General features: G+C 63.1%; 40 protein-coding genes, 1 pseudogene and 1 riboswitch. Of the genes and pseudogenes, 21 read left to right on the forward strand and 20 right to left on the reverse strand.

The window, feature by feature from the left end; genetic code table 11:
- Window positions 1–84 precede the first annotated feature (84 nt).
- The 3 genes from ACX80G_RS14895 to ACX80G_RS14905 form a co-directional block, all read right to left on the reverse strand.
- Window positions 85–699: a hypothetical protein gene (locus ACX80G_RS14895; RefSeq protein ID WP_459308592.1), complete on the reverse strand. Its 615-nt coding sequence runs from the start codon at window positions 697–699 to the stop codon at window positions 85–87.
- 89 nt (window positions 700–788) lie between these two features.
- Window positions 789–1148 (reverse strand): ArsR/SmtB family transcription factor, encoded by a 360-nt coding sequence (locus tag ACX80G_RS14900; protein WP_459308594.1) that lies wholly within the window; start codon window positions 1146–1148, stop codon window positions 789–791.
- Complete coding sequence (locus tag ACX80G_RS14905) at window positions 1149–2387, reverse strand: MFS transporter (RefSeq protein ID WP_459308596.1); 1239 nt, start codon at window positions 2385–2387, stop codon at window positions 1149–1151.
- A gap of 222 nt (window positions 2388–2609) precedes the next feature.
- Between ACX80G_RS14905 and ACX80G_RS14910 the strand changes: the two genes are divergently transcribed.
- From ACX80G_RS14910 to ACX80G_RS14925, 4 genes are all read left to right on the forward strand, one after another.
- Complete coding sequence (locus tag ACX80G_RS14910) at window positions 2610–4202, forward strand: cytochrome ubiquinol oxidase subunit I (RefSeq protein WP_459308598.1); 1593 nt, start codon at window positions 2610–2612, stop codon at window positions 4200–4202.
- A 56-nt stretch (window positions 4203–4258) separates the two neighbouring features.
- Entirely contained in the window at window positions 4259–5278 is a 1020-nt protein-coding gene (gene cydB, locus ACX80G_RS14915) for a cytochrome d ubiquinol oxidase subunit II (protein ID WP_459308599.1), read from the forward strand.
- A complete protein-coding gene (gene cydD, locus ACX80G_RS14920; protein WP_459308601.1) occupies window positions 5275–8664 on the forward strand; it encodes a thiol reductant ABC exporter subunit CydD in 3390 nt (1129 codons plus the stop codon). The genes cydB and cydD overlap by 4 nt, the downstream gene beginning before the upstream one ends.
- Window positions 8665–9037: 373 nt before the next feature.
- Entirely contained in the window at window positions 9038–9760 is a 723-nt protein-coding gene (locus ACX80G_RS14925) for a GntR family transcriptional regulator (RefSeq protein WP_459308602.1), read from the forward strand.
- A gap of 23 nt (window positions 9761–9783) precedes the next feature.
- Here the strand turns inward: ACX80G_RS14925 and ACX80G_RS14930 are convergent, their stop codons facing one another.
- From ACX80G_RS14930 to ACX80G_RS14955, 6 genes are all read right to left on the reverse strand, one after another.
- The gene (locus ACX80G_RS14930) at window positions 9784–10554 is read right to left on the reverse strand and encodes a sulfite exporter TauE/SafE family protein (RefSeq protein WP_459308604.1); all 771 of its coding nucleotides are present in this window, start codon (window positions 10552–10554) and stop codon (window positions 9784–9786) included.
- A 94-nt stretch (window positions 10555–10648) separates the two neighbouring features.
- A complete protein-coding gene (locus ACX80G_RS14935; protein WP_459308605.1) occupies window positions 10649–11170 on the reverse strand; it encodes a hypothetical protein in 522 nt (173 codons plus the stop codon).
- Window positions 11167–12033: a cytochrome c biogenesis CcdA family protein gene (locus ACX80G_RS14940; protein ID WP_459308606.1), complete on the reverse strand. Its 867-nt coding sequence runs from the start codon at window positions 12031–12033 to the stop codon at window positions 11167–11169. The genes ACX80G_RS14935 and ACX80G_RS14940 overlap by 4 nt, the downstream gene beginning before the upstream one ends.
- Window positions 12033–12776: a DsbA family protein gene (locus ACX80G_RS14945; RefSeq protein WP_459308608.1), complete on the reverse strand. Its 744-nt coding sequence runs from the start codon at window positions 12774–12776 to the stop codon at window positions 12033–12035. The genes ACX80G_RS14940 and ACX80G_RS14945 overlap by 1 nt, the downstream gene beginning before the upstream one ends.
- Before the next feature lie 400 nt (window positions 12777–13176).
- Window positions 13177–14022, reverse strand: a complete 846-nt coding sequence (locus ACX80G_RS14950) for a LysM peptidoglycan-binding domain-containing protein (protein WP_459308610.1) — start codon at window positions 14020–14022, stop codon at window positions 13177–13179.
- Window positions 14023–14073: 51 nt separating this feature from the next.
- Window positions 14074–14221, reverse strand: a riboswitch (cyclic di-AMP (ydaO/yuaA leader).
- 348 nt (window positions 14222–14569) lie between these two features.
- On the reverse strand, window positions 14570–15139 hold the full coding sequence (locus ACX80G_RS14955; protein WP_459308611.1) for a dihydrofolate reductase family protein: 570 nt from the start codon (window positions 15137–15139) through the stop codon (window positions 14570–14572).
- A gap of 592 nt (window positions 15140–15731) precedes the next feature.
- Here ACX80G_RS14955 and ACX80G_RS14960 point away from each other — a divergent pair.
- The 3 genes from ACX80G_RS14960 to ACX80G_RS17135 all read left to right on the forward strand — a co-directional run bounded on the left by ACX80G_RS14960 (window position 15732) and on the right by ACX80G_RS17135 (window position 17254).
- Window positions 15732–16226 (forward strand): hypothetical protein, encoded by a 495-nt coding sequence (locus ACX80G_RS14960; RefSeq protein ID WP_459308613.1) that lies wholly within the window; start codon window positions 15732–15734, stop codon window positions 16224–16226.
- A 157-nt stretch (window positions 16227–16383) separates the two neighbouring features.
- The gene (locus tag ACX80G_RS14965) at window positions 16384–16767 is read left to right on the forward strand and encodes a DsrE family protein (protein ID WP_459308614.1); all 384 of its coding nucleotides are present in this window, start codon (window positions 16384–16386) and stop codon (window positions 16765–16767) included.
- Between the two features lie 316 nt (window positions 16768–17083).
- Window positions 17084–17254 (forward strand): DUF8730 family Cys-rich protein, encoded by a 171-nt coding sequence (locus ACX80G_RS17135; RefSeq protein ID WP_525929873.1) that lies wholly within the window; start codon window positions 17084–17086, stop codon window positions 17252–17254.
- 242 nt (window positions 17255–17496) lie between these two features.
- On the opposite strand, the gene ACX80G_RS14970 is transcribed toward ACX80G_RS17135, so the two are convergent.
- From ACX80G_RS14970 to ACX80G_RS14995, 6 genes are all read right to left on the reverse strand, one after another.
- Window positions 17497–17805, reverse strand: a complete 309-nt coding sequence (locus ACX80G_RS14970; RefSeq protein ID WP_459308616.1) for a hypothetical protein — start codon at window positions 17803–17805, stop codon at window positions 17497–17499.
- A gap of 113 nt (window positions 17806–17918) precedes the next feature.
- Window positions 17919–19202, reverse strand: a complete 1284-nt coding sequence (locus ACX80G_RS14975; RefSeq protein ID WP_459308618.1) for an MFS transporter — start codon at window positions 19200–19202, stop codon at window positions 17919–17921.
- Between the two features lie 96 nt (window positions 19203–19298).
- The gene (locus tag ACX80G_RS14980) at window positions 19299–20702 is read right to left on the reverse strand and encodes an MBL fold metallo-hydrolase (RefSeq protein ID WP_459308619.1); all 1404 of its coding nucleotides are present in this window, start codon (window positions 20700–20702) and stop codon (window positions 19299–19301) included.
- A 152-nt stretch (window positions 20703–20854) separates the two neighbouring features.
- Window positions 20855–21181, reverse strand: a complete 327-nt coding sequence (locus ACX80G_RS14985; RefSeq protein ID WP_459308620.1) for a rhodanese-like domain-containing protein — start codon at window positions 21179–21181, stop codon at window positions 20855–20857.
- Window positions 21182–21272: 91 nt separating this feature from the next.
- On the reverse strand, window positions 21273–22187 hold the full coding sequence (locus ACX80G_RS14990; RefSeq protein WP_459308622.1) for a sulfite exporter TauE/SafE family protein: 915 nt from the start codon (window positions 22185–22187) through the stop codon (window positions 21273–21275).
- Entirely contained in the window at window positions 22184–22807 is a 624-nt protein-coding gene (locus tag ACX80G_RS14995; protein WP_459308623.1) for a rhodanese-like domain-containing protein, read from the reverse strand. Before ACX80G_RS14995 ends, ACX80G_RS14990 begins: the two co-directional genes overlap by 4 nt.
- Window positions 22808–22933: 126 nt before the next feature.
- On the opposite strand from ACX80G_RS14995, the gene ACX80G_RS15000 reads away from it, so the two are divergent.
- Together ACX80G_RS15000 and ACX80G_RS15005 are read left to right on the forward strand one after the other, a co-directional pair.
- Window positions 22934–23191, forward strand: coding sequence for a metal-sensitive transcriptional regulator (locus tag ACX80G_RS15000; RefSeq protein ID WP_019482538.1), 258 nt, complete (start codon window positions 22934–22936; stop codon window positions 23189–23191).
- Window positions 23192–23228: 37 nt separating this feature from the next.
- Window positions 23229–23654 carry a DUF302 domain-containing protein gene (locus ACX80G_RS15005; protein WP_459308624.1) on the forward strand — a complete coding sequence of 142 codons (426 nt, stop codon included), beginning with the start codon at window positions 23229–23231 and terminating at the stop codon, window positions 23652–23654.
- A gap of 596 nt (window positions 23655–24250) precedes the next feature.
- Here ACX80G_RS15005 and ACX80G_RS15010 read toward each other — a convergent pair.
- Both ACX80G_RS15010 and ACX80G_RS15015 read right to left on the reverse strand, forming a co-directional pair.
- Entirely contained in the window at window positions 24251–24841 is a 591-nt protein-coding gene (locus ACX80G_RS15010) for a DUF4386 domain-containing protein (protein ID WP_459308626.1), read from the reverse strand.
- Window positions 24838–25083, reverse strand: coding sequence for a hypothetical protein (locus tag ACX80G_RS15015; RefSeq protein WP_459308628.1), 246 nt, complete (start codon window positions 25081–25083; stop codon window positions 24838–24840). Before ACX80G_RS15015 ends, ACX80G_RS15010 begins: the two co-directional genes overlap by 4 nt.
- 64 nt (window positions 25084–25147) lie before the next feature.
- Between ACX80G_RS15015 and ACX80G_RS15020 the strand changes: the two genes are divergently transcribed.
- Window positions 25148–25819: a TetR/AcrR family transcriptional regulator gene (locus ACX80G_RS15020; protein ID WP_459308629.1), complete on the forward strand. Its 672-nt coding sequence runs from the start codon at window positions 25148–25150 to the stop codon at window positions 25817–25819.
- 167 nt (window positions 25820–25986) lie between these two features.
- Entirely contained in the window at window positions 25987–27009 is a 1023-nt protein-coding gene (gene ligD, locus ACX80G_RS15025) for a non-homologous end-joining DNA ligase (RefSeq protein WP_459308631.1), read from the forward strand.
- A gap of 239 nt (window positions 27010–27248) precedes the next feature.
- Here ligD and ACX80G_RS15030 read toward each other — a convergent pair whose 3' ends face one another.
- Complete coding sequence (locus ACX80G_RS15030; RefSeq protein WP_459308632.1) at window positions 27249–28295, reverse strand: ATP-dependent DNA ligase; 1047 nt, start codon at window positions 28293–28295, stop codon at window positions 27249–27251.
- A 147-nt stretch (window positions 28296–28442) separates the two neighbouring features.
- Here ACX80G_RS15030 and gcvH point away from each other — a divergent pair, with 147 nt between their 5' ends.
- The 5 genes from gcvH (at window position 28443) to ACX80G_RS15055 (ending at window position 31497) form a co-directional block, all read left to right on the forward strand.
- On the forward strand, window positions 28443–28829 hold the full coding sequence (gene gcvH / locus ACX80G_RS15035) for a glycine cleavage system protein GcvH (protein ID WP_459308633.1): 387 nt from the start codon (window positions 28443–28445) through the stop codon (window positions 28827–28829).
- Between the two features lie 104 nt (window positions 28830–28933).
- Window positions 28934–29428, forward strand: coding sequence for an FHA domain-containing protein (locus ACX80G_RS15040; protein WP_459308635.1), 495 nt, complete (start codon window positions 28934–28936; stop codon window positions 29426–29428).
- A gap of 10 nt (window positions 29429–29438) precedes the next feature.
- Complete coding sequence (ftsR, locus tag ACX80G_RS15045) at window positions 29439–30188, forward strand: transcriptional regulator FtsR (RefSeq protein ID WP_459308636.1); 750 nt, start codon at window positions 29439–29441, stop codon at window positions 30186–30188.
- An 11-nt stretch (window positions 30189–30199) separates the two neighbouring features.
- Window positions 30200–30706: a bifunctional nuclease family protein gene (locus tag ACX80G_RS15050; protein WP_459308637.1), complete on the forward strand. Its 507-nt coding sequence runs from the start codon at window positions 30200–30202 to the stop codon at window positions 30704–30706.
- Between the two features lie 197 nt (window positions 30707–30903).
- Complete coding sequence (locus tag ACX80G_RS15055) at window positions 30904–31497, forward strand: MerR family transcriptional regulator (protein ID WP_459308638.1); 594 nt, start codon at window positions 30904–30906, stop codon at window positions 31495–31497.
- A 69-nt stretch (window positions 31498–31566) separates the two neighbouring features.
- Here ACX80G_RS15055 and ACX80G_RS15060 read toward each other — a convergent pair whose 3' ends face one another.
- Window positions 31567–32403, reverse strand: a complete 837-nt coding sequence (locus tag ACX80G_RS15060) for a ParA family protein (RefSeq protein WP_459308639.1) — start codon at window positions 32401–32403, stop codon at window positions 31567–31569.
- A gap of 305 nt (window positions 32404–32708) precedes the next feature.
- Here ACX80G_RS15060 and ACX80G_RS15065 point away from each other — a divergent pair, with 305 nt between their 5' ends.
- From ACX80G_RS15065 to ACX80G_RS15075, 3 genes are all read left to right on the forward strand, one after another.
- A complete protein-coding gene (locus ACX80G_RS15065) occupies window positions 32709–36116 on the forward strand; it encodes a pyruvate carboxylase (protein ID WP_459308641.1) in 3408 nt (1135 codons plus the stop codon).
- An 87-nt stretch (window positions 36117–36203) separates the two neighbouring features.
- A complete protein-coding gene (locus tag ACX80G_RS15070; RefSeq protein ID WP_459308642.1) occupies window positions 36204–37676 on the forward strand; it encodes a MinD/ParA family ATP-binding protein in 1473 nt (490 codons plus the stop codon).
- Window positions 37673–39073, forward strand: a complete 1401-nt coding sequence (locus ACX80G_RS15075) for a mycothione reductase (RefSeq protein ID WP_459308644.1) — start codon at window positions 37673–37675, stop codon at window positions 39071–39073. Before ACX80G_RS15070 ends, ACX80G_RS15075 begins: the two co-directional genes overlap by 4 nt.
- A 24-nt stretch (window positions 39074–39097) precedes the next feature.
- Here ACX80G_RS15075 and ACX80G_RS15080 read toward each other — a convergent pair whose 3' ends face one another.
- Window positions 39098–40906, reverse strand: coding sequence for an AMP-dependent synthetase/ligase (locus tag ACX80G_RS15080; RefSeq protein ID WP_459308646.1), 1809 nt, complete (start codon window positions 40904–40906; stop codon window positions 39098–39100).
- Between the two features lie 138 nt (window positions 40907–41044).
- Between ACX80G_RS15080 and ACX80G_RS15085 the strand changes: the two genes are divergently transcribed.
- Both ACX80G_RS15085 and ACX80G_RS15090 read left to right on the forward strand, forming a co-directional pair.
- Window positions 41045–42145: an ROK family glucokinase gene (locus ACX80G_RS15085; RefSeq protein WP_459308647.1), complete on the forward strand. Its 1101-nt coding sequence runs from the start codon at window positions 41045–41047 to the stop codon at window positions 42143–42145.
- A gap of 306 nt (window positions 42146–42451) precedes the next feature.
- Window positions 42452–42894 (forward strand): annotated as a pseudogene (locus tag ACX80G_RS15090) (hypothetical protein); the annotation flags it as partial.

Here is a 42894-nt window from a genome sequence, read left to right on the forward strand (position 1 = left end):
TGAACCTTTCGGTGGCCGCATGGTGCGGCAGATAGCGGGGGAAGCGATCAGGGGTCGATGTGAGGCGCACTTGTTCGCGTGAAGCTAGGCGGTGGCCGGGTTCATCGAGGAGGGCGGTCCCCGCAGTTCGAAGTGATACATTCGGCGAGCCGGTCGAAGGATCACCGGGGTTCGCCGGGCAACCAGCCTGGGGGCGCCGGTCGGCAGGAGAGCTACGGGCCGCAGGATGTTCAGCAGTGGGGCCAGCCATTGTCGGATCCCGAAAAGGGCTTCGTCGCCTTTCGCTAGAACCAGTGCTGTGAGCAGGACAGCGGCGAGGTGTGCAATGAACATGAGGCCTGCGGGGTGCTCCATGACATATCCCGGGAGCGCCTGGGCCGATCCGGCGCAGCTCACCGGCTCATGGTGCGGTAGACCCGCCGAGACGGACGGCAGGCAACGGCCCGGGAGGGACAACGCGGTGAAGGCGCCATGCAGGCTCACCTGTCCCGTGCCCATCAGCGCGATCAGCATCCGGAACGAGAACCGGCGCCCAGACAGGCCCGCAACAGGAACAAACGACACCGCGCCCAGGGCTGCCAGAATGCCGGGCGGGGGCAACACTCCACCACCGAGGACATGCGCTCCGGCGGCAATGGAGAAAATCGCTGCCGTGATGCCCAGCGAACGAGGAAGGCGCAAAAGTCCGGAACTGTTCATGTGCGGTCCTCCCTCGCGTGTTTGGGGGTGTTTTGACTTTGGTGGTTGTTCGCTGCTGCTGCTCTGCCGGATTGATTGGAACGGGCCGATCAGTCGTGGGTGGGCTCGCCGGTGACCTGATGATCGGCGTGGTTCATGCCTTCCTGTACCAGCCGGGCCAGGTGTCCGTCGACGATGCTGTACACCACATGGCGGCCTTCCTTATGGGTGGTCACCAGACCGGAGAACCGTAGTTTCGCCAGATGTTGGCTCACTGATGTGCGCGATGCTCCGGTCTGGTCTACCAGCGACCCTACGTCTGCCTGTGCCTGAGCGAGCAGCCACAGGAGGTGAAGCCGGGTGGGATCGGCGAGCATCCTGAACACTGCCGCGCCCGCCTCAAGGCGAAGGGTGTCAGGGGTGCCGGAATGATGCAGGCTCGGCGCCGGACGGATTTCGCGCTCGGTCATTCAGTGTGCTTTCTGTGCTGCTGGGACCTCGTCAAGACTCGGGTGCTGGTCGCGGGGCCACAACCGCAACGCTGCCAGCGTTCCCAGTGTAGCCAAGACCGCCAGTACGACAGCTGCGGCCGGTTGCCCGGCGGCCGCACCAACCCACCCGGCAATCGGGTAGGTGAGGATGAAACAGGCATGGGAGAGGGAGAACTGGGCGGTGAAGAGGTACGCGCGGGTGTTGTCGGTGGCGGCGCGCCGCAGCAGCCGTGCCGATGGGGTATTGATCATCGACGTGCCCGCGCCCAACACGGTCCACAGTACGAGGAGGAGTAGCCAGGAGTATTCAGTCCAGGCGATCACCGCCGCCGCTGAGATACCCAATGCCAGAACAGCGCCCCCCAGGACCATGAGGGTGCGGTCCGGTATCCGTTCCAGGAGCCGTGGGGCGGCGAGTGCAATCACCATCGACCCTGCGCCGTAGCAGGCCAGAGCCACAGCCAGATCAGTGTTTGACCCGTCAAACATGTCCAGGGCATAGACGACCGTGTTGACGAGCACCAGTGCTGTCCCGGTGGCCACCACCAGGTTCAGGGCCAGCAGACCCCGCAGCGACGGGTCGCGCAGGAAAATCCGCGTACCCAAGGTGGTCCGGTGCCACAAGGACCCGGACCGTTCCACCGCAGGAATCTGCGGAAGCGCAGTGGTCACCACCATCAGGGCGGACAGGAGGAACCCAGCCATCGTTCCCATGAACAGGTTGTTGTAGGTCATGAACGTCAGCAACACTGCAGCGATCACCGGACTGAGCAGCGACTCGAGGTCATAGGCCAAACGGGAGAGTGACAGGGCCCGCGTGTAATCCTTCTCTTTCGGCAAAATCACCGGAATAAGTGCCTGAAACGCCGGGGTAAACGTGGCCGACGCCGATTGCAGGAGAAACACCAGCACATAAATCTGCCAGACCTGGTCAATGAAGGGCAAGGCTAACGCGATTGCGGCACGCACCAGATCCGCTCCCACCAAAACGGCTTTACGCGGTAACCGTTCAACCAGGGCAGCCATCACTGGCGCCACAAAGACGTAGGCGAGCATTTTGATCGTCAATGCTGTCCCCAACACAGCGCCGGCCTGCCCACCAGCCAGATCGAAAGCCAACAGGCCCAGGGCCACCGTCAGCAAGCCCGTTCCTACCAGGGCGACGATCTGCGCCGTGAACAACTTCCGATACGCTGCGACCTTTAGAACCTCAAGCATGCCAATCCTGTCCGCTGAAAACCTGTAGTGAAAAACTCCTGAATCAATATATAGCATTAAGTGCACACTCATGCACCTATGGTGACGGGAAGCAATGCTATCTGACGAGCGTCAAGACTACCCCTCACCATTGTTCTACACTGTGTAGAAGTTGTCATTTCTACACAGTGTAGAAATCTTGGATGGGTGGGCGCCTGCCCTGATTGGTTCAAAGGAAGTTGTATGGAAGCCCTGGAGCTTGCCCGTTGGCAATTCGGAATCACTACCGTCTACCACTTTCTGATGGTGCCCCTCACCATCGGGCTGGGCCTGCTGGTGGCCATCATGCAGACCCTGTGGGTTCGGACCGGGAAAGCGCAATATCTCCGGATGACCAAATTCTGGGGAAAGCTGTTCCTGATCAACTTCATCATGGGGGTTGCCACCGGGCTGGTCCAGGAATTCCAGTTTGGGATGGCCTGGAGCGAGTACTCCCGTTTTGTCGGCGACGTATTCGGAGCACCGCTCGCGATGGAAGCTCTCCTCGCGTTTTTCGTCGAATCGGTCTTCCTCGGCCTCTGGATCTTCGGATGGGACCGCCTCCCCAAAACGCTTCACCTGGCCGCCATCTGGGGTGCGAGTGTCGCCTCGATCATGTCCGCCTACTTCATTCTTGCCGCCAACTCGTGGATGCAGCACCCGGTCGGCGTCGAAATGGTCGACGGTCGCCCGGTCCTCGTTGATATCTGGGCCGTCCTGACCAACAACACCCTGTTGGTCGCGTTCCCACACACCATCCTGGGTGCCTTCTCGGTGGCCGGCGGGTTCCTGCTCGGGATCAGCTGGTACCACCTGTGGAAACGTCGCCGCGACGGCATCGATACCATCGCTCCAGATGGGAAAGTCATCGTCGGGAGCGTCGAGCGCACGGGCCGGGATGCTGCCGACCACCAGGTCTGGCTCCGGTCGCTACGAATCGGCGCCGTCGTCGCCGTGGTGTCCTTCGCTGGCGTTGCGGTGACTGGTGACCTCCAGGCCAAACTGATGTTCGAGCAACAACCCATGAAGATGGCGGCAGCCGAGGCTGCCTGCCACGACGGGACCGGATTCTCAGTCCTGTCAGTCGGCAACCTGGGCTCCCAAGACTGCGACGGCATCGTCGCAGTCGTTGAAGTCCCCGGCATGCTCTCCTTCATGGCCAACGGCGACCTCACCACTGAGGTTCAGGGGGTCAGCTCCCTGGTGCCGCAGTACCAGGAACAGTATGGAACCAACCTCCCGGATGATCCGATGTACGGGGAACGCGCCGGCATGGAAATCGACTATGTGCCGGTCATGGAAGTCACCTATTGGGGTTTCAGGATGATGATCGCGTTCGGCGCCGTCGCCGCATTCGCGGCAGCAATGGCTCTGGTTCTAACCCGCCGAGGGACGGTCCCCGAGTCGAAACGACTGATGCAGCTCGCCGTCGTCGGGATCCTCGCGCCCTTCGGTGCCAACGCGGCCGGCTGGATCTTCACGGAAATGGGGCGACAGCCGTTCGTAGTGGCCCCCAACCCTGACCCCAACGGTGTCGATAGCGTGTTCATGTTCACTGCCGCGGCCGTATCGCCTGGGGTGTCGACGGCCGAGCTTGCGGCGTCACTCATCACCTTCACTGCCGTGTACAGCGTGTTGCTGGTCGTTGAGGTGAGGTTGCTGGTCCGTTACGTGCGTGGAGGGGTCCCGTCCGCCATGCCGGAACTGCTTCCCGCCCATGACGAGCCCGACGACGACGGCGGAGACGCCGCAGCGAGAAAGAAGGGCGACGACGATGTGCTGGCGTTCGCTTACTAAACCTGTGGGCCCCGCGACGAACGCGGCGGTCCTGATCGAACGTCTGGAGACTTGAGATGGAATTCCTTCCCACCCTGTGGTTTGTGATCATCGCGTACCTCTGGACCGGGTACCTCCTCCTTGAGGGGTTTGATCTCGGCGTCGGCATGCTGATGAAGCTGTTCGCCCGCACCGACCAGGACCGCCGGGTGCTCCTTAATACCGTAGGACCGGTTTGGGACGGCAACGAGGTGTGGCTCATTACAGCTGGCGCGGCGACCTTCGCGGCCTTTCCCTTCTGGTACGCGTCGCTCTTCTCGACCCTGTATCTGCCTCTTTTGCTGGTTCTGATCGGATTGATCTTTCGCGCTGTCGGCTTCGAGTACCGGGGGAAAGGCGATACGGAGGCATGGCGCAACCGGTGGGACTGGGCCATCGCGCTCGGGTCGCTGGTGTCAGCGTTTGGCATCGGTGCGGCTCTTGCCCTCACAACGACGGGGCTGCCCATCAATGCCAATGGCGACCGGGAAGGGGGAGCCTTCGTTTGGTTGAACGGCTACGCGGTCCTTGGCGGATCAGCTGTCGTGCTTTTCAGCCTGATCCATGCCCTGGGGTTCCTGGTGCTCAAAACCGATGGCGACATCCGCGACCGTGCGCGGCGACAATTTCTCAGGTGGCTACCACTGGGGTTACTGCCGATGGCGGGCTGGGCCATCGGGGTGCACGCCGCCGGTGGCAAAACCATCACCATGCTCACGCTAGTGATCGCCGTGGTTGGCGCTGCCTCTGCGTGGACCATGGCGCGCCGGCGCCGGGATGGGTGGAGTTTCGTCGGGATGGCTGTCTTCCTTGCCGCTGGCACCACCACGATTTTCACGGCCGCGTTCCCCGTGGTCCTGCCGTCGACCCTGGACGCCGCGTTTGACCTCACGGTTTCCAACGCATCATCCTCGGGGTACACGCTGGGAGTCATGAGCGTCGTCGCCCTCGTGGGGTTGCCCGCCGTGCTCCTCTACCAGGGCTGGACCTACTGGGTGTTCCGCAAGCGTGTCAGCCGTAGCCAGATCCCGGCCGCGCATGCCGTGACAGCACAGTGAGACCCGCGCTACCCGTTGGTGCGGCCAGCAGACGCGCCCTCTACCTCCTCGGCCTGCTCGCGGCGCTGAAGGCGGCTGGCCTGGTCCTGATTGCCCAGGCCGTGGCTTCCGGCATCGCATCCCTCGCAGTTTCCGACGCTGCAGGAAGCATCGACTGGCCGGTTATCTTCGTGCCGGGGATCGCCGGAGCCGTCCTCCGGGCGCTGGCCACCTGGTGGCAGGACACCGTTGCCCAACGGGCCGCCACCCATTCCAAGGAGGAGCTGCGATCAGCAATCACCACCCGCGTGCTGAACGACGGCGGCACCTCGGCGGACGCCGGGACCGGCGCTCTCAGCGTGCTGGTCACCCGGGGGCTCGACGGCCTCGACAACTACTACACCAAGTACCTGCCCGCGCTCGTGACCTGCGCTGTGGTTCCGTTGCTGATTGGGGCACGTATAGTTGTCGCCGACTGGCTCAGCGCCGTCGTCATCCTGGTGACGGTGCCCCTGATCCCCGTGTTCATGATCCTGATCGGCCAGCATACCCAGGACAAGGTACAGGAGGCCTCGGCGTCGCTGAACCGGCTCTCCGACCATCTCCTCGAACTGTCCCGCGGACTGCCGGTGCTCGTGGGGCTGGGCCGGGCTGGCAGTCAAACCCGTGCCCTGCGGGACGTCGCCGGGCAGTATCGAACCAAGACCCTTGAAACGTTGAAGGTTGCGTTCCTGTCTTCCCTTGCCCTGGAACTGATCGCCACCATCTCGGTGGCACTGGTCGCGGTGGTCATCGGAGTCCGGCTCATCGGCGGAGATCTGAGCCTCGAGATCGGGCTGCTGGCCCTGATCCTCGCCCCCGAGTGCTACCAACCGCTTCGCGACCTGGGCGCGGCGCACCATGCGAGCGAGGACGGCCTTGACGCGCTTGAGCGGTCCCGCCGGATCACCGACGCACCAGCGGTCCGCGTGCTACTGCCCGACACCGGCGCGCCAGCGAACGCCTCAGCGGTCTCCGTCAGCGGCCTCACCATCGGGTACGACGGGCGGGACGGAAACCTGGTTTCAAACCTCGACTTCATATTGGGTGCAGGAACGATCACCGCCCTCACCGGAGCCAGCGGTACCGGAAAAACCTCAGTGCTGGAAGTACTGGCCGGTCTCCGCGGGGACGGGGCAGGTATGCGGGTTACCGGAACCATCACGGGGGTGCGACGGCAACAGATTGCCTGGATTCCGCAGCACCCCGTGTTGACGGCGGACACAGTCGCCAACGAGATTGGCCTCTACTCGGGTCTGGACAGTGCCGTTCAACGGAGGGCGGCAGCGGTTCAAGCCCTCATCCAGGTGGATGCTGTGGGGTTGCTTGATGCTCGCAGCGGCGATCTGAGCCCCGGCGAGCTGCGTCGAGTTGCGGTAGCGCGAGCGCTGGCACGGATCGCCCACGCCGACGTCGTCCTGCTCCTCGCCGATGAGCCGACGGCTCACCTGGATGCCCACGGCGCTCGTTCCGTCGAGGCAGCCCTGGCGTGCCTGCGCGGGCATACGACAGTACTGCTGGTTGCGCATAACCCGGAGACGGCGTCGCTAGCTGACCAGGTAGTCGGGATTCATGGTGGTGTCCCTGTCGGCCACGACCGCGCAACGAGGTCAGCGGGGAACGCTGCGGCCACCGTTCAGCCTGACAAGATCAATGCGCTTCCCGCCGGGGGCGCACCGGTCGCGGTAGGAAAAGTGTCGCTCGCCCGCAGCGTAGCGATCGTGCAGCCGTGGCGGCGTCGTTTTGTGTCCGCGTTGCTCTTCGGTGCCAGCGCCACCTTGTTCGCTGTAGCGCTGACCGCGGTCTCCGGGTGGATGATCGTGAGGGCCTCTGAGCAGATTCCCATCCTGTTCCTGCTGACGGCGATTGTCGGAGTGCGCTTCCTGGGTATCGGACGGTCGGTATTGCGCTACTGCGAGCGACTGCGCCTGCACGATGCGGTCTTCGAAAGTACCAACACGCTGCGGTTACGGCTGTGGAATGGGCTGCTGGAACGTCCGGCCGCGTGGCGGAATGTGGCCCGCGGGGGCAAAGTCCTTGAACAGCTCATCGGCGACGTCGACGAGTTACGCGACCTCACGCCGCGGGCAGTGTTTGCCCCCCTGGTGGGGGTCCTCACTGCTGTTGCCGCGTCCATCACCACCGCCATGGTGCTTCCCGCCGGTTTGCCGTGGCAGGTGGCTCTGGTTGCGGTGTGTCTGGTGGGGTCGCCGCTACTCGTAGTCGCTGCGGACCGCTCTTCGCGCCGTGCGGCGGTTGGCCTCAAGGCCGAGATTCTTGACAGCACGTCTCGGATGCTCGCCGCCGCACGGGATCTCAGCGCTAATTCAGCGGCCGGGGTGGTGCGGTCGGACATCCGTCGGCTGGAAGCTGCTTTGTCGGCCACCTTGGACCGCGCCGCCTGGGCGCAGGGGTTGGCCAACGCGCTAACGGTATTGACTTGTTCGCTTGGTTCCCTGGCCATGCTAAGCGCAGCCGACGGAGTGAGCCCGGCCGCCGCCGCCGCTGTCATCCTGCTGCAGCTCGCCCTGATCGAACCCTTTATTGCCGTCAACGCTGCCGTGCAGCAGTTCAGCGCATGGCGATCAGTCGGAGACCGGGTGCTGCCGAATCTTGGGACTGGCGCGATCCGATCAGATCAGGAGGCATCAGGCAGTCGCCCGGTAGACTCCCTCGAACTGAGTGACGGCACATACAGCTATCCCGGACAAACGACCCCCGCAATTTCCAGCGTCTCACTGAGCGTCAGGCGAGGGGAGTGGCTGGCGGTTATCGGGCCTTCAGGTAGTGGGAAGTCCACGCTGATCGGGCTGCTGCTTGGGTTCCTGCCGCTCGATTCAGGGCGTTACCTGATCAACGGCCAGCCGCCGGAATCCAGCGCTGGCAGCATCGCGACAGATGGCGGAACTGTTCCTGAGGAGGGGCCGCGAATCGCGTGGTGTCCGCAGGAAGCGCATCTGTTCAAATCCAGCATTCGAACCAACCTATTGCTGGCGCGGAGCGCTGCTGACCGCCCAAATGACGCGGAGCTCCTCACAGCATTGGATCGTTCAGGTCTTGGAGACTTCGTCCGGACTCTTCCTGAAGGTTTGAATACGCCCATCGGATCTGGCGGGACCTTGCTTTCCGGGGGGCAAAAGCAACGCCTCGCCGTTGCTCGAGCGTTGCTTACGCAAGCAGATGTCGTACTGCTGGACGAGCCGACCGCGCATCTGGACCGAGACGCCGCGCGCCAACTACTGGCTGACCTTCGCTTGGGGCTAGCTGACAAACTGGTGGTGCTGGTCACGCACAACGACGACGAAACCGAGCTTTGTGAGTCTCGTCTTGATCTGGCTACTGCGGGGAGGGGAGCGCGGGCGGCATGAGGTCTTCTTCGGGGAAGCGTGACGGGGCAGTATTCGGCGACACCCGGACCATAACCACTAAATGTTTATACATTCCATCTTTGCCTATTACAGTGGTGGAGAGCCCACCTCCATGGGTGCGAATGTGACGGTTGGCTATGCGCCAACTAGTCCACTCGGTTAGCTGTCGGCATGTTGGGCATGTCGGCAGCTAACTGTCGACAGGCCCAGAATTGCCGACGTGATGGTGGTCGAACCGAAGGATTCACGGATGAAGTATCCTCGTAGCATCATGAAGTGCACACCAAATAGTTGAGGTCAGTTGATCAATCACGACCAGAAGTCGCCCTTGACTTCACCGGCAAACAAGGCCGGAAATCGATCTTCGACTCCGTTGTGGAAAACTGTCAGCGCCGACCTGCTCAGCGAGGTGCGTGGAGGCGCGTTCGACCAGGGGTTTCCGGGGGAGCTGGCGCTAGCCGAAAAATACGGTGTCAGCCGGGGAACCATCCGCGCTGCCCTGCGGCCGTTGCGTGACGCTGGCCACGTGACGGCGCACCCTGGCAGGAAGCCGAAAGTCGTCGCTGGCATGAGCACTGCTTTCGGACCGATCTATAGCGTTCTGGCATCTATTCGTGAATCGGGAATGAGCCACCGCAGTGTGGTCCTGGAACAGCACATCGTTAACGAACCCGAGGTGGCGGCGAGACTTTCTCTGGGACCGGACGCGGAATTGTTCCACCTGTCCCGTGTGCGTCTTGCGGACGGGGAGCCGATCGTGCTGGATCAAGTCTGGCTGCCTGCGGACATTGCCCGAAAACTCCTCACCGTGGACTTTTCTGACAAAGCGTTGTACGGCGAGTTGGACCGCCGTTGTGGGATTGTGCTCGACGGCGGAACGGAGCAGCTCACGGCCGTGCTCGCGACTGCCGGGCAGGCCAGCCATCTGGACTGCCCAGCGGGTTCTCCGCTGCTGTTGGTCGAGCGGATCGGATGTTACCGCGCAACCTCGCTCGAGTTCCGCCGCAGCTACGTGCTGGGCGACAGATTCGCCATCACGACGTCCTTCGGATGCAAACTGGAGACAGCTGCGCAGGATGCTGGCGCGGGAAAATAGCTGGAATAGCCGTAGGAGAGCTGTCACGCTCCGCTAATGTCGACGATGGTGCCAACGGCCACGCCAGCGGCGACAACGAAGATCACCACCGCGAATACGATGTTGACAAGACGGTCATCGAGCCGATGCGAGAGCCGGGAGGCAGCGAAGGAACCGAGAACCGCAGCTCCGCTGAAGGCCAAGGCAATCGGCCAGTCGATGGTGAAACCGGAAGCGTGGGCCCAGAGCCCGGCGGTGGAGTTGAGGACAATGATCACCAACGAGGTGCCCACGGCCTGCCTCATGGGGATTCCGAGCAGGAGGGTCAAGGCCGGAATGATCAGGAACCCACCTCCAACTCCCAGCAACCCTGTCAGCACTCCAACCAGGATACCTACGGCCAGTGCGCGGAGAATGCAGGATTTCCACGCGGGATCCCCATTTGGGCTGCAGGGGCCTGAGGACTCTGCGGTGTTCTGAAGCATCCGAATCCCGACCGCGATCATTAGTGCGGAGAAGGCCAACATCAAAACGTTGGGGTCCAGTAACCGACCGAGCGCGGTTCCGGCCCACGCGGCTGGTACCCCGGCCGTACCGACGATGAGTGCGATTCGCCAGTTGATCCCGCTGCTGAAACGTGGCAGCACCGCGGCGAGGGATGAAAGGCCCACGACCAGCAGCGAGGTAGGGATGGCATCGCCAGGTTCCATTCCTACCCCGTAGACCAGAGCTGGCACCGCGATGATGGATCCGCCGCCACCGATGAGACCCAAGGCAATGCCGACGACGAGGCCCAGGGCTACCGCCGGAATCATGTGGCTCGCTCTATACGATCCGGCGTAGGGTCTGCGGGAACGGGCAGCATGAGCAATTTACGACCGGCTGGGTGGGCCGGGATGATCCACCTGGTCACCGTATTTTCGTTTCGGACGTTCGAACGGTTTCCCCCCGGTTGAGCGTCATGGGGGATGGTAGAGGGCACCGGTCCTCGGATGTCGCGCGTTTTTGGAAGGCCCACAGCAGTAATCCGATAGAAGTGGCTGCCAGCAGCGGCTGGATGGGTTCAAAGTACTGCATGGCTCCGGAGGTGCCCAACGCCAGCAGAACCAATTTGTTGCAGACAGGACAGCCGACGGCGAAGAAGGCGAGCATCGTGCCGGCGGCGCCGGAACGGGCATTGCCTTCTGTCGCTGGCTTGGACAGACGTGACACATAGGTGGCAACCACCAGTCCGGTGAGAATAGCGGTGATCCCGGCCACCGGGAAGGACCACCAGGTGGGCGGGACTTCGCGGGTGAAGAAAGGTGTATCGATGAGGTCGGTCGGGACGGCAATGACGACGTACGTGATGACTGCGGCCCCCGCAGCGGCGAGCCAGCGGCGGCGTGGCCAGAGCCCCAGTGCTGCCATCAAGGGTGGGCGGCTGGTCATTTGTTGTGCTCCTTTTCCGCCGGTACTGAACCAGGGTTGACGCTGGCCCGACCAGAATTGGTTCGTTGGCTGCGGACATACAGAATGACGGCTATCACCAGTGCCCCCGCCGCTCCAACAGAGAACAGGGTGTTGGTCACACCGGATGCTGCTCCGCTGACTGCATTTTCAAGCTGGAACTGATCTGAGACGGTCAGAACTCCGCCGAGTCCAGCGGTGCCGTCGGTGACTATAAGCAGCACTCCAATGCCAACGGAGAGAATGCCTGAGATGATCATGATCCACGAGTTGGACCAGCGCCCGATCGTGACCGGGCGGGGGCGTAACCAGCGGCGTCCGGAGATGCCAAGACGGTCCCACATGAGGGACAAAGCGAACAGCGGCAGAGCCATGCCCAGCGCGTAGATGGCCAGCAGGATGCCTCCATAAAGCGCGTTGCTGCCGACTGCCGCAACCGTCAGGATGGACCCGAGGATCGGTCCGGTGCACACTCCGGCAACACCGTAAACCGTGCCCAGAACGAAAACCGAGAGCCGCGACGAGCCAGCCTGGGTGTTGTTGCGGACAAAGGATGGCATCCGGATCCCGGCGATTTGCGCCACTCCTAGCGCGATCACAAGGGTGGCGGCCACCATGATCAAGATGCTGCGGTGCTGGGTTACCAGCGATCCGAGGGCGCCGGCAAATATTCCCAGGGGTACCAAGGTGGTGATCAGTCCCAGATAGAACAACCCGGTCCTGGCCAGAAGCCTGCTTTTCGTCGAGAAGGCGTAGGCAAAGAACGCCGGCAGTAACAAAGCCGAACACGGGCTTAACAGGGTCAAGACACCGCCAAGAAAAGCTCCGGCGTAACCAATCTCCATTAGTTGACTTCGGCTTGTTTGAGGGCTGTGTCAATGGCTTCTTCGAAGGTGGCCAGCGGCTGTGCCCCGACGAACGGTGTGCCATTGACCAGGAAAGTGGGCGTTCCGGTCGCGCCGAGTGCTGTGGCCTCCTGCGAATCGGTGGTTACGGCCTGCTTCAGTTCCTCGGAGTCGAGGTCCGCTTCGAACGTGGCCATATCCGGGACACCTACCTCCGCCGCAATTTCCAGGAGACGTTCGCGGGGCAGTTCGGCGTGGCCCCGTTCGGGTGCGATCTCGAAGACCGCTTTATTGAATTCCCAGAACAGGCCCTGCTCGCCGGCCGCACGGCCCGCGACTGCGGCGGCGAAGGATTCGTCGCCGAAGACGGGTAGATCCCGCCATTCGATCCGCAGGTCGCCGCTTTCGACGTACTTGTCCACGAGGGGTGGGAGAGTATCGCGGGCAAACAGTCCGCAGAAAGGGCAGCGGTAGTCTGCGTACTCAATCATCACCACAGGCGCGTCGACATCGCCGAGCGCTGTCGGGTCATCCGCTATTCTGCGGGAGACGTCCAGTTCTGTTTCACTGGACTCGGGAGAGTTTTGGGTCTCCGGCACTGCCTGGGCATTCTGGGAGACTCCTCCCTGGTAGGCAAGGATGCCAACAAACAACAACAGGACGGCTGAAGCGAAGGCGGCGATCACCACAATGATGGTTCGTCGATGTGGACCACCACTGGAGGGTGTTTGGTGCGACGACATTCAGACTCCTGACCTACATAGGTTGATCGTAATGTTTATACATTTACTCTACGGGTGGCGTCGGGCGATACGAAATCAATCGTTTATAGCGCAGTTCTGCTGTTTTCCCAGCGGCCGCTGGGCAGCAGAATGCTTCAGTTGCAGCGACTCTTCGACGCTGGACTCCGCTGGAATGGTGTGTCGCGAGGCCGAAGCAGCCGGGCCAGGCCCCCCTTCGCGGACTAACCAACATATTGCTTGCCTGCACGTGCAAGGGGGTGTCCGGTCACTCGGTGTGACCGGACACCCCCTTCATGCTCCGGGTATTGAATCGCAAAGGTAGGAAACAGGGGTGCCTAGTTCGTAGGTATCCCGTCTCGCCCTACCCGCACGTCGTTACGCGTCCGGTACATGCACCTGTCTAGCCATTGACCCGGTAGTACATCGAGCCAGAGCCGACATCGACGCTTTCGATGACGGTCTGATTCCCATTCCACCCGCTGTGTACGGCCTCTCCGTTTCCGAGATAAACGGCGTTGTGCGAGAAGCCCATCCCTCCATCGGCGTAGTAGATGAAGTCCCCGGGCTGAGGAGTTGAGACCGGGGTCGCGTAGGTCATCAAGGACTCTGGTGACTCATCCCCCACGCCCTGCTTGCCAACTGCCCGCAAAGCAACTTCGCCGAGAACGGTGCAGTCCTGCGTTGCACCCATCTGTGCCATTGCAGCGTCGAGGATCGCTTCATTGACGGAAGATGGGGCGGCTTCATCTTCGTAGATGATCGACTCAACGACGGACGCAAGATAGATCCCGCCGGAGGGAGTGGACGCGGATGCAGCAGCGGATGCGGCGGTGGGTGCGGCGGTGGGTGTTGCAGTGGATGCGGCAGCGACGGTCGGTTCGTTGTCCAAACCCCCTGCTGCGGAAAGCACGATGACGTCGCCCGGATAGATGACGGAGTCCAGGCTGAGGCCATTCAGAGACAGGATTGTGGCCAGACTGACGTCGTGGCGTTTTCCGATCAGTCCGAGGGTATCCCCTGATGAGACTGTGTACGTCCGTGCCTCGGCGGCGGCTCCGGCGGCGGGCAGCGCGTTCGATGGCGAAACCGTCGTCGCGGCGATTCCTGTAACCGGATCGGAGGCTACAGCTCCTGCCTGCGCGGGCAACGCCATACCGAGGAGCAAGCCTGAGCCGACCACGAAAACAGCTGCCTGTCGGCCGGCGATTTGACCCTGCCCGGCGGTCCCCTTCACGATGATGGACATTGTGCTGCAGTTCGCCCGGTGTCGGCCTCGTGTATTTCCTATTGACATGTGTCTACCTCTCCCAATACCTACGAGGTGAGCTGTCGGATTCGGGTGGGAGCCACCCGGTCGCCGGATGTGGATGTCCGGACGACTTAACCCCAAGGATCTGTTGGACCCGTTATTGGTTCCCCCGCCTCTGCCGGAGCTTTCTGATCTTCGTACCTTGGCCAGCGGCAGAGTTCGGTAATAGGCCAAGGGTGCCGAATCGTTTGAAGGGCACCTCATCAAGCTACACGAAATTTGGTCTTATGTCACAATCTCATAACGATTTACTCAGGCGGGAATATTCGGCGCAGGGCGCGGCAACAGATTGTCGAACGCGGGTGACGGTTCATGACCCACCCGGAAACATCGCGCCAATAGTGACTGACATATAATGTATAGACATTTAAGCAAAAAGGAAAGTCGACGTCGGTGGCCTGGCAGCACGCGGGACCCGGTAGTGGGGGTGGAGTGCCGGGATGGGCAGCGCGTCGACAGCGACCACCACCCAGGACAAATCATGTCAAGCCGTTGCTCGCGTGGGTCGGTATCGCAGGGCGACCGCTCCCGACTGGAACTCATGGCGATCCACGAGCTTGAGCGGGATTCGCTCGCGCAGGCGGGCGAGCAACATTGGCCCGTGTCCGGCAAGGACCGGGTGAACAACGAACTCGTACTCGTCGATCAGTCCCAGGTCCGCCAGCGCCAGGGGGAGCGTCACGCCACCCACGTACAGGCCCTTGCCTGGCTCCTGCTTGAGCTGTTGAACCGCTTGCCTCAAGTCGCCTCGCAGTAGGTCGGCATTCCAATCGACCCCAGTCAGTGTGCTCGACACGACGTACTTCTTCGCCCGGTCGATAGTCTCGGCGAACGGGATTTCCCACTCATCCATCCAGTCGGGCCACGGGCCCGCGGCCGGCTTCCGCCACGCCGACTCCATCATCTCGTACGTCACCCGGCCGAATAGCAGGGCATCGACTCGTTCCATCTCAGCGGTCCAGTAGCGCATCGATTCCTCGTCCGGGGGGAGTCCTGCCTCGTGATGGCAGCAGCCGTCGAGCGTGACGTTGATCGAGTATCGAAGTGGTCTCATCTCGTTGCTCTTCCTTGATGTGCGCCGCGCGTGCACCGAATCTAGATGACTGCCGGCGCGGTCCTATCATCGGCGCCCCGATCGCACCTGCTCAACACCGTCGTGGTGCGAACCAGACCGCAGACCGAGCGCGCGACTGATTCGGCGATCGGCCTGCAGCGATGGCGAGTAGGCTCGTGTCACCGAATGCGCGGAGCCATGGCTCGCCGGAGAGTGACTTCCATACAGGCCAAGTGCGTCCTTAATGACAGGCCGCCAACCGCTCTCCGTGGTCGCCTCCGGTGAGACGTCGGTGGCTGCCAGTGGGCAGATCGCGATAGTGGTTCCTGCTGGCGCCGCGCGGTGATTCGTCCACTCCTGACTTGTCCGGGCTCTGACCCTACTTATGGGGCTACGCCTCAATAGACCCTTACCCTGCTGCCTCGATCTTCTTCTTGAGATGGTAGTCGGATTACCCGGTTATGAGACACCTACGCGCACCGCGACGCATACTGGACTCATGGCACGTACCCCGGATCACAACCCATCATCATCCGAAGAGCCTCACACATCGATAGCGCAATCTGGATCCCGACCGAGGCGGAGATCATGGGTGGTCCCGGTCTCAATCCTTGCCGGAGTCCTCGTCAGCGTCGTGTTTGCTGCGCTTAATGCACTGCAACTGGGGTCATTACAACGTGCACTGGACGGACTCGCGATGCCGGAGACGTTCATGACCGGATATCAGCCGGGGTACGTGGGACAGGTCCAGTCGCTTATGACCGACGAACTTTATGAGCAGTATGGCGCCGCGCACTACCTATGGGGTGTGCTGTTCCCCGTGGTTTTCGCCGCTACTCTGGTCCTGCTCATCTGGCGCCTCACAGCACGTCGACGGATCAGGTGGTTGCTTCTGCCAATTCCGGTAATTTACCTGTGTGTGGACATCGCCGAGAACATTCTCATCGAGACGATGTTCGCCGCGATTCCGGTCGATCCGGGCACGGTGGCGATAGCGTCAGCCTTCACGGTACTGAAATTTGTTCTCCTGGCAGCATGCTTCGCCGTCATCCTCATTGCACTGCAAGTTAGACCACGAAGCACATAGCTGCGCAGCCCGTAGTACCTCCACGCGACAAAACGTTTATACATTTGGGCAATTGGGTTAGCGTGTACTTCAAATGGGTCGCACGTGTCTGGCGACGCACAGCCGGGCCCAACGCACATGACGTCTAGCTGGGCTTGGCGTCAAGAAAGGAACCACTATGTCCACTAACAAACTTTCGCTGACAGCCAGTGCAGCGGGCGCGCCCGGGGTACTGCTGCATGGTGCGGGACAGGGGGTGTTGGACGGGTTGTCCAGCGTCCTGCGCAGCGGGATCAATACGATGGCCGCTCTCCCCGACGGCACGGCCATCGAGATCATCATCCAGGGACGTGGTGTGGCATTGCTGGCCGCGGGATCGGAACTGACTGCGGAAGTTGCTGGTGTCCTCGAAAAAGGACTGCGGGTGCTGGCGTGCGAAAACAGCATGCGCTCGGTCGAGGTGGAGTCGCACCAATTGCTGCCGGGGGTAGGCGTAGTGCCCGCTGCCACTGCACACCTGGCAGCTCGTCAGTGGGAGGGATGGGCCTACGTTCGGCTCTGAGTCCGCGAGCGTCGGCGCCAGTTGAAGGAGTCCTCAACCCGCATCTCAAGAGTGGTGGGTAGGGCGGTCAAGCCGGGGCGGCGTTGCTTCCGTTCGAATTTGAGGACCGTATTAGTCCTTCAATTGAATCAGCCGAAGAACTGTACGCCGGAATCGGTTCAACGAACGTTGCACCCCAAGAGCCCTCTGCCGCTGCCAGCTCTGCGGTTGAAGTGGGTGGAACTTTCTGACCATGCAGAGGAAGTGCTGCGTCCTTGCATTTCCTCATTCAAGCCGATACCCTAGGGGGTATACTATCCCGGAACTAGGAGGCACCATGTGTCGGACAACGACATGTAAACAATGCGGAAAGACAACCTGGGCAGGATGCGGCCAGCACGTCGATCAGGTAATGCGGGGCGTGCCAAGTTCTCAGCAATGTCGCGGCCACGTAAAGGAAGCCAAAGGAAAAGAAGGAATCTTCTCACGGCTATTCCTGCGACGGTAAAATCGCGGCCAGATCCGTGCAACCAATTCAAATCCGGTGTCACCAATAAACTCGCCGTTATCTGAAACGGCGCGTGTCACGGGTGTCGGCGTACTTGATCCCCTCACACGGCGCCGTGGCCTGGCACTGAATTGAAACGCCGGGTGATCGCCAACAACCAGGATTGCGGCAACTGCTGCCCCTAACCACACGCAGTCGGGATTCCACCGCGTGTGGTTAGGGGCAGCAGTTATGCCCGCCGCTCAGTCCCTCGCTGCGCGGATGGCGGATCGTAGGCCCGAGATTGCCGGCAGGCCCGCCAAGCCCATCCCGTTGCTGTAGACCCGGCAGGAGATCGCCGGTTCGCCTGAGGCCGAAAAGGCATCCTGACCGTCCAGGACGAAGGTTGGAGAACCATGAAAATCCAGAGCCTTCGCCTGACCATCGGTGCTGACTACCCGTAGGCGTATCGTCGTGGCATCGAGGGACTCGAGGGCAAGCGCCCGTGCGAACAAAGCTCGCGCGGCTTCTGTATTGGGGCAGCCGGTGATGACGCGCAATTCACATTCCACGAGGGCCTTCTCCTTCACTCAAAGCTGTGATAGATCTTTGCAGCAGGTCCGCCAGTAAATCGCTCGCCCTCCCAAGGTTCAGCTGATGTCAGCCTTCTGTTAATGCCCGGCCTTCACGCACTGAGGTGGTGATCTGTGCTGCGCATGCGTAAGGCTACGACCAAACCGGAGATTGCTGTGAGAATGGCGATCACGGCAACTGCCGTGGGTATTCCATAGGCGTCGGCGAGGATGCCGGATAGCAGCGCTCCGATTGCGAAGCCGCCGTCGCGCCACAGCCTGTAGATACCGACGGACCTCGCCCGCCAAACCGGATGGGCAACATCGCCGATGGCGGCCAGCAACGCGGGGTACACCATAGCCGTCCCGGCGCCAAGCAAGATCGCCGCTGTTAGCCAGATCTCGAAGTCCTGGCCCGCAGCCACCATTCCAAGCGCCACCGCCTGGACGATCATGCCGCCAGCGATCAGCGGCTTGCGCCCGATCCGGTCGGAGAGGGCCCCGGTGATCAGTTGCCCAGCCCCCCACACGGCTGGGTAGGTGGCAGCGAGGACAGCGATTTGTTCAATGCTGAGCCCGGCGGCGGCGAATAGAACGGGGAACAGGCCCCAGGCCAGGCCATCGTTGAGGTTGTTCACCATGCCCGCCTGGCTAACCGAGGACAATGACCTGTCGCGAAAGCTGGTCAGAGTGAAAATGTTGCGGTTACTGAGCCCTGGGTGGTTCCCGTCGTGAAGCGGTGCGTGGGCGGCGGCTTCAGCGGTGGCGTGGTGGTGGGTTTCGCGCACGGTCAGGACAGACAAGCCAAGTCCAACGGCGATGAAGGCTGCGCCGAGGAGGAAAGGGCCGGGGCGCAACCCGTACTCGGACGCGATGTAACCCGTCGCGAGGGCTGTGCTGGCGACGCCGAGATAGCCAGCGGCCTCGTTCAGACCCATAGCCATACCCCGACGTTCGTGACCCACCAGGTCCATCTTCATGATCACTGTAGTGGACCAGGTTAGACCTTGGCTGATCCCCAGGACTACGTTGGCCCCGACAATCCACTCCCAGGAGGGCGCGAAGATCAACAGCACCGGCACCGGGAGGGCAATGAGCCAGCCAGCAACCAGGACGGGCTTGCGGCCGTGACGGTCGGAAAGGGAACCGGCGAAGTAATTGGTGGCCGCTTTTGCCAGACCGAATGCGAGGATGTAGGTCAAGGCCGCCGTGTACTGGTCGAGGTGGAAGACTTCCTCCGCGAGGAGGGGCAGTATGGTGCGTTCCTGGCCGAGGGTGCCGCCGACGAGGGCGTTCACCGCCACGAGCAGCATAAACTGGGCGAAATTTTGTCGCAGACCCAGAACAATGTTTCCGGCTGTCCCGGATTGTGGACGGGAGGGGGTGCGATCGGTCATCTGTTGCGCACTCCGTATGGCTCGGTCGGACGTCGGCGGCGGCGACCCGGTTTCCCGGGCCACCGCCGCCGACGAGTGGATTCTGGTGCTGTCCGGTTATGTTGCGGAGGCTGCCAGGTTCTGGTGTTCAGCCCAGGCCGCGTAGCTCCCATCGAGTTCGACGATGTCGTAGCCAGCACGGCGCAGGGCACTAGCGGCGACCGAGTTCCTGACGCCGCTTTGGCAGTACGTCACGATGGTACCCTCGGCAGGCAGCTGGTCGAGGTGCCACATGACGCGTCCACCGCTCAGCTGGCTGGATCCGGGGACGTGCCCTGCCGTGTGTTCGGTGCGGTTACGGACATCCAGCACCAAGGCTGCATCGAAGGTGTCCAGTTCCTCCGGCTGGATCAGGCGGGGGGTGCTCATGGGGAGTCCGGACAGCGTGGTGACGTAGCCGGAGACGTTGTCGATCCCAACCCGGACCAGATGATCCCACATTTCCTGAGCCTGTTCCCTTCCGTCTGCGAGCAGCACCAAGGGGTTCTTGTCGAATTCGGGGTTGACAACCCATGCACCATAGCTAGCCACGGACTTGCCGGCCGGTATGTTCAAGGAGCCGGTCACAGTGGCCTCGTGGACCTTGCTGTGAGAGCGCGTGTCGACGAAGGTCAAGGTGTCCTCGGCGAGGCCTTCGGCAACGGCGGCAAGGTCCAGTTCGGTCAGGGAGGCGCGTTCGCCCATAATTGCCGGGCCTTCGCGGTTCTCGCGCTTCATCCGTTCGAAGTAGGCGTGGGCATCGGGCTGACCGTCCAGCAACTCGTCAACAAAACCGGCCTCATCGTTGGCTGTGAGGTACGGACCCCACCAAGCGTAGAGACGCTCGTAGCCGACCGTGGATGACGGGATGGCGCCGAGGGCCTTGCCGCAGGCGCTGCCGGCACCATGCGCGGGGTGGACCTGGACATAATCGGGCAAGGTCAGGAATTTGTCCCGCAAGCTGGCGAAGAGCTGTTTGGCACCCTCGAACCGGGTGTCGATTCCGCCTGCCGCCTCGTCCAGCAGGTCCGGACGTCCCAGATCGCCGGAGAAGACGAAGTCGCCGGAGAGCAGGTAGCCGGGCTGGTCGCTGAATGCGCCGTCGGTCACGAGAAAAGACAGGTGCTCAGGGGTGTGCCCGGGGGTGTGGAGTGCCTGAATGCTGATGTTGCCGACGGTAATCTTGTCACCGTCAAACAGCCGTTCGCCGTCGAATTCGTATTGCCAGTCCGGTCCACCCTCGCCCGAGACATAAATGGTCGCGTCGGTGGCGGCGGCCAGTTCCCTGGTGCCGGAGAGGTAGTCGGCATGGATGTGTGTTTCGGCTACGGCAACGATTTTCATGCCGTTTTTCGCGGCCAACTCCTGGTACACCGCGATGTCACGTCGGCCATCAACAACCACGGCCGTGCCGTTGGCCTGGCAGCCGATCAGGTAACTGGCCTGAGCCAGGTCTTCATCGTAAATACGCTCAATAAGCATTGGTGTCTTCCTTTGTGAAGAGGTGGTGGGGGAGTCACTCCCGTCATTCCGATACTAACAATAATACCCTAGGGGGTATCTGGCAACAGGGGTTGCCCAAACTAGGGATTTGTCTTCCTGGGGAACGGGGGTGTCGTAGGGGCGGGCATCGGTTAGGAAAGGATGCCGGGTTCCTGAGGGCTCGCCTCGGTGGGGAGTCCGGTCTCGGTCCAGGCAATCATGCCTCCTGCCATCGTGTCGGCGGTGAAGCCCGCACCGTTGAGGAGGTCAGCTGCGCGGGCAGATCTGTTGCCGCTGCGGCAGACGGCGATTACGGGCATAGCGGGGTCCAATTCGGACAGCCGGTCCTGAAGTTGGCCCATGGGGATGTGGAGGGCGCCGGGGATGATACCTTCGGCAACCTCGAAGTCTTCGCGGACATCGAGTATCCGGGCTTCGTTGCGACGTTGGTCGGTATCGCTGATAGTGATTTCAGCCATGAGTTTTCTCCTTCACGTAGTTGAACTGTTCGTTGGGGGATGGGTTCGCCACCCTGGAGCAAATTACAGATGCTCGCTGACTTTGTCGTGGTCAGGCCGCCGGTGAAGGCTGGCCATTCCGGTCGTGGTTGGTCCGGTGGGTTTTCCGGAGCGGGCAAGAGCTCACGAAGAACCAGCAGATGGTTGCGGCCGCCGCTGCCACGGCTAGCGTTGCCGCGACGATGATTAACCGGAGGTCTGCCGGGGCCTGTTGGGTCAGGACGAACAGCCCCATAGCCAGAACGAACCAGCCGAACGCTTTGCGCAGGGCGGCTTCCGGGATGCGACCTGCGAGCCGGGATCCGATGAGAGCTCCCACGATCGCAGCCGCCGTCACGGCCAGAGTCAGACCCCAGTCCAGATGTACCGTGGTGAGGTAACCGGCGAGTCCAGCAAAGGACTTCATGGCTATAACTACCAGCGAGGTTCCGACAGCGACAGACATCGGCAGCCCGCCCAGCAGCGCCAGCGCGGGCACGACGAGGAATCCACCGCCAGCGCCGACCAGGCCGGTGACGAGGCCGACGATGGCGCCGTCAAGCACCACCCGACCCAGGGGAAGCTCGTGCTTCACCGGTTCGGCGGGGTCGTTCCCGCGGCCCTTTTTTCTACCCCGGAGCATGGCCACGGAGGTCGCCACCATCATCACTGCGAAAGCAATCAACAGAATCTGGCCCGGAATCTGGCCGCCGAGGAGTCCGCCGATGAAGGCCCCGGCCATACCAGCCGCGCCGAAGATCAATCCGGTCCGCCACACGATACGTCCGCCGCGTGCATGGCTGATAACGCTCACCGCAGAGGTGACGCCGACGACAAACAGGGACGCTGCAATCGCCTCCTTGGGCTCGAAACCGGCCACATAGACCAGAATTGGCACGGTCAGGATGGACCCTCCGCCACCGAGGACGCCAAGGGAGAGCCCAATCATCACGGATAGGGCAAGGACCAGGACAAGGGTCTCGGTCACGACGCTTTGGTCTCAACCGTCGCGCCGGACCCGACTGGGAACTGGAGGATGGCGCTTTCACGGGTGGGCTCTTCTGCTGCCTTGTTCCAGGGCATGGCCGAGATTGCCCGGCCCATAGCGCAGGTATTTGTCGCGGCGGAGAAAGTCAGGCCGGTGCCGATCATACCGGCAAGCAACCGGATCTTCGGGGAGACAAACCTGCCCCCGGCCAAGCCGAGGATGACGAGGGAACCAGCGCTCAGGCGCACCTGCCGCTCCAGATCCCAGCGGGCCTTGCCTCGGACCACATTTCCCTTCGCCGCTGCGAATCCCGGGACGCCTCCGGCCAATACATAAGCAGTGGTGATGCCGGAACCACCGAGGCGTTGTCGGGCCTGCTCAGCGCGGGCTCCGGAGTGGCACACCAGGACCACGCGGCTACCTAGCCGAGCAGCAAGCTCGTCCGTGTGCTCAGATAGCAACGGCAGGGGCACGTTGTACGAGCCACGGATATGCATGGATTCGAACTCAGCCGCGGAGCGGACATCAATGACCACGAGTTCCTGGTGCTCTTCGATCCAGGAACTCAAGATCTCGGGCGCAAGGGGAGTGACGGTGGGTGCGGTGGATGGGGGAGTCATGGATGTCCTTTCGAGACGGTTGTGATGAAACTGGCCACTCACCGAGCATACGTATACCCCGGGGGGTAGTCAACACACCCCTTGGGGTATATAATCGAAGTACCAATTCCTGTTATCGGAGACGACATGCAACTAGATTCAACAGAGTTAACCCCCGTGGTCAACCGGCTCAAACGCGCCCAGGGCCAGCTCGCCGCTGTGACCCGGATGTTGGAGGAAGGGCGGGATTGCAAGGACATCGTCACCCAGCTTGCCGCTGTTTCGAAGGCACTGGACCGTGCCGGGTTCGCTATTATCGCCAGCGGTTTGGAGCAGTGCATCGTCCGTAAAGATGCAAGCATGGACATGAAGGACCTGGAAAAGCTTTTCTTGTCCTTGGCCTGAACCGCCCTAAATCAGCCAATCAGCACAAGGAGTCGTCATGAGCTACACGCACACGGTCACTGTTCCTCTCTCCTGGACTGAAGCGGTCCAGCGCACCCGGGACGCACTTGCTGAACAGGGCTTCGGAATCCTCACCGAAATCGATGTCCGCGCCACCTTCGAAGCTAAACTCGGCAAGGAATCGGCCGACGCCGTCGGCGACTATCTGATACTTGGCGCCTGCAACCCCGCCCTGGCAAGCCGTGCCCTCGCAGCCGAGCCGGAGCTCGGCGTGCTGCTGCCGTGCAACGTCGTTGTCCGCCGGGGCAGCGGCGCAGGTGAGACGACCATTGAGGCTATTGATCCTCAAACTATGGTTCAGCTCAGCGACACCCCGGCCGTCCGGGAGATCGCCGGCGATGCCAATGAGCGTCTCCGTAAAGCCCTCGCGCGGCTCGACGGCGCACAGGAAGGGTTGACGTAGCCAGACCCGAATGGGACGTTAGTCAAGTCTCACCAGGCCAGATTGCCTCACCTGTAACGAAATTTCGCGGCTGCTGGCACCCCAGACAGCGGGTAGGCGCTATGAGAGCCTCCAGAGCGGCGTGCCGAAGCCTTCCGAGTCCGGGGGTTCCACAATGGGCGTCGATCGGAATAACAAAACCACCTGCGCCCCCCGGGTCAAACCTATCTGAGGGTTACGCGGAGCCCGCAGCCAAGGACATCTCGAACGGCTGACCATCTAAGAGCTCCTATAGACGCTAAATCAGAATCAGCGCGAGCCGTCTGACCATGCCCACCGTCAACAGCATGATGAGGGACCCAGCGAGTGCGACGGGCGAATTGCAACCGGATGCAAGCAACGGCGCGATCACCCACGCCAGCCCGGCCATCGGCACGGCAGCCGCTGCCCAGACTCCTATCACCCTGAGAAGTACGAGTTGATGGGTCAAATTCTCGGTTGCAACGTAACCCGCGCTGCGAGGGATTGACTCATGCTGAGTTGGGGATTTCGTGGTTGTGCTTCTTCCAGCCAACAGGACTGCTGACCGTGTTCATTTTCTCGAGAAAATGAACCGTTCAGACTGCGCTATCCGAGGGTCGGGGCGATGCAGAGTGAACGGTCGATCTGCGACCGCCCCAGCCGATCAGCCAGATCAGGAAAATAACTTCGCCGACGAAGGTGAATTGTCCGATCGAGGTGGGGCTGCCGGACAGGATCGCGATGGTGGCCGAGTCGATGAGGTAGCCGGCGCCGGCGATGAGCAGGAACACACCGATCCAGGATGGGATCGAAGGGGACCGCAGGATTGCGAGGCCGACAAGTGCAAGGTGGAGGCCGAAGAGGAAGAGCCCGGCATCCCATATCGTCTGGAAGCGCTCGGCATCGGCGGGGTGGTATAGGGAGCTGGCGGCGACGGCAAAAATCGCACCATAAGCGATCCTCAATGCGACGGCGCTCTGAGCCAGCAGTGTTCCCCCCGACCTCAGGAGGGGGTAGAGCGCAACGGCTGCGACCACATCGAGTGCCGCGATGAGTAGGACGGCGAGAGCTGCTGCGCCGGTTGCGCCGGTTGGCAGTGCCATCATGAGCCCGAGAGGCGCGAGCACCACCATGAGTGCAAGTGAGATACCCGCGACGAGCGCGGAGGTGCGGAGTGATGTGTTCATGGACGGTCCTGTGCGGTGAGGTGGATGGCGATCTTTCCGGTGACCACGTCAGTGGGTTCCGGTGGGGCTGGGGTCAGATGATTCGCCTTTTCGATCGCGTAATCGGCGAATGAGTCTTGCGCGATGCCGAATACCTGTCGCGGGATGTGCGGAGAACCGCGACGATGCTGCATGATCGCCGTCATCGATGCCAGGGGCGGGATGAATGTGGCTGCTGCAACCCGTGGATCGCTGAATGTCATGACTGACGCCCTTCCGTGATGCGTATCGTACGTTGTACAGTACATGGTACGATAAGCTGGGAAGATGTCAACCACAAGAGCGCCGCGTAACACGCTGACCCACGAGAAGGTGGTTGCCGCTGCGCTGGAGTTGGTGGATCGGGAGGGCCTCAGCGCGTTCACCATCCGCGAACTCGCTGCGCGCCTCGGGGTCCGCCCGATGTCGATCTATCACTACACGACGTCGAAGGAAGAGTTGCTGGACGCGCTGATCGACGTGGTGTTCGGCGAGGTTTACCTCCCGCATCCCGAGGGCAACTGGCGAGAGGAGCTGCTACGACGGTCCGTGTCGATGAGGGAGGCACTCGCGCGGCATCGTTGGGCATTGCCGGTCATGGAAACACGCGCGCACCCAGGGCCCGCGACCTTGGCCCGCCATGAGGGAGTGCTGGCCGTACTTGGAGCGTCGGGCTTCTCGCTGGAAGCATCCGCCCACGCGTACGCGATTCTCGACGCCTTCGTCTACGGATTCTCGCTCCAGGAGGCGATGCTCGAGGTCGCCGGTGTGCCAGACAGCTCGGCAGACGTGGTGGCAGGCATGGACCTCGCTCGATTCCCGCGGGTTGCAGAACTGGCTGCGGCGTACGCCGAGGCCGAGGTATACCCGTTCACGGCGTCGTTCGATATCGGTTTGCGTGTCGTCCTGGACGGGATCGAGCGCATTGCAGAAACCCTCCCGCCATCGAACCGGCGGTGAGCGCAAAGGGAGAACGGACATCGGACGGCCAGAAGTTGGCTCTCACCGACTGAGACGGGTCAGCACGCTCCAGCCGGAGGATCGCCTCGTCCAACCCGGCGAGCTCCGCGCGCGGAGCCAGTCCTCGCTCGGTGGAGCCCCTCCAGGAGCGGGAGTATGTTGGAGGCATGGTATCTGAGGCAACTGTCCTGTCCGTTGACGGACCCCATGGCACCCGCAACGTGCGGATCTCCAGTCCCGGCCGGGAGCTATGGCCCGATCTGGGGATTACCAAGCTCGACCTGGCCAAATACCTTGTCGAGGTAGGGGAGGCCTTCGTTGCCGCCAACGGCGACCGGCCCCTCGCCCTGCAGCGGTTCAAGGACGGGATCGGCGGCGAACAGTTCTTCTCCAAGAACCCGCCCAAGGGTGCACCCGAGTACATCCGGTCGGTGCCCGTCATCTACCCGAGCGCACGATCACACCCTCAACTAGTCATCGATGAACCCGCCGCCGCCGTCTGGGCTGCTCAGATGAACACCATCGTCTTCCACCCCTGGCCGTCCCGGGCCGACAACTCGGACAACCCCGACCAGCTGCGGATCGACCTTGACCCCCAGCCAGGAACAGATTTCGACGACGCCATTCCCGCCGCCATCGAACTGCGCAAGGTGCTGGAGGAGGCCGGACTTACCGCCTTCATCAAAACCTCGGGTAACCGTGGGCTCCACGTTTTCGCACCCATTGAGCCGGTCCGGGAGTTCCTCGATGTCCGCCACGCGGTCATCGCAGCCGCCCGCGAGCTGGAACGCCGCATGCCCGACGCAGTCACTACCGCATGGTGGAAGGAGGAACGGGGTGAGAAGGTGTTCGTCGACTTCAACCAGGCCAACCGGGACCGCACCATTGCTGGCGCCTACAGCCCCAGGGCTCTTGCCCACGCCCCCGTGTCCTGCCCCATCGAGTGGGACGAACTGGAGAGCGCCGATCCCAAACTCTTCACCGTGCTGACCGTGCCCGAGCGTCTGAAAACCACCGGCGATCCGTGGGCCCGCTTCCACGACAAGCCAGGCTCCATCGATCAGCTACTCGGCTGGTGGCAGCGCGACCTCGACTCCGGACTCGGCGAGCTGCCCTTCCCTCCGGACTATCCGAAGATGCCGGGGGAGCCGTCCCGCGTCCAGCCCAGCCGGGCAAAGAAGGCTAAGTAACTCCTCCGCCGCGGGCCATGAGTGCCGGAACCCACGCATTCAGCACCTCCGGCCCCGTATCTGCGCAGTTGTGGCGGGTGTACTGAAACACCTGCGCAGCTGTGGTGAGTAGAGGCGTGATCAACCCGCCACTGCTGCACAAAGGCTCCCGACGACGGCGCGCCGGACGCGGACAACCCGCCACAACTGCGCAAAGGCCGGGTCCAGGTCCTACATGTGCGACAAAAGGGAAGGAGAGGCTAGGCGAGCACCTCGCTGAGGTCGTACGCCGCCGGGACCTCCAGCTGATCGAAGGTGCAGGACTCGGGGTCGCGGTCCAGCCGCCACCGGGAGAACTGGGCGGTGTGACGAAAGCGCGACCCTTCCATCTGGTCGTACCTCACCTCCATGACCCGCCGCGGGTGCAACCGCACAAAGGACACGTCCTTACGGGAAGTGAACCGGCTGCGATCCGTCTCCCCACGAACTGCTTCCCCGTCCGCGTCGCGCACGACGTCGGACGCCAACTCATCGACCAACTCCAGCCGCCGTTTATTGGAGAAGGCCGAGGCGCCGCCCACATTGCGCAGCTCGCCGTCGTCGTACAGTCCCAGCAGCAGGGACCCGACGCCCGCACCGCTGGTGTGGACACGGTAGCCGAGGACGACGACGTCGGCGCTGCGGTGGTGCTTGATCTTGAGCATCCGGCGCTTGCCCGGCTCGTAGCCGGCACCCAGCGGCTTGGCGACGACGCCGTCCAGTCCAGCACCCTCAAATTCGACCAGCCAGCGACGGGCCAGCTCCACATCCTGGGTGGTTTGGGAGAGGTGGATCGGCGCGGTAAACGTGCCGCCAATGCGTTCGAGTGCCGCCCGACGTTCAGCGAAGGGGGAATTAACCAGGTTCTCGGAGCCGGCCGCCAGCAGATCGAAAGCGACGAACGAGGCCGGAGTCTGCTCGGCGAGCAGCCGCACCCGGCTGTCGGCGGGGTGGATCCGCTGCGACAGTGCCTCCCAGTCCAACCGTTCATTGCCGGGGGAGCCGGTGCGGACCACAATTTCGCCGTCGACCACGCACCTCTCCGGAAGGGACGTTTTCAACGCCTCGACCAGTTCCGGGAAATACCGGGTCAGCATCTTCGAGCCGCGGCTGCCGATGTCGACGGTGTCGCCATCGCGGTGGATGATGGCGCGAAAACCGTCCCACTTCGGTTCATACAGCAGGCCGCCGGCCACACTGTCGGGTTCTGGCACATCGCTGACGGCTTTGGCCAGCATGGGCTGAACTGGGAACGGGAGATCAGTCATGATCCGATCTTTCCTCACTCAGCGGCCTGTGGGTAGTCCCTGGGCAGTCCACCCCTGCCCATCGTTCGATCACTATGCCTATACTCGATCAGTGGCCTCCGCAGGACGTCGCGCCCAGTCAGACCGGAGTACGACGAAAGGCTGCCCATGAGCAACGTTCCCGAGAATCTTCACTACACGGTCGAGCACGAATGGGTGACCCCGCCGACCAGCGACGGCGTGGTCCGCGTCGGTATCACCGACTTCGCGCAAGACGCGCTCGGCGACGTGGTCTACGTCCAGATGCCTGAGGCCGGCTCGCGGCTCACCGCCGCCGACGTCGTCGGAGAAGTGGAATCCACCAAGAGCGTCAGCGATATCTACGCACCAGTCACGGGCGAGGTGGTAGCCCGCAACGAGGCTCTGGAAGACAACCCGGGACTGATTAACTCTGATCCTTACGGTGAAGGCTGGCTCCTCGAGATCAAGGTTGCGGATACCGCAGTGGTGGATGACCTGCTGAGTTCATCGGACTACTCACAGCAGGTAGGCTAGAGCTACCGGATTCGTCCGGCGCAGCTGGCAAGATCACCGTTGTAGGGACACGGTGGTCAACCGGTCTCTCGACTGGTTGGCCACATATTTTGGGGAGGAACACCATGGTTGGCAACGAGAATGCGGCCACGTATGGCGGCACAGAAAGTAAGGCGCCGTCGCCCGAAACCACAACTATTGGCATCCCGGCACTGGCGCCCTCCGCTGTGGATCCGAAGCTGTCCCCCGAAGAGCAGGCGGCGGTCACCGCGCTGCCCAGCGCCTCCGCCTTGCTCGTCGCGCACAGCGGACCCAATGCTGGCGCACGGTTCCTCCTCGATCAGGACGTGACAAGCGCCGGACGCCACCCGAACGCCGACATCTTCCTCGACGACGTCACGGTGTCCCGCAAGCATGCTCAGTTTGAGCGCACCGATGCCGGATTTACGGTAATGGATACCCGAAGCCTGAACGGCACCTACGTCAACCATGACCGGGTGGACAGTGTTGTGCTGCGCAATGGCAACGAGATCCAGATCGGCAAGTTCCGATTGACCTTCTACACCGCACAAACCTCAGGACAGCAGCAGTCGCCAGTTCAGCCTCGCGGACAGGAATAGGTCCCGCTGCATGCCCCCACCCCAGTCAGCGCGGCGCACCGTAGGAATCGCTCCCGAGCGAGTCCACGGGAATGTGCTCAACATTGGCGAGGTCCTCACCGAGCTGTCCGGGGACTTCCCGCAGATCACTGCGTCCAAAATCCGGTTCCTTGAGGAAAAAGGACTGATTTCTCCTCAGCGAACCCGCGCCGGCTACCGGAAGTACGCACCGCACGATGTGGAGCGCCTACGCTTTGTCCTCGCGTTACAACGGGACCAGTACCTACCGCTGAAGGTCATCAAGGATTACGTCGACGCCATTGACCGCGGTGAGAAACCCGAGTCGCTGCCGGGCGGCATGACGCTGTCTCCGCGGATGGTCTCCGACCAGATGTCACGTGACCTGCACTCGTACACCCGTTCCCTGACGCTTGAAACACTGACCGCCGAGGCCGGCGCCAGACATGCTCTAGTGCTGGACCTGGTGGGGTTCGGATTGATCGCCCCGGTTGATGGTCGCTTCGACGAACACGCGCTGAGGATCACCCGAGCGTGCGTCTTGCTCGAGGGCCACGGGATTGAACCCCGTCATCTGCGCCCCTTCCGCGCCGCAGCCGACCGCGAGCTGGGCCTCGTCGAACGGGTAGTCGCCCCGGTCGCCTCCCGGCGGGACGTCGCTTCCAAGGCCCGCGCCGCTGAAATGGCCCGCGAAATCAGCGAGTTGTGCCTGAACCTGCACACGGCACTGGTGCAGGGCCACATTTCCCGCATGGATAGCTGAGGCGACCCGCAATGCTTGAAGTAGAAGTTGTCGGAGTTCGGATCGAGCTGCCCTCAAACCAGCCGCTGGTGCTCCTCAAGGAAACTAAAGGCGAACGCCACATCCCCATCTGGATCGGTGCCCCCGAAGCCAGCGCCATCGCCTTCGTGCAACAAGGAATCATTCCGCCCCGACCGATGACCCATGACCTCCTGGTCAGCGTGGTCAACGCCCTGGGCCGGGCGGTGAGTCAGGTCCGGCTGATCTCCGTGGAGGACACGGTCTTCCATGCCGAACTGGTGTTCGACGATGGTACGTCAGTGAGCTCGCGCGCATCCGACGCGATCGCCGTCGCCCTCCGCGTACCGTGCCCCATCTACTGCGCGGTGTCGGTAATGGATGAGGCGGGGGTGGAGATTACCGAGGCGGTCGACGACGACGACGATACCCCCGCGCAGCCACCGGTGAACGCCGAACGGGAACTTCGTCAGTTCCGGGAGTTCCTCGCGGACGTCGAACCCGAAGATTTCGAGCGCTGAGAAGGCCGACACGCCAAACTCTTAAAGCCCCACCTCTTTGACCTGGGGTGCCCGGCAATCTAACGTCGAAGCATACGGTTCCATTGCACTACCCACGAACTCAAGGCAGACTTGGGAGCAAACCCTGATAGTCCTGGTGTGTGACCAATGCTTACCGTTCAGGTTTTTCCACGGCCATCAGAACGAGGAGGCAGCACGTGAGTCCCAAAGGCGAAGCCGGTCCGGGTTCCAATGCGGTTGCGTCCGGATCCGGGATCCCGGCCAGTGCACAGGGTCTCCTGTTCACCGAAGACCTCCCCGTTCTCGATGAGGATGCCGGCTATCGTGGCCCAACGGCCTGCAAGGCCGCCGGAATCACCTACCGCCAACTCGACTACTGGGCCCGCACCGGTCTGGTGGAACCAGCCGTCCGTGGAGCCTCAGGCTCGGGAACCCAACGCCTCTACGGTTTTCGGGACATCCTGGTCTTGAAGGTTGTGAAACGGTTGCTCGACACAGGCGTTTCCCTCCAGCAGATCCGCACCGCCATCGAGCATCTCCGGGAACGGGGCGTCGACGATCTCGCACAAATCACGCTCATGAGCGACGGCGCCAGCGTCTACGAATGCACCTCGGCCGAGGAAGTCATCGACCTGGTCCAGGGCGGCCAGGGTGTCTTCGGTATCGCTGTTGGCAAGGTCTGGCGCGAGGTTGAAGGTAGCCTTGCTGCCCTGCCCAGCGAGCATGCAGTTGATCAGAACTTCCCCGACGACGAGCTCAGCAAACGCCGGGCCACCCGCAAGATCAGCTAACACCACGCCCTTCCCGCACCCAGCGGGCCATACCGCACAGGTCGACCGCAAACCGTGTAGTGGCTGATATCAGGCGCGTCGGGCGACTCGGCTTCTCATCCGGCCGGAATCCAAGAGGTTCTTCAGCAGTTCGTCGAAATACCCGGCCGCAATGTGTGCCGATTCGCCGGGCCAATGATGTACCGAGTGGGCAGCACCCTGAATCTGCTGCCAATTGGCCTGCTCAGCGATGGTGGTACTGAGCAACAGGTCCCCAAACATCTGGCGCATTTCGGCCAGCCGGAACGCGTGCTCGTTAGAGCCCGGGCGCACCCGGTTGGCAACAATCCCGGCAGTCGACAGATTTGGCGCGAACTCCCGCTTGAACAGTTCGATGGCGCGCATGGTCCGCTCGGTGCCTGCCACTGAGAACAGGCCCGGCTCCGCGACGAGGAGCACCCGGTTACTCGCCGTCCACGCCATCCTCGTCAGCCCATTGAGCGACGGCGGGCAGTCAATCAGGACCAGCCCGTAGCCCTCGAGACGGGACAACAGGGTAGCAAGCCGGCGCAGGTCGCGCCTTCCCAGATCCGGCCGGTCGTAGATGCCTGAATAGGCGGAGCCCACGGCGACGTCGAGGATGGGCTTCCTCCCCGACGACGGCGGGTTCCGCGCCAGTGCTGATGCCACCCAACCGCTGGGCATCACGTTGGCTGCGAGATCGCCGCGGCGCGCGATCTTGAGCAGCCGACCAATATCAAGCTGATCGGCCGACCTCACGCCCAGACCCGTGGTGGCATCAGCATGCGGGTCCAGATCGACCACCAGGGTTGGAATTCCTGCGGCGAGTGCTGCCGATGCCAGCCCGAGAGTCACAGACGTCTTGCCGACACCGCCTTTGAGGCTGCTGATGCTCACTACTTGCACTTCTTAAACCAATACCTAACATCTCGTGTACGCGGCTGCCGGGGGTCGCGCTAGGGGGATCCCGGGCCGCAGCCGTCTGCTGGCGGCCTGCTCGCGTCTGGATCTGGTCGGTGCCGCTACGGCGGCGGACCTACCTCCATCATAGGTGAGCGCCAGCCGTAGCAAGGTCCGCTGCAGGGTCGCCCGAATTCGTATGCTGAGAAGCATTAAGGGAGCGGCGTCACAGCGCGGTAGGGTGAAGATTGCCGTGACGCAGGACACGGACGCCCCTACCCGGTGGTGAGATGCACGGACGCAGGAGAGCGATGTTTTCGAAAATTCTGGTAGCAAACCGCGGCGAGATTGCCATCCGCGCCTTCCGGGCTGGGTTCGAGGTTGGGGCCAAGACGGTAGCGGTGTTCCCCTATGAGGACCGCAACTCGATCCACCGGCAGAAAGCCGACGAGGCTTACCTGATTGGTGAAGAGGGCCACCCGGTCCGCGCCTACCTCGACGTCCAGGAGATCGTCCGGGTCGCCAAGGAGTCAGGGTGCGACGCCATCTACCCGGGCTACGGCTTCCTCTCAGAAAACCCTGGCCTCGCCCGCGCCGCCGAAGAGGCTGGCATCACCTTCGTGGGGCCGCCCGCCGACGTGCTCGAACTCGCTGGCAACAAGGTCCACGCGCTGGAAGCCGCCCGCAAGGCTGGCATCCCGGTACTGAAGTCCTCGCAACCCAGCTCCGACGTCGACGAGCTGATCGCCGCCGCTGACGAGATCGGCTTCCCCATCTTCGCCAAGGCGGTCGCGGGCGGCGGCGGGCGCGGAATGCGGCGCGTCGACAAGCGGGAAGCGCTCCCGGAGGCGCTCGAAGCAGCCATGAGGGAAGCTGACTCCGCGTTCGGCGATCCGACCATGTTCCTTGAACAAGCTGTGCTCCGCCCCCGCCACATCGAGGTTCAAATCCTCGCCGACGCGCAGGGCAACGTCATGCACCTGTTTGAGCGTGACTGCTCCATCCAGCGTCGCCATCAGAAGGTCATCGAAATAGCGCCTGCCCCGAACCTCGACGAGAACATCCGTCAGGCGCTGCACCGAGACGCTGTCGCTTTCGCCACCGCGCTGGGCTACGTCAACGCCGGCACTGTCGAGTTCCTCGTCGACACAGTGGGCGAGCGGGCGGGCCAGCACGTCTTCATCGAGATGAACCCCCGGATCCAGGTGGAGCACACGGTCACCGAGGAGATTACCGACGTCGACCTGGTCCAGGCCCAGCTGCGTATCGCCGCGGGGGAGACTCTTGCCGATCTCGGCCTGAGCCAGGACAGCGTCCAGGTTCGGGGTGCCGCCCTGCAGAGCCGCATCACCACCGAGGATCCCGCCAACGGCTTCCGGCCCGACGTTGGACAGATCACCGCCTACCGGTCCGCCGGCGGCGCCGGGGTGCGGCTCGATGGCGGAACCGTTTACGCGGGTGCCGAAATCAGCCCGCACTTCGACTCCATGCTTGTGAAGCTGACCTGCCGCGGCCGCGACCATAAATCGGCGGTGACCCGCGCCCGGCGCGCCCTGGCCGAGTTCCGGGTCCGCGGGGTCTCCACCAACATCTCCTTCCTGCAGGCCGTCCTGGACGACCCGGACTTCATCGCCGGCGACGTGGCGACCAACTTCATCGACGAACGGCCCGAACTTCTCACGGCCAGGGTCTCTGCCGACCGCGGCACCAAGCTGCTCACTTGGCTCGCCGACGTAACAGTCAACAAGCCCCATGGTGAACGACGTGTCGAGATCGATCCGGCCGAGAAACTGCCCGAAGCCGTCGAGGGCGAGCCAGCCCCGGGCCCCGGGTCACGGCAGCGGCTCCAGGAACTCGGCCCGGAGAAGTTCGCTGCCGAACTCCGCGCCCAGACCGCCGTCGCCGTTACCGACACCACCTTCCGCGACGCCCACCAGTCGCTGCTCGCCACCCGGGTCCGCACCCGCGACCTGGTGGCAGCCGGCAACGCTGTCTCCCGTGCCACCCCCCAGCTGCTGTCGGTGGAAGCCTGGGGCGGGGCCACCTACGATGTCGCCCTCCGGTTCCTCGGCGAAGAACCGTGGGAGCGGCTCGCCGCGCTCCGCAAGGAACTGCCGAACATCTGCCTGCAGATGCTCCTGCGCGGCCGCAACACAGTGGGTTATACCCCGTACCCGGAAGAGGTCACCGAAGCGTTCGTCAAGGAGGCCGCGGGCACCGGGATCGACATTTTCAGGATTTTCGACGCCCTCAACGACGTCTCCCAGATGGAGCCGGCCATCCGCGCGGTCCGGGCCACCGGCACCGCTGTGGCCGAGGTGGCCCTCTGCTACACCTCCAACATGCTGGACCCCGAAGAGAAGCTGTACACGCTGGAGTACTACCTGGAGCTGGCGCAGCGGATGGTCGACGCCGGCGCCCACATCCTGGCGATCAAGGACATGGCAGGGTTGCTGCGGCCAGCAGCAGCAACCCAGCTCGTCTCTGCCCTGCGGGAACGCTTCCACCTTCCGGTCCACCTACATACCCACGACACCGCTGGCGGCCAGCTGGCCACGCTCCTCGCGGCCGTGGACGCGGGGGTGGATGCCGTCGACGTCGCCAGCGCATCCCTGGCCGGTACCACCAGCCAGCCCTCGGCGTCGGCCCTGGTCGCAGCCCTGGCCAACACTGAGCGCGATACCGGCATCAGCCTCGCGGCCGTCTGTTCACTGGAACCCTACTGGGAAGCGGTCCGTCGGGTCTATGCTCCCTTCGAATCCGGGCTGCCCGGGCCCACTGGGCGCGTGTATCGTCACGAAATTCCGGGCGGTCAGCTTTCCAACCTGCGCCAGCAGGCCATCGCCCTCGGCCTCGGCGAACGGTTCGAAGCCATCGAGGACATGTACACGGAAGCTGACCGGATGCTGGGGCGACTGGTGAAAGTCACGCCGTCGTCGAAGGTGGTGGGCGACCTTGCCCTGCAGCTCGTCGGCACCAACGTGGATCCCGTTGATTTTGAGCAGAACCCACAGAACTACGACATCCCCGACTCGGTGATCGGCTTCCTCAGCGGCGAACTCGGCGACCCTCCCGGCGGCTGGCCCGAACCCTTCCGTACCAAGGCGCTGCAGGGCCGCGACGTCAAGGTCCGCGACACTGAGCTCAGTGCCGAGGATCAGAAGGCCCTGACCGGGGACTCAGCGTTGCGCCGTGCCACCCTGAACCGACTGCTCTTCGCCGGACCGACCAAGGACTTCCTCGCCACCCGCGAAACCTACGGGGACGTGTCAGTGCTGGACACCCGGGACTACCTGTATGGCCTGCAACAGGGCCGCGAACATGTCATCCCGCTGGAAAGGGGTGTCCGGCTGATTGCCACGCTCAGCGCGGTGTCCGAGCCGGATGAGAAGGGCATGCGCACAGTGATGTGCACGCTCAATGGGCAGATGCGTCCCGTCGCCGTCCGCGACCGCAGCATCCACAGCGATGTCAAAGCCGCCGAGAAGGCCGATAAGGCGACGCCGGGCCAGATCGCTGCGCCTTTCGCGGGTGCGGTCACCATCACCGTGGCCGAAGGCGACACGGTCGAACAGGGTGCCACCATCGCCACCATCGAGGCCATGAAGATGGAAGCGGGAATCACGTCGCCGGTGGGCGGTACCGTCCAGCGGATCGCCGTCGACGTCGTGTCCCAGGTGCAGGGCGGGGACCTCCTCCTGGTGATCAAGACCGCGTAGCCAGTGCCCTGCCGCGGGATTCGGTGCGCTAGTGTTTGGCTGGAGACCTCGGCGCCTTCGGCGCGCCCGCTGACCCTGTGAGGAACTATGACCCCGCAAGATCCGTCCGGTACCAGCCCGTCCGCTGGACCAGACAATGACAGACCAGTCGATGACACTTCAAACAATGTCACTTCGGTCGATTCGCATCCCGAGGCGCACCAAGCTGATGCGCCCGACGACGCCACCACCACCAGCGTCGCGCCCGATGACGAGCCGGAGTTTTCCGCCCCAATCGGCACGGCCCCCGATGCTCCCAGCGCCGGGGAGCCAGAGCATGATCATGGAGCGCTGGCCGGATTTCCGGTCGATTATGCGGCCGCGTTGCCCCTCAGGACCGGTGAGACTTCAACGGTGGCATCCTCAGGGCCAGCGGATCTCTCAGGACCAGCAGCCACTTCAAGGCCAGCGGCCACTCTTCCTGCTACGGCTCTTCCGGCTGCCCCCACGGTTGCTCCGGAAGCGGTAGCCGACCTTGCCGGCTGGTTGCCCACGGCTGGCTCCACCGCCACCGCCACCGCCACCGCCGCACCACCGGCGGACCGGCCAGTCGCAGAGACCGCTGAAGCGCGCAGCGCCCGCCGGCAGAAGGAAGCCGGCCCGGAAACGGCTTCTTCCCTGACCGCGGACCGGCTCCTCGAAGTGACGAAGCGGCCACCCGTCGACGGATGGCGCAGGCTGCTCCACATGCTCACTTTCGGCTACGTCAGCCTCGGCGACTCGGACGCCGTTCGCATCCGCCGCGCCCTGGAGCACCGCATTGGTGTGCGGTTGGGGGAGCGCACCCGGTTCGTACCGGTACTGTCCCGAAAGGGCGGGGTGGGAAAAACCACCGTCACCACGCTGCTGGGCATGACCCTGGCCGAGATGCGCGAAGACCGCATTATCGCCATGGACGCCAACCCGGACCGGGGAACACTCTCCGATCGCTCACCCGGCAAAGCGGACTTCACCGCCCGCCAGCTGGTCCAGAACCGGTTCATGGTTGACTCTTTTGCCCAGCTCTCCAGCTACGTGGCCCGCGAAGGCTCACGGCTGCACGTGTTGGCGTCCGAGACGGATCCCGCCGTCGCCCAGGCGTTCGACGAGGCCGATTACCGCGCGGTCACCGACATCCTGAGCCGCTATTACTCGATTGTCCTCACCGATTCGGGCACCGGCATGGTGCACTCGGTGATGAAGGGGACGTTGGAGAAGGCCGACGCCGTCGTGCTGGTCTCCGGCGGTAGCGTCGACGAGGCGCGGCTCGCCTCCGAGACGCTGTCCTGGCTGGAAGCGCACGGTCGGCACGATCTGGTGGCTAACGCCATCGTGGTGATCAACTTGTCGTCAGGCAACGGCACGCAGGTGAATGTCGCCGAGATCGAGGAGCATTTCCAGTCGCGGGTCAGCACCGTCGTGCGGATTCCCTACGACCGTCATCTGGCTGAAGGCTCCCGCATCGATCTGGCCCAGCTCAAGCCCGCCACCCGCGACGCAGTCATCGAGTTGGCCGCCCTCGTGGTAGACGAACTGCTGTGACCCACTACGACCTGGCGATCATCGGTTCCGGATCGGGGAACAGCCTGATCACCCCCGAGTGGGACGGCCGGAAAGTGGCTCTGATCGACGGCGGCGTCTTCGGCGGAACCTGCCTCAACGTCGGCTGCATCCCGACCAAGATGTTCGTCTTCCCGGCGGAGCTTGCCACCGGCGCCCGCGAAGCGGCTGCGCTGGGCGTGGACCTTGAGCTTCGCGGCGTCAGCTGGCGCGCCATCCGGGACCGGATCTTCTCCCGCATCGATGCGATCTCGCGGGACGGCAGACGGTACCGGGCCGACGAGCTGGAGAATGTCACCCTCTATCAGGATTACGTCCGGTTTACCGGCGACAGATCGTTGGTGACCGGATCCGGCGAGGAGATTCAGGCGGACCAGGTAGTCATCGCCGCCGGGTCCCGCGCGGTACTTCCCGATATTCCCGGCATCACCCTTCCTCAGGTTCACACCTCAGACACCATCATGCGGCTGGACGAGCTGCCGGGCCGGATCCTGATCATTGGCGGCGGCTACATCGCCGCTGAGTTTGCCCATATCTTTGGTGCGTTCGGATCGGCTGTCACTGTGGTCAACCGGTCCGGCCAGCTACTGCGAACGCTCGATGACACCGTCTCCGCGGCATTCACCGCTCAGGCGGTACGCCAGTGGGAGGTCGTTCTCGACCATACGGTGGCCTCGCTGACCGCCAACGACGACAGCTCGGTCCACGCAGTTCTCGCAGGGGACAGCGCACGGGAGCTCGACGTCGACGTCGTCCTGGTGGCTGCGGGTAGGGTGCCCAACACCGATCGGCTGGATGTCGCCGCCGTCGGGTTCGATCTTGAAGCGGACGGACGTCTGGTCGTCGACGGGCAGCAGCGGGTGCTCCGGAACGGCGCGCCGGTTGATGGATTGTGGGCGCTCGGCGACGTCAGCAGCAAATTCCAGCTCAAACACGTTGCCAACCATGAGGCGCGGATCGTGTCGCATAACCTGAGCCACCCGGAGGATCTGCGCACCAGCGACCACCGGTTTGTTCCCGCCGCGGTGTTCACCCACCCGCAGGTTGCTGTTGTCGGACTGACCGAAGCAGAGGCGTTGGCGAAGGCCGAAGCTGAAGGCTTCGAGGTCACGGTGGCGGTCCAACGGTACGGGTCGACGGCATATGGCTGGGCGATGGAGGACACCACAGGGTTTGTGAAGCTGATTGCAAATCAGCGCACCGGGATGATTCTCGGCGCGCACATCATGGGCCACGAGGCGTCAATGATCATCCAGCCGGTGATTCAGGCGATGTCTTTTGGGCTCGACGCCCAGACCATGGCCAGCGGCCAGTACTGGATCCACCCGGCCCTGACGGAAGTAGTCGAGAACGCACTCCTATCCCTGAAGACCGGGTAATCAGCCCCGCACCGCGGGTTCTGGCTAGGCGCGAGGGGCCGAATAGATCCCTTCGACCACTGTCGAGTAGTCCTTCAAGACCTGGGCGCGCTTGATCTTCAGCGACGGCGTCAGGTGCCCGCTGGTCTCGGTGAAGTCGGTCGCGACGATGCGGAACGCCTTGATCGACTCAGCCTGGGAGACGTTGGCGTTGGCTTGATCGACCAGCTGTTGCACCTCGGCGGTGACGAGCGGGTGCTCGACCGCTTGCGCCATGGTCGTGTCCTTGGGCAACTGGTGACGTTCGAGCCAGCCCGGGAGTGCTTCTTCATCAAGGGTGATCAGGGCGGAGATGAACGCTCGGTGGTCGCCGACCACAACACACTGGGACACCAGGGCATTGGAGCGGATCGTGTCTTCCAGCTGCGCGGGGATGACGTTCTTGCCGCCCGCGGTGACGATTATTTCCTTCTTCCGGCCGGTGATTTTGAGGAAACCATCGGTGTCCAGCTCGCCGATGTCGCCAGTGCGGAACCAGCCATCGACAAAGGCCTCTTCGGTGAGGTCGTCGCGCTTGTAATAGCCGCGCATGACGCATACGCCCTTCGCGAGGATTTCGCCGTCGTCGGCGATCTTGACAGCGTTGCCGGGAAGGGGAGCGCCTACGGTGCCGATCTTGATCCGCTTCGGGGTGCTGACGGTGATCGGCGCGGTGGTCTCGGTGAGCCCGTACCCTTCGAGGACCATCAGGCCGATGCCGTGGAAGAAGTGCCCCAACCGGTCGCCCAGCGGCGCGCCTCCGGAGACTGCATGTTCCACGCGTCCGCCCATGGCGTCGCGAATTTTGCTGAACAGGATCCTGTCGAACACGGCGTGCTTCACCTTGAGCATCAGCGGCACCTTGCCTGCCTGGTCGGCCTTGGACCATTCGATGGCCACCTTGGCGCCGGCGTGGAAGATCTTGCCTTTGCCGCCGTCCTCGGCTTTGAGCATTGAGTTGTTGTAGACCTTCTCGAAGACCCGGGGAACCGCGAGGATGAAAGATGGCTGGTAGCTCTGCAGATCGGGGAGCAGGTTCTTGACGTCGGGGGTGTGGGCCACTGTCGCACCGGAGGCCACGCACAGCACCGAGATGAACCGGGCAAACACATGGGCCAGGGGGAGGAACATGATGGTCTGCGCGCCCTCATGGGCTACCTCCGGCAGCGCTGCAGCGGCGTTGACTGACAGGTCCACGAAGTTCCCGTGGGTGAGTTCGCAACCCTTGGGCTTGCCGGTGGTCCCCGAGGTGTAAATGATGGTGGCGACGTCGTCGAGCCCGGCCGTCGTGCGACGGGCCTCCAGCGCCTGGTTGTCGATGTCGCTGCCCGCGCTACGCAGCGGGTCGAGGCCATTGTTGTCGAGCTGCCAGACATGTTGGACACCCGGGATGTTCGATGCTGCGGTGGCCTGACGGACCACGTTCTCGTGGCGGGATGACTCAACGAATGCGGCAACGGCGCCCGAATCCTCAAGGATCCAGCCCACCTGCGATGGCGACGAGGTCTCGTAGACAGGAACCGAGATGGCACCGGCAAACCAGATGGCAAAGTCCACCAGAGACCACTCATAGCGGGTGCGTGCCATGATGGCGACGCGGTCGCCGGCCTGAACACCGCTGGCCATCAGGCCCTTGGCGAGGAGTTGGACGTCAGCGAGGAATTCAGTTGCCCGAATGTTCTGCCACTCCCCGGCACTGTCCTTCTTCGAGAACAGCGCGGGGTCGGAGGCTTTCGCAGCCTGCTTGACAACCAACTCCGTGATATTGCTGTCACGGGGTGTGTCCACCAGAATGGGGACGCTGTATTCGCGCACGACTATCTCCTTTGATATCTCCAAAACCTGCGGGATTTTATTAGCCTATAGGTTCGGTGAGCGTTAATACTCTCCAGTAATGTACGAATCGGTAACGGTCACACAACGCCTAGAGCTGGCCGGGGACGAGGACTTACCATGATCAGACAGTCGGATGCCGCGACGCAGCCCCGGTTACGAACGCAACTGCGCGGTCCCGGGGCCGGGGGCAGGGCTGCCCGACGTCGGCCTGGTGGTCTGTTGGCTGGCCCTACGGATTCGCCGACCTTCCTGCGCCGAGGTCTTGCCATCGGGATCGACATCGGTGGGACCAAGGTGGCGGCCGGCGTCGTCGACATCCGCGGGAACATCCTGGCCGAGGCGCGGCGTGACACCCCCGGCCACGACCCGCGTCATGTAGAAGCGATCATCGCCGAGCTGGTGACTGAGCTCTCCACCGGGTATCGGATCAGATCCGTGGGGATCGGAGCCGCCGGCTGGATGGATTTGACCAACGGAACGGTGCTGTTTAGCCCCCACCTTGCCTGGCGCAACGAACCGCTCCGCCACAATCTGGAGCGGATTTTACGGCGGCGGGTCACCGTGGTGAACGACGCCGACGCCGCGGCCTGGGCGGAATGGCGGTTCGGTGCGGGCCGGGGTGAGAGCCGGTTGGTCTGCATCACCCTGGGGACCGGGATCGGCGGGGCAATGATTATGGATGGCGCCCTGGAGCGGGGCCGCTTTGGTGTGGCGGGGGAGTTTGGCCACCAGATCATCGTGCCACAGGGGCACCGCTGTGAGTGCGGTAACCGGGGGTGCTGGGAGCAGTACGCGTCGGGCAACGCGTTGGGGCGGGAAGCGCGCGAGCTCGCGACAGCCAATTCCCCGGTGGCGCAGGCCCTGCTGCGGGAGGTCGACGGCGATCCGCGGCTCATCACTGGTGCTGTCGTCACCAAGCTGGCTCTGGAGGGCGACCCGGCGTGCCGGGAACTGGTCGACGACGTCGGGCAGTGGCTCGGGCTTGGGTTGGCCAACCTCGCGGCGGCCCTGGATCCGGGAACCTTCGTTGTCGGTGGTGGCCTTGGCGCGGCGGGTGAAGTATTGCTGGAACCTGCCCGCCGGGCGTTTGCCCGCAACCTGACGGGTCGCGGGTTCCGGCCCGCGGCCCGTGTGGAAGCCGCCGCCCTGGGGCCGTTCGCCGGGTTGGTGGGTGCGGCGGATTTGTCCCGGTTGAGTCCGAGGTTGAGCCGAGGTTGAGTCACCTCTGCGCCCGGTCTGCGCCCGTGGTTGAGTCCGGTTTGGTAGTGCCAGAACTAGGTCAGCCTCACCCGCCCCACGATCTTCCCCTGTGGATCGGCCGTGCCTCATATTTCGCCGAACCGTGAGATCTGGTGGGTCATCGGGCTTGTGAGGGCCCGATCTAACGCCTCAGCGGGTGGGTTGTGGTTCCCTTTGTGCCGCCGATCCAAAGTTTTGATCTGCCAGGAAAAATAGTTCAAAATTCTTTTCCGGATGCCTTCCCACGGACCTTATTTTGTCAGTGCCCGATGATGGAATGAAGGTATGAAAAGCAGTACAGCTTCTCCTACCGGAAAGGGATTCGTTCCCGAATCCGGCGCGGATTCCGGCTCCACTAACGGGTCTGCGGATACTGCCGCGGGGGCTTCGGGCGGTTCTTCGGGGACGTCTGGCGGGACGCCTGGCGGGGCGTCTGGTGGGTATGGTCCGGGTGGTCCGTTGGGCGTCGGCGCGGTGTGGACTGCCCCGGTAGGTGATCCGCCCAACACCTCCGCTGATGCTTCTGCTGACACCTCCGCTGGTGCCTTTGTTGGTGGCGGGCCTGACGCCGATTTTGGTGCTGGCCCTGATGCCGGGGTGCGCTCCAGTGAGGTGCCGCCGGTGTTGATGGGCGGGGTGGCTGTGGCGGCGGTGGTCGGCCTGGATGCGGGGCGGACCCTGGACCTGATTAAGGATCTGGGAGGGTTGCGTTCCTGGGTTGATGCGCA

This window comes from Arthrobacter glycogeni (genome assembly GCF_054510815.1).

Excerpts from the sequence above, each read along its gene's own strand:
- ACX80G_RS14895 (WP_459308592.1), bottom strand. The coding sequence starts at position 699 with ATGAACAGTTCCGGACTTTTGCGCCTTCCTCGTTCGCTGGGCATCACG.
- ACX80G_RS14900 (WP_459308594.1), bottom strand. The coding sequence starts at position 1,148 with ATGACCGAGCGCGAAATCCGTCCGGCGCCGAGCCTGCATCATTCCGGC.
- ACX80G_RS14905 (WP_459308596.1), bottom strand. The coding sequence starts at position 2,387 with ATGCTTGAGGTTCTAAAGGTCGCAGCGTATCGGAAGTTGTTCACGGCG.
- ACX80G_RS14910 (WP_459308598.1), top strand. The coding sequence starts at position 2,610 with ATGGAAGCCCTGGAGCTTGCCCGTTGGCAATTCGGAATCACTACCGTC.
- cydB (WP_459308599.1), top strand. The coding sequence starts at position 4,259 with ATGGAATTCCTTCCCACCCTGTGGTTTGTGATCATCGCGTACCTCTGG.
- ACX80G_RS14930 (WP_459308604.1), bottom strand. The coding sequence starts at position 10,554 with ATGATTCCGGCGGTAGCCCTGGGCCTCGTCGTCGGCATTGCCTTGGGT.
- ACX80G_RS14935 (WP_459308605.1), bottom strand. The coding sequence starts at position 11,170 with ATGACCAGCCGCCCACCCTTGATGGCAGCACTGGGGCTCTGGCCACGC.
- ACX80G_RS14940 (WP_459308606.1), bottom strand. The coding sequence starts at position 12,033 with ATGGAGATTGGTTACGCCGGAGCTTTTCTTGGCGGTGTCTTGACCCTG.
- ACX80G_RS14945 (WP_459308608.1), bottom strand. The coding sequence starts at position 12,776 with ATGTCGTCGCACCAAACACCCTCCAGTGGTGGTCCACATCGACGAACC.
- ACX80G_RS14950 (WP_459308610.1), bottom strand. The coding sequence starts at position 14,022 with ATGTCCATCATCGTGAAGGGGACCGCCGGGCAGGGTCAAATCGCCGGC.
- ACX80G_RS14955 (WP_459308611.1), bottom strand. The coding sequence starts at position 15,139 with ATGAGACCACTTCGATACTCGATCAACGTCACGCTCGACGGCTGCTGC.
- ACX80G_RS14965 (WP_459308614.1), top strand. The coding sequence starts at position 16,384 with ATGTCCACTAACAAACTTTCGCTGACAGCCAGTGCAGCGGGCGCGCCC.
- ACX80G_RS17135 (WP_525929873.1), top strand. The coding sequence starts at position 17,084 with ATGTGTCGGACAACGACATGTAAACAATGCGGAAAGACAACCTGGGCA.
- ACX80G_RS14975 (WP_459308618.1), bottom strand. The coding sequence starts at position 19,202 with ATGACCGATCGCACCCCCTCCCGTCCACAATCCGGGACAGCCGGAAAC.
- ACX80G_RS14980 (WP_459308619.1), bottom strand. The coding sequence starts at position 20,702 with ATGCTTATTGAGCGTATTTACGATGAAGACCTGGCTCAGGCCAGTTAC.
- ACX80G_RS14985 (WP_459308620.1), bottom strand. The coding sequence starts at position 21,181 with ATGGCTGAAATCACTATCAGCGATACCGACCAACGTCGCAACGAAGCC.
- ACX80G_RS14995 (WP_459308623.1), bottom strand. The coding sequence starts at position 22,807 with ATGACTCCCCCATCCACCGCACCCACCGTCACTCCCCTTGCGCCCGAG.
- ACX80G_RS15000 (WP_019482538.1), top strand. The coding sequence starts at position 22,934 with ATGCAACTAGATTCAACAGAGTTAACCCCCGTGGTCAACCGGCTCAAA.
- ACX80G_RS15005 (WP_459308624.1), top strand. The coding sequence starts at position 23,229 with ATGAGCTACACGCACACGGTCACTGTTCCTCTCTCCTGGACTGAAGCG.
- ACX80G_RS15010 (WP_459308626.1), bottom strand. The coding sequence starts at position 24,841 with ATGAACACATCACTCCGCACCTCCGCGCTCGTCGCGGGTATCTCACTT.
- ACX80G_RS15015 (WP_459308628.1), bottom strand. The coding sequence starts at position 25,083 with ATGACATTCAGCGATCCACGGGTTGCAGCAGCCACATTCATCCCGCCC.
- ACX80G_RS15020 (WP_459308629.1), top strand. The coding sequence starts at position 25,148 with ATGTCAACCACAAGAGCGCCGCGTAACACGCTGACCCACGAGAAGGTG.
- ligD (WP_459308631.1), top strand. The coding sequence starts at position 25,987 with ATGGTATCTGAGGCAACTGTCCTGTCCGTTGACGGACCCCATGGCACC.
- ACX80G_RS15030 (WP_459308632.1), bottom strand. The coding sequence starts at position 28,295 with ATGACTGATCTCCCGTTCCCAGTTCAGCCCATGCTGGCCAAAGCCGTC.
- gcvH (WP_459308633.1), top strand. The coding sequence starts at position 28,443 with ATGAGCAACGTTCCCGAGAATCTTCACTACACGGTCGAGCACGAATGG.
- ACX80G_RS15040 (WP_459308635.1), top strand. The coding sequence starts at position 28,934 with ATGGTTGGCAACGAGAATGCGGCCACGTATGGCGGCACAGAAAGTAAG.
- ftsR (WP_459308636.1), top strand. The coding sequence starts at position 29,439 with ATGCCCCCACCCCAGTCAGCGCGGCGCACCGTAGGAATCGCTCCCGAG.
- ACX80G_RS15050 (WP_459308637.1), top strand. The coding sequence starts at position 30,200 with ATGCTTGAAGTAGAAGTTGTCGGAGTTCGGATCGAGCTGCCCTCAAAC.
- ACX80G_RS15065 (WP_459308641.1), top strand. The coding sequence starts at position 32,709 with ATGTTTTCGAAAATTCTGGTAGCAAACCGCGGCGAGATTGCCATCCGC.
- ACX80G_RS15070 (WP_459308642.1), top strand. The coding sequence starts at position 36,204 with ATGACCCCGCAAGATCCGTCCGGTACCAGCCCGTCCGCTGGACCAGAC.
- ACX80G_RS15085 (WP_459308647.1), top strand. The coding sequence starts at position 41,045 with ATGATCAGACAGTCGGATGCCGCGACGCAGCCCCGGTTACGAACGCAA.